The 56,203-nt window shown below is 61.0% G+C and carries 54 protein-coding genes and 1 pseudogene (2 of these 55 cut by a window edge); 28 read left to right on the top strand and 27 right to left on the bottom strand.

Annotated features, from left to right (window positions below):
- The 3 genes from AC1RMX_RS03440 to AC1RMX_RS03430 all read left to right on the top strand — a co-directional run.
- On the top strand, positions 1-1,333 hold the 3' portion of the coding sequence (locus AC1RMX_RS03440) for a diguanylate cyclase (protein WP_493070428.1). The gene continues 776 nt to the left of window position 1, outside the view; only the last 1,333 of its 2,109 coding nucleotides appear in the window; its start codon lies beyond the left edge, outside the window; its stop codon occupies positions 1,331-1,333.
- Between the two features lie 95 nt (positions 1,334-1,428).
- The gene (locus AC1RMX_RS03435; RefSeq protein WP_102621166.1) at positions 1,429-2,208 is read left to right on the top strand and encodes an N-acetylmuramoyl-L-alanine amidase; all 780 of its coding nucleotides are present in this window, start codon (positions 1,429-1,431) and stop codon (positions 2,206-2,208) included.
- 72 nt (positions 2,209-2,280) lie between these two features.
- Positions 2,281-3,897 carry an EAL domain-containing protein gene (locus AC1RMX_RS03430; RefSeq protein WP_096822416.1) on the top strand — a complete coding sequence of 539 codons (1,617 nt, stop codon included), beginning with the start codon at positions 2,281-2,283 and terminating at the stop codon, positions 3,895-3,897.
- Here the strand turns inward: AC1RMX_RS03430 and AC1RMX_RS03425 are convergent.
- Together AC1RMX_RS03425 and algB are read right to left on the bottom strand one after the other, a co-directional pair.
- Positions 3,894-5,684, bottom strand: a complete 1,791-nt coding sequence (locus tag AC1RMX_RS03425; RefSeq protein ID WP_096822415.1) for a KinB sensor domain-containing domain — start codon at positions 5,682-5,684, stop codon at positions 3,894-3,896. The genes AC1RMX_RS03430 and AC1RMX_RS03425 overlap by 4 nt on opposite strands.
- Before the next feature lie 10 nt (positions 5,685-5,694).
- Positions 5,695-7,041 carry a sigma-54-dependent response regulator transcription factor AlgB gene (gene algB, locus AC1RMX_RS03420; protein ID WP_096822414.1) on the bottom strand — a complete coding sequence of 449 codons (1,347 nt, stop codon included), beginning with the start codon at positions 7,039-7,041 and terminating at the stop codon, positions 5,695-5,697.
- A gap of 427 nt (positions 7,042-7,468) precedes the next feature.
- On the opposite strand from algB, the gene AC1RMX_RS03415 reads away from it, so the two are divergent.
- The 5 genes from AC1RMX_RS03415 to AC1RMX_RS03395 all read left to right on the top strand — a co-directional run bounded on the left by AC1RMX_RS03415 (position 7,469) and on the right by AC1RMX_RS03395 (position 11,813).
- Entirely contained in the window at positions 7,469-7,753 is a 285-nt protein-coding gene (locus AC1RMX_RS03415) for a hypothetical protein (RefSeq protein WP_493070425.1), read from the top strand.
- 67 nt (positions 7,754-7,820) lie between these two features.
- Positions 7,821-7,985 (top strand): DUF1328 domain-containing protein, encoded by a 165-nt coding sequence (locus AC1RMX_RS03410; protein ID WP_003177151.1) that lies wholly within the window; start codon positions 7,821-7,823, stop codon positions 7,983-7,985.
- 2 nt (positions 7,986-7,987) lie between these two features.
- Positions 7,988-8,452: an inhibitor of vertebrate lysozyme family protein gene (locus AC1RMX_RS03405; protein WP_096822412.1), complete on the top strand. Its 465-nt coding sequence runs from the start codon at positions 7,988-7,990 to the stop codon at positions 8,450-8,452.
- A 697-nt stretch (positions 8,453-9,149) separates the two neighbouring features.
- A complete protein-coding gene (gltP, locus tag AC1RMX_RS03400; RefSeq protein WP_011331769.1) occupies positions 9,150-10,481 on the top strand; it encodes a glutamate/aspartate:proton symporter GltP in 1,332 nt (443 codons plus the stop codon).
- 102 nt (positions 10,482-10,583) lie between these two features.
- Complete coding sequence (locus AC1RMX_RS03395; protein ID WP_192559401.1) at positions 10,584-11,813, top strand: nucleoside recognition domain-containing protein; 1,230 nt, start codon at positions 10,584-10,586, stop codon at positions 11,811-11,813.
- 3 nt (positions 11,814-11,816) lie between these two features.
- Here AC1RMX_RS03395 and AC1RMX_RS03390 read toward each other — a convergent pair whose 3' ends face one another.
- From AC1RMX_RS03390 to AC1RMX_RS03350, 9 genes are all read right to left on the bottom strand, one after another.
- Positions 11,817-12,446, bottom strand: a complete 630-nt coding sequence (locus AC1RMX_RS03390; RefSeq protein ID WP_493070423.1) for an ABC-type transport auxiliary lipoprotein family protein — start codon at positions 12,444-12,446, stop codon at positions 11,817-11,819.
- Complete coding sequence (locus tag AC1RMX_RS03385) at positions 12,443-13,381, bottom strand: MlaD family protein (RefSeq protein WP_192559399.1); 939 nt, start codon at positions 13,379-13,381, stop codon at positions 12,443-12,445. Before AC1RMX_RS03385 ends, AC1RMX_RS03390 begins: the two co-directional genes overlap by 4 nt.
- A gap of 1 nt (position 13,382) precedes the next feature.
- Positions 13,383-14,168: an ABC transporter ATP-binding protein gene (locus AC1RMX_RS03380; protein WP_176504900.1), complete on the bottom strand. Its 786-nt coding sequence runs from the start codon at positions 14,166-14,168 to the stop codon at positions 13,383-13,385.
- A gap of 14 nt (positions 14,169-14,182) precedes the next feature.
- Positions 14,183-15,331: an ABC transporter permease gene (locus tag AC1RMX_RS03375; protein WP_096822408.1), complete on the bottom strand. Its 1,149-nt coding sequence runs from the start codon at positions 15,329-15,331 to the stop codon at positions 14,183-14,185.
- A gap of 55 nt (positions 15,332-15,386) precedes the next feature.
- On the bottom strand, positions 15,387-16,415 hold the full coding sequence (locus AC1RMX_RS03370) for a DUF5924 family protein (RefSeq protein ID WP_096822407.1): 1,029 nt from the start codon (positions 16,413-16,415) through the stop codon (positions 15,387-15,389).
- 95 nt (positions 16,416-16,510) lie between these two features.
- The gene (locus tag AC1RMX_RS03365; RefSeq protein WP_493070421.1) at positions 16,511-17,899 is read right to left on the bottom strand and encodes a M16 family metallopeptidase; all 1,389 of its coding nucleotides are present in this window, start codon (positions 17,897-17,899) and stop codon (positions 16,511-16,513) included.
- A 94-nt stretch (positions 17,900-17,993) separates the two neighbouring features.
- Positions 17,994-19,652, bottom strand: a complete 1,659-nt coding sequence (locus AC1RMX_RS03360; protein WP_096822405.1) for a Na/Pi cotransporter family protein — start codon at positions 19,650-19,652, stop codon at positions 17,994-17,996.
- A gap of 213 nt (positions 19,653-19,865) precedes the next feature.
- Positions 19,866-20,633: a TerC family protein gene (locus AC1RMX_RS03355; RefSeq protein WP_096822404.1), complete on the bottom strand. Its 768-nt coding sequence runs from the start codon at positions 20,631-20,633 to the stop codon at positions 19,866-19,868.
- Between the two features lie 70 nt (positions 20,634-20,703).
- The gene (locus tag AC1RMX_RS03350; RefSeq protein ID WP_096822403.1) at positions 20,704-22,011 is read right to left on the bottom strand and encodes a CitMHS family transporter; all 1,308 of its coding nucleotides are present in this window, start codon (positions 22,009-22,011) and stop codon (positions 20,704-20,706) included.
- A gap of 323 nt (positions 22,012-22,334) precedes the next feature.
- On the opposite strand from AC1RMX_RS03350, the gene AC1RMX_RS03345 reads away from it, so the two are divergent.
- Positions 22,335-22,736: a GFA family protein gene (locus AC1RMX_RS03345; protein WP_096822402.1), complete on the top strand. Its 402-nt coding sequence runs from the start codon at positions 22,335-22,337 to the stop codon at positions 22,734-22,736.
- On the opposite strand, the gene AC1RMX_RS03340 is transcribed toward AC1RMX_RS03345, so the two are convergent.
- Positions 22,737-23,063, bottom strand: a complete 327-nt coding sequence (locus AC1RMX_RS03340) for a DOPA 4,5-dioxygenase family protein (protein ID WP_096822401.1) — start codon at positions 23,061-23,063, stop codon at positions 22,737-22,739.
- An 84-nt stretch (positions 23,064-23,147) separates the two neighbouring features.
- Here AC1RMX_RS03340 and AC1RMX_RS03335 point away from each other — a divergent pair.
- Positions 23,148-23,234, top strand: a pseudogene (locus AC1RMX_RS03335) (NADH-flavin reductase); the annotation flags it as partial.
- Positions 23,235-23,276: 42 nt separating this feature from the next.
- Here the strand turns inward: AC1RMX_RS03335 and AC1RMX_RS03330 are convergent.
- Positions 23,277-24,227 (bottom strand): choline sulfate utilization transcriptional regulator, encoded by a 951-nt coding sequence (locus tag AC1RMX_RS03330; protein ID WP_493070418.1) that lies wholly within the window; start codon positions 24,225-24,227, stop codon positions 23,277-23,279.
- A gap of 114 nt (positions 24,228-24,341) precedes the next feature.
- On the opposite strand from AC1RMX_RS03330, the gene betC reads away from it, so the two are divergent.
- The 3 genes from betC (at position 24,342) to AC1RMX_RS03315 (ending at position 28,451) form a co-directional block, all read left to right on the top strand.
- Positions 24,342-25,856, top strand: a complete 1,515-nt coding sequence (gene betC / locus AC1RMX_RS03325) for a choline-sulfatase (RefSeq protein ID WP_493070416.1) — start codon at positions 24,342-24,344, stop codon at positions 25,854-25,856.
- Between the two features lie 16 nt (positions 25,857-25,872).
- On the top strand, positions 25,873-26,790 hold the full coding sequence (gene choX / locus AC1RMX_RS03320) for a choline ABC transporter substrate-binding protein (protein WP_493070414.1): 918 nt from the start codon (positions 25,873-25,875) through the stop codon (positions 26,788-26,790).
- 92 nt (positions 26,791-26,882) lie between these two features.
- Entirely contained in the window at positions 26,883-28,451 is a 1,569-nt protein-coding gene (locus AC1RMX_RS03315; protein ID WP_096822397.1) for a SulP family inorganic anion transporter, read from the top strand.
- A 7-nt stretch (positions 28,452-28,458) separates the two neighbouring features.
- On the opposite strand, the gene aroE is transcribed toward AC1RMX_RS03315, so the two are convergent.
- Positions 28,459-29,280, bottom strand: coding sequence for a shikimate dehydrogenase (aroE, locus tag AC1RMX_RS03310; protein WP_493070412.1), 822 nt, complete (start codon positions 29,278-29,280; stop codon positions 28,459-28,461).
- Between the two features lie 9 nt (positions 29,281-29,289).
- Complete coding sequence (gene hemF / locus AC1RMX_RS03305) at positions 29,290-30,204, bottom strand: oxygen-dependent coproporphyrinogen oxidase (RefSeq protein WP_096822465.1); 915 nt, start codon at positions 30,202-30,204, stop codon at positions 29,290-29,292.
- A 148-nt stretch (positions 30,205-30,352) separates the two neighbouring features.
- Between hemF and AC1RMX_RS03300 the strand changes: the two genes are divergently transcribed.
- Complete coding sequence (locus AC1RMX_RS03300) at positions 30,353-31,330, top strand: NADPH:quinone reductase (RefSeq protein ID WP_096822395.1); 978 nt, start codon at positions 30,353-30,355, stop codon at positions 31,328-31,330.
- A gap of 49 nt (positions 31,331-31,379) precedes the next feature.
- Here AC1RMX_RS03300 and tsaC read toward each other — a convergent pair whose 3' ends face one another.
- The 3 genes from tsaC to AC1RMX_RS03285 all read right to left on the bottom strand — a co-directional run bounded on the left by tsaC (position 31,380) and on the right by AC1RMX_RS03285 (position 34,197).
- Positions 31,380-31,937: an L-threonylcarbamoyladenylate synthase type 1 TsaC gene (tsaC, locus tag AC1RMX_RS03295; protein WP_096822394.1), complete on the bottom strand. Its 558-nt coding sequence runs from the start codon at positions 31,935-31,937 to the stop codon at positions 31,380-31,382.
- 54 nt (positions 31,938-31,991) lie between these two features.
- Positions 31,992-33,092, bottom strand: coding sequence for a DNA-processing protein DprA (dprA, locus tag AC1RMX_RS03290; RefSeq protein ID WP_493070409.1), 1,101 nt, complete (start codon positions 33,090-33,092; stop codon positions 31,992-31,994).
- A gap of 79 nt (positions 33,093-33,171) precedes the next feature.
- Positions 33,172-34,197, bottom strand: a complete 1,026-nt coding sequence (locus AC1RMX_RS03285; protein ID WP_096822392.1) for a LysM peptidoglycan-binding domain-containing protein — start codon at positions 34,195-34,197, stop codon at positions 33,172-33,174.
- A 170-nt stretch (positions 34,198-34,367) separates the two neighbouring features.
- Here AC1RMX_RS03285 and def point away from each other — a divergent pair, with 170 nt between their 5' ends.
- From def to AC1RMX_RS03260, 5 genes are read left to right on the top strand one after another with little or no spacing between them, the layout of a single operon-like run.
- Positions 34,368-34,874, top strand: a complete 507-nt coding sequence (gene def, locus AC1RMX_RS03280) for a peptide deformylase (protein WP_007954104.1) — start codon at positions 34,368-34,370, stop codon at positions 34,872-34,874.
- Between the two features lie 56 nt (positions 34,875-34,930).
- Positions 34,931-35,890, top strand: a complete 960-nt coding sequence (gene fmt, locus AC1RMX_RS03275) for a methionyl-tRNA formyltransferase (RefSeq protein WP_096822391.1) — start codon at positions 34,931-34,933, stop codon at positions 35,888-35,890.
- Positions 35,887-37,197, top strand: coding sequence for a 16S rRNA (cytosine(967)-C(5))-methyltransferase RsmB (gene rsmB, locus AC1RMX_RS03270; RefSeq protein WP_493070406.1), 1,311 nt, complete (start codon positions 35,887-35,889; stop codon positions 37,195-37,197). The genes fmt and rsmB overlap by 4 nt, the downstream gene beginning before the upstream one ends.
- 22 nt (positions 37,198-37,219) lie before the next feature.
- Positions 37,220-38,596 (top strand): Trk system potassium transporter TrkA, encoded by a 1,377-nt coding sequence (gene trkA, locus AC1RMX_RS03265; protein ID WP_007954108.1) that lies wholly within the window; start codon positions 37,220-37,222, stop codon positions 38,594-38,596.
- Positions 38,597-38,616: 20 nt separating this feature from the next.
- Positions 38,617-38,931 (top strand): tetratricopeptide repeat protein, encoded by a 315-nt coding sequence (locus AC1RMX_RS03260; RefSeq protein ID WP_096822389.1) that lies wholly within the window; start codon positions 38,617-38,619, stop codon positions 38,929-38,931.
- A 51-nt stretch (positions 38,932-38,982) separates the two neighbouring features.
- Here AC1RMX_RS03260 and AC1RMX_RS03255 read toward each other — a convergent pair whose 3' ends face one another.
- Both AC1RMX_RS03255 and tag read right to left on the bottom strand, forming a co-directional pair.
- The gene (locus tag AC1RMX_RS03255) at positions 38,983-39,870 is read right to left on the bottom strand and encodes a lysophospholipid acyltransferase (RefSeq protein ID WP_085713088.1); all 888 of its coding nucleotides are present in this window, start codon (positions 39,868-39,870) and stop codon (positions 38,983-38,985) included.
- Between the two features lie 40 nt (positions 39,871-39,910).
- Positions 39,911-40,468 (bottom strand): DNA-3-methyladenine glycosylase I, encoded by a 558-nt coding sequence (gene tag / locus AC1RMX_RS03250; RefSeq protein WP_493070403.1) that lies wholly within the window; start codon positions 40,466-40,468, stop codon positions 39,911-39,913.
- An 81-nt stretch (positions 40,469-40,549) separates the two neighbouring features.
- Here tag and glyQ point away from each other — a divergent pair, with 81 nt between their 5' ends.
- The 4 genes from glyQ to AC1RMX_RS03230 all read left to right on the top strand — a co-directional run bounded on the left by glyQ (position 40,550) and on the right by AC1RMX_RS03230 (position 44,960).
- Positions 40,550-41,503 (top strand): glycine--tRNA ligase subunit alpha, encoded by a 954-nt coding sequence (gene glyQ, locus AC1RMX_RS03245; protein ID WP_003187265.1) that lies wholly within the window; start codon positions 40,550-40,552, stop codon positions 41,501-41,503.
- Positions 41,500-43,554 carry a glycine--tRNA ligase subunit beta gene (glyS, locus tag AC1RMX_RS03240; protein WP_096822388.1) on the top strand — a complete coding sequence of 685 codons (2,055 nt, stop codon included), beginning with the start codon at positions 41,500-41,502 and terminating at the stop codon, positions 43,552-43,554. The genes glyQ and glyS overlap by 4 nt, the downstream gene beginning before the upstream one ends.
- Before the next feature lie 4 nt (positions 43,555-43,558).
- Positions 43,559-44,098, top strand: coding sequence for a D-glycero-beta-D-manno-heptose 1,7-bisphosphate 7-phosphatase (gene gmhB / locus AC1RMX_RS03235; protein WP_164872121.1), 540 nt, complete (start codon positions 43,559-43,561; stop codon positions 44,096-44,098).
- Between the two features lie 82 nt (positions 44,099-44,180).
- Complete coding sequence (locus AC1RMX_RS03230) at positions 44,181-44,960, top strand: lysophospholipid acyltransferase family protein (RefSeq protein ID WP_102621183.1); 780 nt, start codon at positions 44,181-44,183, stop codon at positions 44,958-44,960.
- Positions 44,961-45,118: 158 nt separating this feature from the next.
- Here the strand turns inward: AC1RMX_RS03230 and AC1RMX_RS03225 are convergent, their stop codons facing one another.
- On the bottom strand, positions 45,119-46,660 hold the full coding sequence (locus AC1RMX_RS03225) for a sensor histidine kinase (protein WP_493070401.1): 1,542 nt from the start codon (positions 46,658-46,660) through the stop codon (positions 45,119-45,121).
- A 166-nt stretch (positions 46,661-46,826) separates the two neighbouring features.
- Here AC1RMX_RS03225 and AC1RMX_RS03220 point away from each other — a divergent pair, with 166 nt between their 5' ends.
- Positions 46,827-47,546 (top strand): response regulator transcription factor, encoded by a 720-nt coding sequence (locus tag AC1RMX_RS03220; RefSeq protein ID WP_096822385.1) that lies wholly within the window; start codon positions 46,827-46,829, stop codon positions 47,544-47,546.
- 38 nt (positions 47,547-47,584) lie between these two features.
- Here AC1RMX_RS03220 and AC1RMX_RS03215 read toward each other — a convergent pair whose 3' ends face one another.
- The 6 genes from AC1RMX_RS03215 to dnaA all read right to left on the bottom strand — a co-directional run bounded on the left by AC1RMX_RS03215 (position 47,585) and on the right by dnaA (position 54,395).
- A complete protein-coding gene (locus AC1RMX_RS03215) occupies positions 47,585-47,776 on the bottom strand; it encodes a hypothetical protein (RefSeq protein WP_493070399.1) in 192 nt (63 codons plus the stop codon).
- Positions 47,766-48,032, bottom strand: coding sequence for a hypothetical protein (locus AC1RMX_RS03210; protein WP_255261967.1), 267 nt, complete (start codon positions 48,030-48,032; stop codon positions 47,766-47,768). The genes AC1RMX_RS03215 and AC1RMX_RS03210 overlap by 11 nt, the downstream gene beginning before the upstream one ends.
- Positions 48,033-48,187: 155 nt before the next feature.
- Positions 48,188-50,605, bottom strand: a complete 2,418-nt coding sequence (gene gyrB, locus AC1RMX_RS03205) for a DNA topoisomerase (ATP-hydrolyzing) subunit B (RefSeq protein ID WP_011331734.1) — start codon at positions 50,603-50,605, stop codon at positions 48,188-48,190.
- Positions 50,606-50,610: 5 nt separating this feature from the next.
- Positions 50,611-51,714: a DNA replication/repair protein RecF gene (gene recF / locus AC1RMX_RS03200; RefSeq protein ID WP_007911886.1), complete on the bottom strand. Its 1,104-nt coding sequence runs from the start codon at positions 51,712-51,714 to the stop codon at positions 50,611-50,613.
- Positions 51,715-51,728: 14 nt separating this feature from the next.
- Entirely contained in the window at positions 51,729-52,832 is a 1,104-nt protein-coding gene (gene dnaN, locus AC1RMX_RS03195) for a DNA polymerase III subunit beta (protein WP_096822384.1), read from the bottom strand.
- Between the two features lie 39 nt (positions 52,833-52,871).
- Complete coding sequence (gene dnaA, locus AC1RMX_RS03190) at positions 52,872-54,395, bottom strand: chromosomal replication initiator protein DnaA (RefSeq protein ID WP_096822383.1); 1,524 nt, start codon at positions 54,393-54,395, stop codon at positions 52,872-52,874.
- 567 nt (positions 54,396-54,962) lie between these two features.
- On the opposite strand from dnaA, the gene rpmH reads away from it, so the two are divergent.
- The 4 genes in view from rpmH to yidC are tightly spaced (at most 16 nt apart) and all read left to right on the top strand, a layout consistent with a single transcriptional unit that may run on beyond the window.
- The gene (gene rpmH / locus AC1RMX_RS03185; protein WP_003213577.1) at positions 54,963-55,097 is read left to right on the top strand and encodes a 50S ribosomal protein L34; all 135 of its coding nucleotides are present in this window, start codon (positions 54,963-54,965) and stop codon (positions 55,095-55,097) included.
- A 16-nt stretch (positions 55,098-55,113) separates the two neighbouring features.
- A complete protein-coding gene (gene rnpA / locus AC1RMX_RS03180; RefSeq protein WP_011336726.1) occupies positions 55,114-55,515 on the top strand; it encodes a ribonuclease P protein component in 402 nt (133 codons plus the stop codon).
- Entirely contained in the window at positions 55,508-55,753 is a 246-nt protein-coding gene (gene yidD, locus AC1RMX_RS03175; protein WP_010465488.1) for a membrane protein insertion efficiency factor YidD, read from the top strand. Before rnpA ends, yidD begins: the two co-directional genes overlap by 8 nt.
- Before the next feature lie 2 nt (positions 55,754-55,755).
- Positions 55,756-56,203 carry the beginning of a membrane protein insertase YidC gene (yidC, locus tag AC1RMX_RS03170; RefSeq protein WP_119429880.1) on the top strand. Its footprint extends 1,235 nt past the window's final position, so the window shows 448 of its 1,683 coding nt (coding positions 1-448); it begins with the start codon at positions 55,756-55,758; its stop codon lies off the right edge, out of view.

The following is a 56,203-nucleotide window of genomic DNA, read 5'->3' as shown; positions in this document are numbered from 1 at the left end:
CTTCGAGCCTGCCCGGATCATTACAGAAGTCGTCACCGCTCCCAGCGAACCGGAACCTGCAGAGCCAGAACCCGAGCCGCAAGCCTTCACGCCACCTCCGGTCTTCGCGCCGGCAATGCCGGCGGCCTTCAACCCTGACGAACTGATCCACCCCGGCGACAACCCGCTCCCGGTCATCCTCGACAGCCTGCCCTTGCCCGAGCCTATCGCGCAGGCATTGGCGGCCATCGATCCGGAGCAGTCCGAGCAGGACATTCTCTACGCGTTACCGGACTCGCCCGAACCGTCCTACAGCTCGGTGGCCAAACACATCGAAGACACGCTGATCGGCCTGCTGGACGATCTGACCTTGCCGGAACGCCATCGCCCGCAAGCCGAGGCCATGCGCGATCGACTGAAACATGGCCTCAACTGGTACGAATTGCTACCGATCCTCGACGATCTGGCGACCCTGATGTTGGCCATCACCGACAGTGGGCAGCACGAGTTCGAGGCCTATCTTCAGCAACTCAACGAACGCCTCGAAGCGTTCCAGAGCAACCTGCAGGCCGCCAGCGAAGGTCATGCCGACAACAGCTCCGCGGCGCGGGCGATGGACACGCAGATCCGTGAACAGGTCGACGGCCTGCAAAACAGCGTGCAGGAAGCGGCGGACCTGAACGATCTCAAGCAGGTATTGGAAAACCATCTCGAAGGCCTGCTCGGCACGATGGACCAGCACCAGAAACAGCGTGACGCCCGTGAGCAAGAAGTGGCCGGACGCTTGAAAAGCCTGGCCGAGCGCGTAGCGCACATGGAACAGGAAGCCCTTGGTTACCGCGAGCACCTTGAAGAGCAGCGCCAGAAAGCCCTGATCGATCCGCTCACCGGCCTGCCCAACCGCGCCGCCTGGAGCGAGCGACTCGACCACGAAATCGCCCAATGGCAGCAGCACGGCAACACCCTCAGCCTGGCGATGCTCGACCTCGATCACTTCAAACGGATCAACGACAACTACGGGCATCTGGCCGGCGACAAGGTGTTGAAGATCATCGCCACGGTGCTGCGCAAGCGCCTGCGCGGCAGCGATTTCATTGCCCGCTTCGGCGGTGAGGAATTTGTCCTGCTGCTGCCGGCCACCCCGCCGGCCGTCGGCGCCAAACTGCTGGAAACCCTGCGCGCCTCCATCGAGGCCTGCCCGTTCCACTTCAAGGGTGAGCGAGTCACGATCACTATTTCCATGGGGCTGGCGGCGTTCAGGCCGGGAGAACACAGCGATCTGGTGCTCAAAAGAGCCGATCAGGCGCTGTACCGGGCCAAAAACGCAGGCCGCAACCGGGTGGAGCTGGGCTGAAGACAATTGTTCCATTTCATTTAAATCAGCCCTTTTGCCGTTCGCACGCAAGTCAGTACGTTACACTGTTGCATTATCGACTTGCGTGTACTGCCATGAAATTCCTTGCTCTCATCGCGTCGCTGCTCGTTCTGGCCGGTTGTGCCAGCGGCCCGCGCTACGACACCAGCCACCCTTCTGCCAATCACGACAGCCGTGCGCAGTTCGTGATCGTGCATTACACCTCCGCCTCCCTCGAGCGTTCGCTACAACTGCTGACCCACGGTGAAGTCAGCAGCCACTACCTGATCGGCGACGACAAGAACGGCACGATCTACAAGCTGATGGACGAAAACCTGCGCGCCTGGCATGCCGGCGAAAGCGAATGGCAGGGTCGTACCTGGCTCAACTCAAGCTCGATCGGCATCGAAATCGTAAACCCTGGCTTCAAGGACACTCCGACCGGACGCATTTGGTATCCGTACAGTGAAGCCCAGGTGCAGTCGCTGATCGTGCTGCTCAAGGACATCAGCAAACGCAACGGCATCAGCCCGGACCACATCATCGGTCACAGCGATATCGCACCGTTGCGCAAGCTTGATCCGGGCCCGTTGTTCCCGTGGAAGCGCCTGGCCGCCGAAGGTCTTGGCTTGTGGCCCGATGAACACGCCGTAGCCCGCCAGCAAGTAAGGTTCGACGTCGAGTTACCGAGCATCAGTTGGTTCCAGGCGCAACTGGCACGCCTGGGCTACGCAACGCCGCAGAACGGTGAGCTGGACGTGGCGACCCGCCATGTACTCGCAGCCTTCCAGATGCACTTCCGCCCTTCCCGCTTCGACGGCACCCCGGATGCGCAAACGGCAGCCTTGCTGCTGGTGCTGAATCAGACAAAATAATGACGCCCGCCCGACGGTCAGGGCGAAAGTGCAATCAGCAGCTATAACTCATTGGTAATTCTTCGGATATCCATGATGGTTGCTACCCGAGAGACGCTGCGTAGCTGGTTTTATCGCCCCTGGTTTCTGGCGATGCTGGCGGCTGTCCTCAGTGCGAGTCTGCTGATCACCGGCGGGTTGTTCGTGGCCGTGCATCAGGTCGAACAAAGCGAAAGCCAGGAAATGAACGCCCAGGGCGAGCGCTTCCTGGCCCGACTGGAACAGTTGTTCGGCCAGTTGCGTGAAAGCCTCGACGACCTCGAGGCCCAGCCCCTGCGCAGCTGCGACGACGAGATGATCGCCACGCTGCAGCAAGTGACCTTCAACTATCGCTTCGTCTATGAAGCCGCCTACATGGACGCCTCGCGGATCTGCTCCAACCGTCCGCGTCAGGAAGGCCTGTCGGTCGTGCGCCCGCCCGACATCAAGGGCCCGACCTACAGCTACTGGCTGAACACCACCACCGAACCCGATGAAAATCGCGCGGCACTGATGCTCGGGCGCGGCAACTTTCGCGTGGCCACCTCACGCGGGCACCTGACCGACATGGTCGATCTGTCCCCCGGCAGCAGCCTGCTGGTGGTGCTGGACCATGGCAGCCGGGCGATTCCCGTGCTCGGCGTGCCACAGACATGGCCGCCCACCGAGCCATGGCCTCCGAAGAGTCTGGACGCCCTGCAAGTCACCCAGAGCCATCTGATCTATCGCATGCCCACCGACAACCCGGAATACCAGTTGGTGCTGATTACCCCGCGCACCGGCATGCACATCCCCGAGCTTTGGTGGTGGATGGTGCCGGTCTGTCTGCTGCTGGGCGTGCTGGTCGGGCTCACGGTGTTCTGGCTGGTGCGTCAGCATCAATCACTGGATGCCGAACTGCACGGCGCGATCCGCCGTGGCGAATTGCAGGTGCTGTATCAACCGATCTTCGACCTCGACAGCCGCAACTGCGTCGGCGCCGAAGCCTTGCTGCGCTGGCGCAGGCCGGACGGCACGCTGACCAGTCCCGACCTGTTTATCCCGATGGCGGAAAACACCGGGCAGATCCGCCAGATGACCGACTTCGTCCTCCAGCGCCTGCTGGAGCAACTGGGCCAATTACTGCGGGCCAATCCGCAGCTGTACATCTCGGTGAACCTGGCGGCGTGCGATGTGATGGTGCCGCGTATCGGTCAGGTCATGGCGCGGCTGTTGACGCTGCACCGGGTGGCGGCACGGCAGATCGCGTTTGAAGTGACCGAGCGCGGCCTGATCGATGTGGTGGTGGCCCGGGAAAACCTGCAAGCGCTGCGCGATGTCGGCCATCAAGTGCTGATCGACGATTTCGGCACCGGCTATTGCAGCCTCGCCTACTTGCAAACCCTGCCGGTGGATTGCCTGAAAATCGACAAGGCGTTCATCGATGCGCTCGGCCATGACGCCGCCAGCAGCGGCGTGGCGCCGCACATCATTCACATGGCCCAGGCACTGGATCTGAAAGTGATTGCCGAAGGTATCGAATATGAATCCCAGGCGGCGCTGCTCAGCAGCGAAGGCGTGAAGTTCGGCCAGGGCTGGCTGTTCGCCCACGCCTTGAGCGCCGTGCAATTCATCGAGCTGATCACCCGTGGACGGCGACTCGCCGGCCGCCGGATGGACGACGAAGCCTAGACCGCCAGCGCCATGTAGAACTGCGTGCCCTGCCCCGGCCGCGAATAGACGCCCATCCGCCCGCCGTGCAACTGGACGATTTCCTTGCACAGCGCCAGCCCGAGCCCGGCCCCGCCTTTCTTGCGCCCGACCTGAACGAACGGTTCGAAGATCCGCCCTTGCTGGCCGTAGGCAATACCTTCGCCATTGTCCTCAACGCTGATGATCACCCGCTCGCCATGCCGACGCGCCTGCAAACGGATCAGCCCGTCGCGGGCGGTATGGCGCAAGGCATTGTCGATCAGGTTGTCCAGAACTCGATCCAGCTGGGCCTGATCGGCCTGCAAACGCGGTAACGGGCCTTGCACCTCAATGTTCAACGCAACGCCCTTCTGCGCTGCCGAGTCGGCAAAACGCGATTGCGCCTGGGCCAGCAAATCCTCGATGGAGCACGGCGCCAGCGCGAGTTTCTGCAGGCCGCTCTGATAGCGCGAAAAATTCAGCAGATCGTTGATCAGCTGCATCAAGCGCTGCATCTCTTCATTGACGGTGTCGAGCAGATCGGACTCCCGGGATTCCGCCGGAAACTTCGCCCGCTCGCGAAACAGCCCGAACGCCATGTGCATGCCGGTCACGGGCGTGCGCAGTTCGTGTGATGCACGCAACACGAATTCGCTGCGCACCCGCTCGAAGGCCCGCTGTTCGGTGACGTCATGCAACACCATCACCGCGCCGAGAATATGCCCCTGGGTGTGGCTGACCGGAGTCAGGCTGTAAGTCAGCAGTCGCGACTCGCCATCAACTTCGATGCTCAAATCTTCCGGTGCGCGCTCAAGAGTGCCGCCGCGCAGCACCAGTTGCAGCTGCGCATCCAGTTCGGGACGCTGAAGCGCAGTGCCAAGGCCCTCGCCAAACCGGTCGCTGTCCCAGCCCAATTGTCGCTGAGCCACCGGGTTCAAGTGCTCCAGGTGCCCCTGGCGGTCGATCATCAGCAAGCCGTCATCGATGCTGTCGAGCACGGCTTGCAAGCGTTGCTGGCCGGCCAGCAGTTCATCGACATTGGTCGCCTGATGCTCGCGTAGCGCTTCGGCCATCAGCCCGAAACGCCGGGTCAGCAGGTTGATTTCCATGGCCGAGGACACCGGCAGGGTCACTTCGAAATTGCCTTGCCCGATGTTGTCCGCTGCTTTCGCCAGTGCCTCGATCGGCGCACCGAACCGACGAGCGATCCCCTGGGCGGTGATGAAACCGATGATCAACACCGCCAGCCCCACCAGCCCGAGCAGACCGGCGATCAGCAGCGCCCGGTCGCGGGCGGCGTGTTGCACGGCGTTGATGTTATCCAGTGCGTGTTTGTGCTCGGCGATCAGACCGTTGCGCAGGGTGTTGAAGCGCTCGCGCAAGTCGCCACCGCCACTCAGGGCTGCGCCTGGATTGCGGGACACGTCGAACGCCTGAAGAAAGCTCAGGTAATCGGCCTTGGCCTGACTGAATCCGTATTGACGGTCGTCGTCTTTCTGCTCCTGGGCGATACCCTCGTCGAGCAGCTCGAAGTAATGCTGTTTCGACGCTTCGAAGGCGGCTGGATCGGGCTTCTCGGCGAGCATCATGATCAGTTGATCGCCCAGGGTCTGGCGCAGCTTGAGCCCCAGATCGAGGGTGACGAAGTTGTTGCGGATCAACGCCTCCTGAGTCCCGGCCATTTGCATCACGCTGACCAGCCCGAGCATCAGCCCGAGCAAGGCCACGGTGATCAGCGCGGAAATGCTCAGGAACAAGCGGGTCCGCAACTTCATCGCCAGTTTCATCGGCGCACGCTCACAAGTTGTACTGCTTGCGCTTGCGATAAAGGGTCGAGGCGTCGATCCCCAGGGTCTTGGCCGCCTGGTCGAGAGTACCGGCGGTCGCCAGCACTGCGCCGATATGAGCCTTCTCCAACTCGTCGAGGCTCAGGGCCGCGCCGACCCGGGGCGCATTGTTGGCCGGTTGCTCGGCCATGCCGAGGTGGCTGATTTCCACGCGCTCCTGCGGGCAGATGATGCTCGCCCGCTCGACCACGTTGCGCAGCTCGCGAATGTTGCCGGGCCAGCGGTAACCCAGCAGCGCTTCCCGCGCCTCGTCACTGAAACCCCGGGCCGGCCGCGCGTATTCCTTCACGAAGCGAGCAAGGAATCGGTCAGCCAGAGTCAGAATGTCTTCAGCGCGTTCGCGCAGCGGCGGCAGATGCAGGGTGATGACGTTCAGACGATAGAGCAGGTCTTCGCGGAAGCGTCCGTCGCGCACCATGTCTTCAAGATTGAGGTTGGTGGCCGCAAGGATGCGCACGTCGGCGCGACGCGTGACGGGATCCCCTACCCGCTCGTATTCCTTGTCCTGGATGAAACGCAGCAACTTTGGCTGCAAGGTCAGTGGAAAATCGCCGATCTCGTCGAGAAACAGCGTACCGCCATCTGCCTGATTCACCCGACCCAAGGTGCTTTCGCTGGCCCCGGTGAACGCGCCGCGACTGTGACCGAACAGCTCGCTTTCCATCAGTTCGGCGGTCAGCGACGGGCAATTGATGGTGACGCAGGATTTCTTCTCGCGCTTGCTCCAGCCGTGGATCGCCCGGGCCAGTTCACCTTTACCGGTGCCGGACTCGCCAAGGATCAGGATATTGGCGTCGGTACTCGCCACTTGCCGCGCGGTTTCCAGTACGACTTTCATCGCCGGGCTGTGGGAATCGAGACCGTCCCTGGGTTTGCGGATCTCGCCTTCGAGGGCTTCCAGACGCGCCGAGAGCTGGCGCACTTCGAGCTGCTTGGCAGTGGCCAGACGTAACTGGTCAGGGCTGCACGGCTTGACCAGATAGTCGGCGGCGCCCGCCTGAATCGCGTCCACCGCCGTATCGACGGCCGAATGAGCGGTGACGATCACCACCCGCATCCACGGCGCCTGAATGCGCATCTGCGCCAGCACGTCGAGGCCGTTGTCTTCGCCCAGACGCAGATCGAGAAAGCACAGATCGAACACTTGACGCTGCAACAGCGCGTCAGCCTGGGCCGCGCTGTTGGCGGTGGCGACGGTATAACCTTCGTCTTCGAGGCAATAACGGAAGGTTCGCAGGATGGCGGATTCATCATCCACCAGCAGAATGCGGCCTTGGTGCTCAGTGGCTGATTCCATTTTTCCTACGCTCCATAAGTGAATGTCTTGGTTTAGTCCCGGAAAAATCGGGCAAGTTGCATGGTTGATTCTGATCGATTCCAGTCATAGCAGGGTAGCTCTCTCCTGCCCTCACAGCTAATCCACTGAATTTGTTGAGTTTTTAAACAATCAGCGGTTTTCAGGCATTTGCCTGCGTCCTTTTCTGACATCCGCACCCTGCTCTCAATTCAAAAAGAATGATTTCTCCTACGAAACAATCGTGCATTACGCACGACCGTGGCGGAGCCATCGTGCAGGATGCGTCGTCAGGATTTTTCTACGCATCTTTAACTATCTGATTTTATTAGTTTTTTTTAAACAAAAAAGCTGGCATGCAGGCTGCAATACCTCTCTCAGCCCGGGCAGATATGCACTGCCCCAACCGAATAAGAGTGAGGAACCCAGGATGACTCGCCAACGTGCCGCCCAAATGCGTATCTCGCCCCTGCATCTACAGCAGGGCCTGTTTGGCGCACTTGCGCTGCTGATCACTCTGATCGCTTGCCAGCAATACCTGCGCTGGGAACAGAGTCAGCAACCTGAACCCCTGATTTCGATGCAGCACGCGACACAAACGCACTTCAGCGCCGTCAGCAGCAGCCAGGCCGATAGCGGCGCGATGCGCATGATGGATGTCGACCAGCCACAACCCCTGGGCGACATGCCACGCGAAGAACGCTGGGTTTTCTGATCAACGAATCTGGGCGCCCCCGCGCCGAGACCGGCAACACCCCTAAATAGAAACAAGGAGAATCACCATGTTGAGCTGGGCAATCACATTCCTGATCATTGCCATCATCGCTGCAGTACTGGGCTTCGGTGGTATCGCGGGCACCGCCACGGGTATCGCCAAGATTCTCTTTGTCGTGTTCCTGGTGATGTTCATCGCCTCGTTCTTCTTTGGCCGTCGCGGCCGAGGTTGACCATGAGTGCTTTAAAGACACTGGCAGCCGCCCTGCTCCTGGGCGGTAGTGCCATGGCGATGGCGGCCAATGATGGCCAGGCACGGGTCAACGAGTTGTTGAGTTCCGACCCGCACTACAGGGAAACCTGGGAAGGCGTGGTGAAGAAGGAAGAACGCCTGCCGGAGTGGGTGATGAACCTTTCCGGTACGCCGGACCAACAGATGAATGCCGTCACTGAAGACGGCGACAAGTACCTGGTCGGGCCGCTCTGCGAATCGCAGGACAAGTGCCTCAACCATCGCTTGATCGTCGCGTTCAGCTTCGACAAGAAACACGCTTACGCCATGCTGGTCGATGTGCCCGAAGGACTGCCGGCCGACAAGTCGCCAACGCGACATGCGACCTACCGCTTCCTCGGCAAACCCGATCAGGGCATGCAGGATCTGTTGATGGAAACGCTGAAAAAAGATCCGAACTGGTATTGAACATGAGGGCAGCAACGCGCTGCCTTCCATTGCGCCCGCCCGAGGAAGGCCGGCGCATGACCAGGGGGCCGGGACGTTCTGACTGTTGCAGGGTCGGAGTGACCTACGGGTACAGGGAGTGCCTGCGATGAGGGCCGGGTCAGGGTAAAAGCTGCGACGCAAGTTCGCCAACCCGGGGTGGTTCGACGGACTTGCGCTGAGCTTTCAAAGTGACAAAACATTGATCCAGAGCGTTCTGCTCATCTTTTTATCGCTCACACTGCGCGCGAAAAGCGTTTCGCGGTGTTTCGTCGCGACCGTATATCGAGAAAGAGTCGATTGAGCCAGTCGGACTTTTAGTTTCCAAACGTAGGCTTTTTCCTAAATTTTTCGTCGAAATCACTCGTTCAAAAAATAACCAACCTACGCTGTAATGGCCGGTTCACGGCACTTATGCCTGCTGAAATGTCGTATTCGAACCGGTTGGGACGCCAGTTTCATTTAAAAAAGCTCATGCCGATTCGGCATAGGGTAGGCGTTTACGGCATTAGACGGCGCAACCTTGCATCGGAATAGTTGCGCCTTTTTTCGCCTGCCGGAGAGCCGTAAACACGCGGCCCGGGGCACCTTATACGGAGGCAGATGCACAAACTTTTCCGCTAAAGAGCGTTCCAGTTCCTGCATGTGCCTGAGTCAAACGCAAGTAAGGGTAAAGATAATGAAGAAGGCAAAGCTTAGCCTCGCCTGGCAGATCCTCATCGGTCTGGTATTGGGGATTGCAATCGGTGCGTTGCTCAACCATTTCAGTGCCGAGAAGGCCTGGTGGATCAGCAACGTCCTGCAACCGGCAGGCGATATCTTTATCCGTCTGATCAAGATGATCGTGATCCCGATCGTCATCTCTTCCCTGATCGTCGGCATCGCCGGCGTGGGTGACGCCAAGAAGCTCGGGCGCATCGGCCTGAAGACCATCATCTACTTCGAAATCGTCACCACCATCGCCATCGTCGTCGGTCTGCTGCTGGCCAACCTGTTCCATCCGGGTGCCGGCATCGACATGAGCACCCTGGGCACTGTGGATATCTCCAAGTACCAGGCGACCGCCGCCGAAGTACAGCATGAACACGCGTTCATCGAGACCATCCTCAACCTGATCCCGTCGAACATCTTCGCGGCCATGGCCCGCGGCGAAATGCTGCCGATCATCTTCTTCTCCGTGCTGTTCGGTCTCGGTCTGTCGAGCCTGCAGTCGGACCTGCGCGAGCCGCTGGTGAAGATGTTCCAGGGCGTCTCGGAAAGCATGTTCAAAGTCACCCACATGATCATGAACTACGCGCCAATTGGTGTGTTCGCTCTGATCGCGGTGACCGTGGCCAACTTCGGTTTTGCTTCGCTGCTGCCGCTGGCCAAACTGGTGATCCTGGTTTATGTCGCCATCGCCTTCTTCGCCTTCGTGATTCTGGGCCTGATCGCCAAGATGTTCGGTTTCTCGGTGATCAAGCTGATGCGCATCTTCAAGGATGAGCTGGTCCTGGCTTACTCCACCGCTTCCTCGGAAACCGTGCTGCCACGCGTGATCGAGAAGATGGAAGCCTACGGCGCACCGAAAGCCATCTGCAGCTTCGTGGTGCCGACCGGTTACTCGTTCAACCTCGACGGTTCGACCCTGTACCAGTCCATCGCGGCGATCTTCATCGCTCAGCTGTACGGCATCGACCTGTCGATCAGCCAGCAACTGCTGCTGGTCCTGACCCTGATGGTTACCTCCAAAGGCATCGCCGGCGTACCGGGCGTGTCCTTCGTGGTACTGCTGGCCACTCTGGGCAGCGTGGGTATTCCGCTGGAAGGCCTGGCGTTCATCGCCGGTGTCGACCGTGTGATGGACATGGCGCGTACCGCCCTGAACGTGATCGGCAACGCCCTCGCGGTACTGGTTATTGCCCGTTGGGAAGGCATGTACGACGACGCGAAAGGCCAGCGCTACTGGAACTCGCTGCCGCACTGGCGCAGCAAGGAAAAACTGCCGGCCGGTGACGTTTCCAAGAACTGATCCCCGCCCGCAAGGCACCCTGACAAACCCCGGAGAAATCCGGGGTTTGTCGTTTCTGGCGACCCCGCTATCATTCGCCGCATCTTCCGGGGGATTTGACTGATGCTTAATGGCCTGTGGCTTGGCTTCTTCATCGTGGCTGCCGTTTCGGCGCTGGGGCAATGGCTGATCGGCGGCAACGCCGGGATCTTCGCGGCGATGGTGGAAAGCATTTTTGCCATGGCCAAACTATCGGTCGAAGTCATGGTGCTGCTGTTCGGCACGCTGACCCTGTGGCTGGGCTTCCTGCGCATCGCCGAGAAGGCCGGGATCGTCGAGTGGCTGGCCAAAGCCCTGGGCCCGCTGTTCCTGCGGCTGATGCCCGAAGTGCCGGCCGGCCACCCGGCCATCGGCCTGATCACCCTGAACTTTGCCGCCAACGGTCTGGGCCTGGACAACGCCGCCACGCCGATCGGCCTCAAGGCCATGAAGGCGCTGCAGGAGCTCAATCCCAGCTCGACCATCGCCAGCAACGCGCAGATCCTGTTCCTGGTGCTCAACGCTTCGTCCCTGACCCTGCTGCCGGTGACGATCTTCATGTACCGCGCCCAGCAAGGCGCGCCGGACCCGACGCTGGTGTTCCTGCCGATCCTGCTGGCCACCAGTTGCTCGACCATCGTCGGTTTCCTGTCGGTGGCGTTCATGCAGCGCCTGCGGGTCTGGGACCCGGTGGTGCTGGCTTACCTGATTCCCGGCGCGCTGATCCTCGGCGGCTTCATGGCGCTGCTGGCGACGATGTCGGCCACGGCACTGGCGGGGCTGTCGTCGATCCTCGGCAACTTGACGCTGTTCGGTCTGATCATGCTGTTCCTGGTGATCGGCGCATTGCGCAAGGTGAAGGTTTACGAAGCGTTCGTCGAAGGTGCGAAGGAAGGTTTCGACGTCGCGAAGAACCTGCTGCCGTATCTGGTGGCGATGCTTTGTGCGATCGGCGTGTTACGCGCGTCAGGCGCTCTGGACTTCGGCCTCGACGGCATTCGTCATCTGGTGCAGTGGGCAGGGTGGGACACGCGCTTCGTCGATGCGTTGCCGACCGCGATGGTCAAACCGTTCTCCGGCAGCGCCGCCCGGGCGATGCTGATCGAAACGATGAAGACCTCGGGCGTCGACAGCTTCCCGGCGCTGGTGGCCGCGACAATCCAGGGCAGCACCGAGACCACCTTCTACGTGCTGGCGGTGTACTTCGGCGCGGTGGGCATTCAGCGCGCCCGGCATGCCGTCGGTTGCGCGCTGCTGGCCGAGCTGGCGGGCGTGCTCGGCGCTATCGGCGTCTGCTACTGGTTCTTCGGCTGATACTCAAGGCCGGGCGGTCGGCACGACCTTCTGGCCTTGTTCCACCGCCCACGCCACCACCTTCGCCGTCAGCCGATCACTGGCCTGACCGAATCCGGCCACCACCGCCGGGACTTTCACATCATTCAGCGGCTGGCGCTCTTCGAAGCGGCGGCTGGCGAGGATGCGCTGGTCATAACCGCGCACCAGCAACGCATCCACCCGCACCACGACGCTGGCCTGCGTGCCCTGATACTCGGTCTGAAACGCCTGCAGGCTGCCGCCCAGCTCCAGATCCGCCTGGAAGTTGCTGTCATCGGTACTCAACAGCGACACCCGGCCGTCACGCTGGAAACCATCGAGCAGCCGATTGCGCACCAGCACCGGTGCCGGATCGCTCCAGCGCGAGGCCTTGTAGCTGCTGATCACGTCCCCCTGGGGAATCACTGCGATGCTCGGCCGATTGAGCGCTTCGCTGGCCTGCAATTTGTTCAGACGCAGCGACCAGTGCTGAGTCGCCGCCGAACTGGCCGAGGCGGGCGCCTGTGCGGCCGGCAAACGGTAGACGTCCAGCGGTTCGGACTTGGGCAGGATCGAGCACGCGCTGATCAGCGAAAGGCTGGCGATGAGGAGGGCGAGACGAGTCAGCTTCATGGCGTGAACTCCTTGTTCTTGTCACTGCCCAGCAGGTAACCGCTGGGGTTGGCCTCCAGACGTTGGGAAATGGCCCGCAGCGAGGACAGGGTTTCACGCAGTTCGCGCACTGCAGGCGCCAGGCCGTTGAGGCCCTGCATGCCGCTGTCGAGGGAGTTCTGATTCTTGCTCAGCAAGCCGTTGATGGTGGCGCTGCTCTGTTCCAGCGACTTCATCGCCTGCTCGGCGCTGCCCAGAGCCTGTTTGCCCTGATCGTTGAGCAGGCCGTTGGCGTTGCGCATCAGCAGCGAGGTCTGCTCGAGCATGCTGCCGGCCTGCTTGCCGACGGTTGCCAGTTGCTGCATCGCCTGGCGCAGATCGCCGCGCTGATCGTTGATCGAACCGGTGGTCTGTTCCAGGTGCTCAAGGGTTTTGCTCACACGCTCGATGTTGTCGGCGGAGAACATCTGATTGGCGTTGCTCAGCAGCGTACTGACCCCGCTCATCAGATCGTTGCTGTCATTGAGCAGCCGCGAGATGGGCGAGGGCGAGGCGACGATGGTCGGCAGGTTGCCGTCCTTGCCGCGCAGTTTCGGGCTCTCTGGCGTGCCGCCGCTGAGCTGGATGATCGACGTGCCGGTGATCCCGGCCAGCGCCAGTTTGGCGAGGGTGTCTTCCTTGACCGGCGTGTCGCCACCGAGGCGAATCCGCGCCAGCACCCGGCGCGGGTCCTGCGGATCGAGCCGCAGACTGACCACATCGCCGACCTTGATCCCGCTGTACTGCACCGGGCTGCCCCGGGACAGGCCGCTGACCGCCTCGTTGAAGACGATTTCGTAATCCTTGAACTCGGTGTCGACGCTGGACTTGGCCAGCCACAGACCGAAGAGCAGGGCACCGGCCACCACAATCACCGTGAACAGGCCGATCAACACATGATGGGCTCGGGTTTCCATGTCAGACCTCGTTGAGCAGTTTGGCGGCGTCCAGCGCCGAGCGGCCGCGAGGGCCGTGGAAATATTCGTGAATCCACGCGTCGTCGGTTTCCGAGACCACGTCGATGGGTCCGGCCACCAGCACTTTCTTCTGCGCCAGCACCGCCACCCGGTCGGTGATGGTGTAGAGCGTGTCGAGGTCGTGGGTCACCAGAAACACGCTCAAGCCCAGCGCATCGCGCAGGGTCAGGATCAATTGATCGAACTGCGCCGCGCCAATCGGATCGAGACCGGCGGTGGGTTCGTCGAGAAACAGGATGTCCGGGTCCAGCGCCAGCGCCCGGGCCAGCGCCGCCCGCTTGATCATGCCGCCGGACAGCGACGATGGGTATTTGTCCGCCGCCGACAGCGGCAACCCGGCCAGCGCCAGTTTCACCGCCGCCAGATGCTCGGCGTCTTCGCGGCTCAGGCCGGCATGTTCGATCAGGGGCAGGGCGACGTTCTCGGTGACCGTCAGCGAGGAGAACAGCGCGCCTTTCTGGAACAGCACGCCAAAACGCCGCTCGATCAGCGAACGCTCATGTTCCGACAGGCTCGGCAGGTTCTGGCCGAACACCTTGACCATGCCTTCGCTGGGCCGGCGCAAGCCGACGATGCTGCGCAGCAGCACCGACTTGCCGCTGCCGGAACCGCCAACCACGGCCAGGATCTCGCCTTTGTACAAGTCCAGGTCAAGGTTCTCGTGCACGCTCTGGCTGCCGAAGCGATTGCACAGGCCACGGACTTCGATCACCGCCTCGGACGGCATGCGGGGTAAACGACTCACCAGCCCATCTCCATGAAGAACAGCGCGGCGACCGCATCGAGCACGATCACCACAAAGATCGATTGCACCACGCTGGAGGTGGTGTGGGCGCCGACCGATTCGGCGCTGCCGCTGACCTTGAAGCCTTCCAGACAACCGATGGCGGCAATCAGGAACGCGAAGATCGGAGCTTTGACCAGGCCAACCAGGAAATGTTGAATCCCTATGTCGCTTTGCAGCAGCGACAGGAACATCGCCGGCGAGATATCCAGCGACACCGCACAGACCACGGCGCCACCGATGATCCCGCAGATCATCGCCAGAAAGGTCAGCATCGGCAGCGCCACCAGTAAGGCCAGCACGCGCGGCACTACCAGCAGCTCCATGGGGTCGAGGCCGAGGGTGCGAATGGCGTCGATCTCCTCGTTGGCCTTCATCGAGCCGATCTGTGCGGTAAAGGCACTGGCGGTGCGGCCGGCCATCAGGATCGCCGTAAGCAACACGCCGAATTCGCGCAGGAAGGCGAAACCCACCAGATCCACGGTAAACACGCTGGCGCCGAAACTGGCCAGCACCGTCGCCCCGAGAAACGCCACCACCGCGCCGACCAGAAAGGTCAGCAGCGCCACGATAGGCGCAGCGTCGAGGCCAGTCTGTTCGATGTGCGCGATCATCGGCGTGATCCGCCAGCGCTTGGGCCGGAACAGGCTGCGGGCGATGGTTTCGAGGATCAGGCCGACGAAGCCGAGCAATTGCAGGGTGTCTTGCCAGACCGTATCGACAGCCCGGCCGATGCGCGTCAGCAATTGCACGCTGACGCTGATTTCCGGCTCCTTGATCGGCACGCAGAAGTCGGTCAGCGAGCGATACACGGTTTGCAGCAACGCGCGGTCGGCAGTGGAAATCGTGCAATCGGGGTGTTCGGCGGATTTGCCCAGCCGCTCGGAGCCGAGCAGCTCCACCAGCAGCGAGGCGCCGGCGGTGTCGAGGGCACCGAGGCCGTTGAGGTCGATGGGAGTGCTGGCGTCGTACTGACCGCGGAGCGTTTCGCTCAGGTGCTTGAGCTCGGCGTAATGAGCAAGCGTCCAGTCCCCGGTGACCCGCAGGCGGGCAGGGGTGATCGAGGTGTCCAGTCGGGCATTACCGGTCATCGAGCTGCTGGTCATAAGCTCCGTGCTTGTTCGGCTAAATTCGCGAACCTACGTAATAGCACGAACCGGATTACTTTTCTTTGGTCGGTGTGCTGTCCGTGACTTCGAAACGCAGAACGCCGATCACCTGGCCGTCTTCGGTCAGCACCCGCACCTGCCAGTCACCGACCGGGTTGCCAGGGAAAACCTGCTTGTGGGTCCACGCCCGGTAGCCTTCCTTGCGCCCGCCGTGGATGTCGAGGGCGATCCGGTCGACCTCTTTGCCGTTGAACTGCCAGACGTGGTAAATCCGCTCATCAAGCCCGCGCGGTGCGTTGATCGCGGTGTAGGCGTAGAGCCCACCGCCACGGATCTGCTCGGCGCTGACTTGTTCGAGGCTGGCGCCGGGGGTGCGATCCTGCAACTGGGTGCTGATCGCCACGTCAGTCATCCACAGTGTCGCTGGCGGCACCCACGAACGCAGGACCCAGCCTACGCCGCCGATACCGATGGTGATGCTGAGGATCGCCAGCGCATTGCGTACGGTGCGGATCGGAAAGATCGACGCCAGACTCGGAAACGACAGCACCACGGCAGTCCCCAGCGCCCATTTGAAGCTCTGCGACGTGGTCAGGTGCATGATCACCGGCAAGGCGGTGAGCAGGGCGGCGAACAGGGTCAGGGTGTGCAGCGCGAGGAACGCCCAGCGCCGCGGCGCCAGCCATTTGTAGTAGAGCGGATCGACGATCGAGATCAGCGCGGCGATGCACAGCAGGCCGGTGAACACCAGTTGGCCGCTGTTCCAGGTGGTGGTGATGAAGAAGAACGGCAGGACGAAAAACAGGCTTTCCTGGTGGATCATCTGCGTCGCGTAACGCAGCAGCGGCTGAGGGATTTCCCGTTTGAAGACCCGCGTGAACAGCTCGGTCAGGCTGTTTTCCAGCATCAGCCAGATCCAGCTCAGCAGCATGATCGTGGTGATCCAGCTCGCCAGCCCCTGTTGCCGGTCGACCAGAATGAAACTGCCGACCCCGGAGATGAAACCACCGAGCGCAATGACCCCGGGATAGCGCTTCATCAGTTCGAGGATGCGCTGGATCAGGAGGGTCAATTTGAGCATTTGGGCGGTTCACGACAGTCGAGGAAAAAAACCTCGACAGAGTACCGCCCGCCGGGCCCCGTGGCGAGGCTGCCGATCAGTAAAAACCCACGGGATCACGGCTTGGCCGGGGGACGACGATGCAGTCGCCAGCCGAACAGAATCAGCAGCAGTACACCCAGCCCGCCCGCAATCAGCCACAGCACCTCGTCATCACTGAGCAAGGGCTTCTCGATCCGCAGGTATCCCGGCTGCAGCAGCAATTCGCGCATGGCCTTGTTCGCCGCTTCCAGCGTCACGCCTTGCAGTTCCAGGGCAGGGTCGGCGAAACGGCCGTCCTCGTAGTCGCCCAGGGCGCTCCAGTAATAGTCGGCCATGGCGCTGTTGCCCTGCACGGCCCAGGCCTGATGGGCGATAGCCGCCTGTTTGAGGCGATTGAAGGTGTCGGCGTCGAGGCCGTTTTTCAGCAGGTCGGCCTTGAGATCTTCCAGCACCTGCTCGGCTTCGGCGATATCACCGCGATCCAGATCGGCGTTCAGGCTCATGAAACCAACGCCTCCGAACACCTCGCGCTCGGCCCACGGGCCGTAGGACAGACCATGGTTCAGGCGCAACTGGCGGTAGAGCGCCCACTCCAGGTACTCCTTGAGCAGGTCGAATGTCTGGTCGTACTGATCGTCCAGCACCGGCTCCGGCACCAGCCAGTGCAGCTTGGCGCTGTTGCCGATGAAGCCGCGAGTGATCGTACGCTCATGGGCGGCGCTGGCGCGGATGTCCGGCAAGGGTCGGTGTTCGCTCGGGTCGACCGCTTCCAGCGCGCCCCACGCCCGCTCCAGATAGGCCGGCAGCAACTTGTCGAGATCACCGACGACGATCAGGGTCATGTTGTTCGGCGCGTACCAGGCCTTGCGCACCTTCTCCAGTTGCGCGCGGGTCAGGCCATCGACCTCGGCCCGTTGCGGACATTTCAGGCCCAGCTCGACCGCCAGTTGATTGCTCGCGGTGTGGCCCAGGTCCTGCCGGTCGAGAAAGCGTTGCAGGCGGGTGTAATGCCCGCCGTCCTCGCGCTCGACCACCCGTTTGGCGGCGTTGATCGCGTTGTCGTCGAAGCGGGTCTGGGTCAGCAGATCCAGCAGCAGATCGAGGACCTTGCGCTGGTTTTTCGCCGGGGCTTCGATCACGAACGTGGTGTCGGCGTTGCTGGTGAAGGCGTTCCAGTCGCCGCCGAGGGCCTGCATGCGCTCTTCGAGGCCACCTTCGCCAGTGGCGTCGATGCCGCTGAACAACAGGTGTTCGAGCAGGTGCGGCAGTTCTTTCTCATTGCAGTCGAAATCGTCGAGACCGACGCCCACCACCAGCCTGATCGCCACATGCCCGCGTTCAGTGCCGGGCTTGAGCAGCAATTGCAGGCCGTTGGGCAGGGCATAGCCTTCGACCTGAAAGCGATCCAGGGCGAGGGCGGGCAGGGAACTGAGCAACAGACAAGCGAACAACAGGCAACGCATAACGAGCTTCCATACAGCTGAATCGGAGATCCGTGTTGTCAGTCCGGCCGTGAGGCTGAACCTTGAGTTACTGACTGACCACAGCCCCAGACGTTCAAGGCGAATGCGTGATGTCCGCCATATCGTCGGTCTCGAGCGCTCCGGTATCGGCGGTTTCCAGCACCACGTAGGCGCTGCTGCAGAACAGCGAGTTCAAGCGTTTCATGTCGGCAATCAACTCCAGGTGCAGCGAACTGGTCTCGATACTTTGCACGATCTTGCGTTGCAAACGGCTGACATGCGCATGGGCCAGACGCCGCTCCTGCGCGCGAAAGCGCCGTTTCTCGCGCAGCAACTGGCGGGCGCTTTCCTTGTCACCGCTGAGGAACACCGACAGCCCCAGCCGCAGATTGGAGATCAACTGCTGGTGCAAGCCCGCCAACTCCTCCAGCCCGTCCTCGGAAAACGAGCGGCGCTGGGAGGTCTTCTGCTGCTGCACCTTGCGCAGCATGCGTTCGATCAGGTCGCTGGCAAGTTTGAGGTTGATCGCCAGTTCGATGATTTCCGCCCAGCGCCGACTGTCCTGCTCGCCAAGATCTTCACGGGGCATTTGCGCCAGATACAGCTTGATCGCGCTGTACAGCGCTTCGACGTCATCGGTCAGCTTGCGCATTTCCATGGTGACGGCGGTCTGTTTGCCGCGCAGTACATCGAGGGTCGCGTCGAGCATGTTGTCGATCAGATCACCCATGCGCAGGGTTTCCCGGGCGGCGTTGGCCAGCGCCAGGCTCGGCGTGACCAGCGCTGTCGGGTCGAGATGACGTGGCTTGGCGGTGCCGTTGACCTCCGGGCGCTCCGGCAACAGCCAGGCGCACAGCCGCGCCATGGGCGCGACGGTTGGCACCAGGATCAGGCAGCGCACGGTGTTGTAGAGCAGGTGGAAGCCGATGACCATTTCCTGCGGACTGAAATCCAGGCTGTCGATCCAGTGCACCAGCGGGTCGAGCACCGGAATGATCAGCAACAGGCCGATCAGCTTGTACAACAGACTGCCCAGCGCCACTTGCCGGCCGGCGGCGTTCTGCATGCTGGTGCTCATGAATGCCAGCACGCCACTGCCGATGTTGGCGCCAATCACCAGACCGATCGCCACCGGCAGGCTGATCACATTGGCGCCGGCCAGCGTCGCGGTCAGCAGCACGGCGGCGAGGCTTGAGTAGGAAATCATCGCGAACAACGCGCCGACCAGGGCGTCGAGCAAGATGTCGCCGGTCAGCGAAGCGAAGATCACCTTCACGCCTTTTGCGTGCGTGATCGGCCCGGCGGCCTCGACGATCAATTGCAGCGCCAGAATGATCAGCCCCAGCCCGATGGCCACGCGGCCCATCTGCCCGAGCCGCGTCTGCTTGCGCGACAGAAAGAAAATCACCCCGAGGAAAATCAGCAGCGGCGACAGCCACGACAGATCGAACGTCAGCACCCGCGCCATCAGCGCCGTACCGACATCGGCCCCGAGCATGGTCACCAGGGCCGGGGTCAACGCCATCAGGCCCTGGCCGACGAAGGAGGTCACGAGCATGGCGGTGGCGTTGCTGCTCTGCACCATCGCGGTCACGAGGATACCGGCGATGAAGGCCAGCCAGCGCCTGGACATGTTCTGGCCGATCACATGGCGCAGATTGGTGCCGTACACCCGCAGGATGCCGGTTCGAACGATGTGCGTGCCCCAGATCAGCAGGGCCACGGCAGAAAGCAAATTGAGCAGGGTGAGCATGCAGACCCCCTGTAGTTGCAGCGCCCCAAAGGGGCAAGTTGACGATACCGCGCGGTTTCTACGTGTTGTTCTTAAGCTGTAGTTGGCTAACGGTCCGGGCGCCAGCATTGCACAGCTAAAGTGCGGATTGAAACAAAAGCGTCATGAAAACAGGTTCATGCAGCCAAGAAAAAAGGGCCCGAAGGCCCTTTGATCTTTTGCACAGCGTTCGGGTTACTGACCCGGAATATCCTTGCGCAGTTTCACCGGATCCTGCTGTTGTTTCTTCTTGGCCATCGCGCCGCGCAGCTTGATGTTGATCGCTTCGACCGCCAGCGAGAACGCCATGGCGAAGTAGACGTAGCCCTTCGGTACATGCACGTCGAACGCTTCGGCGATCAGCACGGTGCCGACCACCAGCAGGAACGACAGCGCGAGCATTTTCAGCGACGGGTGCTTGTCGATGAACTCGCTGATCTTGCCCGAGGCCAGCATCATCACCAGCACCGCCACGATGATCGCCGCGACCATGACCGGCACATGGGACACCATGCCGACAGCAGTGATCACCGAGTCCAGCGAGAACACGATGTCGATGATCGCGATCTGGATGATGGTGTAGAGGAAGTTGCCGCCCTTGCCGCCAGGCGTGTCGTCGCTTTCGTCTTCACCTTCCAGCGCGTGGTACATCTCCTGGGAGCTTTTCCACAGCAGGAACAGACCACCGAAGAACAGGATCAGGTCACGTCCGGAAATGCCCTGGCCGAACACCACAAACAGGTCGGCGGTCAGGCGCATGACCCAGGTGATCGACAGCAGCAACAGGATCCGCGTGATCATGGCCAGGCCAAGACCGAAGATCCGGGTGCGCTGCTGCATGTGTTTGGGCATGCGGCTGACCAGGATCGAAATCATGATGATGTTATCGATGCCCAGAACGATTTCCAGGGCGGTCAGGGTAAAGAAGGCAACCCAGATCTCAGGGTTGGTCAGCCATTCCATGTGTATTCCTTTGAGCGTGTGTTAAACCAAGACGCCAGCAGACAGCTGGCGTTTTGGTGAGTTGATGCCGTTACAAAGTGCTGAACAGCGGGAAAGTCCCCAACAGCAAGGCTGCGACCAGTATGCACAGGCAAACCAGCACTGCCCACTTCAGGGTGAAACGTTGGTGATCGCCGAACTCGATCCCGGCCAGTGCGACCAGCAGATACGTCGACGGCACCAGTGGGCTCAGCAGGTGAACCGGCTGGCCGACAATCGAGGCACGGGCCATTTCCACCGCAGTGATGCCGTAATGGCTGGCCGCTTCGGACAACACCGGCAACACGCCGTAGTAGAACGCGTCGTTCGACATGAAGAACGTGAACGGCATGCTCACCAGCGCCGTGATCACCGCCAGGTACGGGCCGAGGAAATCAGGGATCACCGCCAGCAGGCTTTTCGACATGGCATCAACCATGCCGGTGCCCGACAGGATACCGGTGAAGATGCCCGCCGCGAAGATCAGACTGACCACCGACAGCACGCTGCCGGCGTGAGCCGCGACGCGGTCTTTCTGCTGTTGCAGGCAAGGGTAGTTGACGATCATTGCAATACTGAACGCCACCATGAACAGCACAGGCAGCGGCAGCAGGCCGGCGATCAGAGTGCACATCAGCGCCAGGGTCAGCAGGCCGTTGAACCAGATCAGCTTCGGACGACGGGCATCCGGGAACTGCGACACGCTGATTTCGCTGTGATCGATCTCGTCGCCGATCAGGTGCAGCTCACCCAGACGCGCACGTTCACGTTTGCCGTAGAAGTAGGCAATGATCAGGATCGCCACCACACCGGCCGCCATCGCCGGGATCATTGGCACGAAGATGTCCGACGGGTCCACGTGCAGCGCACTGGCGGCACGGGCGGTCGGGCCACCCCAGGGGGTCATGTTCATCACGCCGCCGGCGAGGATGATCAAACCGGCCATGATCCGCGGGCTCATGCCGATGCGGCTGTAGAGCGGCAGCATGGCGGCCACGCAGATCATGTAAGTGGTCGCGCCGTCACCATCGAGGGAAACGACGAGCGCCAGTACGGCGGTGCCGACCGAAACTTTCAGCGGGTCGCCCTTGACCAGTTTGAGGATCTTGCGCACGGCCGGGTCGAACAGGCCGGAGTCGATCATCAGGGCGAAATACAGAATGGCGAACATCAGCATCACGCCGGTCGGCGCAAGCTTGGTAATACCTTCGAGCATCATCGGGCCGATCTTCGGCGCGAAACCACCGAACAGGGCGAACAGGATCGGGATGATGATCAGAGCGATCAGCGCAGACAGGCGCTTGGTCATGATCAGGAACATGAACGTGATGACCATGGCGAAGCCAAGGAAAGTCAGCATGGGAATACTCCAGGCGTAGCGCGGCTAGGTAAGTGAGCGGATCGGGCGAGATCAGCGCAGAACGGGAAGCACGAGACGTACGGGCGGAGTTGGAGCGAGGAGGCGGGTAACAGAGGACATCAGAATCACCATTGTTGTTGTTAATTGGGCCTGACGTGCGAGCAATCACACACGTTGGCCAACCGGTCTGTTGCCGGTAGTGGCGGCGATCCTAATCGGGGAACCTTTCAGCTACCTTTCGCCGCTGAAAGCTTTGGGCGAATGGTCAACCGGCCGTCGGATACGACTAGAGTCAATGAACACGGGAACGGGAGGGCGAGACGATGAGTGAATTGCACAGCGGCGGCTGCCATTGCGGACATATCCGCTATCAGTTCAGCGGAACACTTCAGGACATCGCCCACTGTCATTGCTCGATTTGCCGGCGGGTCAGCGGTGGCATCGTCACCACCTGGATCACGCTGCCGGCGGCGAACTTCCAGTGGCTGGCCGGGACACCCTCGCGCTACGACTCCTCGACGAGTTGCGCACGGTTCTTCTGCCCGAACTGCGGCGCGCAACTGGCGCTGGTGACGTTGCTCAGCCCCGAGAGCATCGATCTGACGGTCGCCACGCTGGATCACCCGGAACAAGCCGCCGCCGAGCGGCACATCTGGACCGACAGCCAGTTGCCGTGGCTGCATCTGGACGAGCATTTACCTGGCGAGCCTGAAGAAACCATCTGATTAAAAAATGGACAGATCCAGCGGCCGCATCGCGCCCATCCAGATCGCGTGCTCGGTGTGATCGAGCAAGTCATCGCCGGTGTCCGGGTGCAGAAACACCACCAGCCCCTTGCGGTTGAGCGCCAGCCACGGCAACACGTCGCCGATCAGCTCCGGGCCGAAGGCCAGTTGGCAGCTCCAGTCCGGGTGCGGGCCGACCGGGCGTTCATGCACGCGGCCCATCTTCAATGGAAACAACGCCGCCGCCTGCTCACACAGCGCCCGCGCCTGTTCGATCGTGCTGGCGTCGTAATAAACGTGGGCGTGATAACCCTTGATCGTCTGCATCGCAAACCCTCTGAATCGGTTCGAACCCTCAGCGTTGTCTGTATCTCACACGCCATACAAGGGAAAACAAAAGGGAGCTCAGCCATGAAAAATGCCGAAACCCCAGTGGTGAAAGTGGTGCTCTATGGTGCCATGAGTAGCCTGGGCAGTGCGTTGATGGCTGAACGGCTGCTGGGCGAGAATGTGAGTTTTGTCGCGGCGTCGGACACCTGATCAAACGGCGATCGAAGGCAACTCCATTCCCGTCAGCGACTGCGCGCTGCTGGCCTGCTCGGCCATCAACCAATCGACAAACTGTTGAATCAACGCCCCTCGGCGTTTGCGCTGCGGCAGCACCACGTAATAACCGAGGCGGGAGAGGGTGGTCTCGGCAATCGGCCGGCACAACAAACCCTGCGCCAGCAAGTTATCCACAAGGTGCCGCCAGCCAATGGCCACACCCTGACCGCCAATCGCCGCCTGGATCAGCAAGGTGTAGTTGTCGAAACGCAGTTGCCCCGGCGCCGGCGGCGTATTGATGCCGAGTTCGCGGAACAGGCCGCTCCAGTCGAACCAGTTGCTGCTGTTCTCGCCACGCAGATGCAGCAGCGGAAACTCCAGCAAAGCCTGGGCCGGCAAGGGCCGGGCGCGATCCGTGAGCAATTGCGGGCTGCATACCGGGAACACTTCTTCGCTGAACAGCCAATGACTTTCGCCCTGTTTGAAGCGACCGTCGCCGAACAGCACGGCAACGTCGATATCCGGGCGCAGCATATTGTGATTGCGCTCGCTGGTGACCAGGCTGACATCGACCTGCGGATTGGCTTCGTGAAAACGATGCAGACGCGGCATCAGCCAGTACGCGGCAAAGGCAAAATCGGTGGCGACCTGCAGCACTTCATGCTGCTGTTGTGCGCTGATCGCGCTCAATCCTGCGTCGATATTCTGCAAACCGAGGGTGACTTGCTCGAAAAGAATTGAACCGACCTCGGTCAACTCAATGCCTCGGTAGATCCGGTCGAACAGCCGCGTCCCGAGCTGTTCCTCCAGCCGTTTGATCTGCTGGCTAATGGCTGGTTGCGTCGTACCCAGCTCCACCGCCGCCGCGGTAAAACTGCGATGACGGGCTGCTGCCTCGAAGGCGCGCAGCAGGTCGAGCGACAAATCACCGAGGGCGTCATACATAAGCTGTGCTTATCCTAGTCATTGTCCGGCGCGGGCTTTACCGGATATTGCGGGGAATCCATGCTCGATCGCAGCAATGTCGCATAAATATTCACTATGGAATGCCGCGATCACATGAAGCGCAAGAACATTCTCTTCATCATGGCCGATCAAATGGCCGCGCCAATGTTGCCGTTCTACGGCCCGTCGCCGATCAAACTGCCGAACCTCAGCCGCCTTGCCGAACAAGGCGTGGTGTTCGATGCCGCGTACTGCAACAGCCCGCTGTGCGCGCCGTCGCGTTTCACCTTGGTCAGTGGCCAGTTGCCGAGCAAGATCGGCGCCTACGACAATGCCGCCGATTTCCCCGCCGACATTCCAACCTACGCCCATTACCTGCGCCGCCTCGGCTATCGCACCGCGCTGTCGGGCAAGATGCATTTCTGTGGGCCGGATCAACTGCACGGCTACGAAGAGCGCCTGACCAGCGACATCTATCCGGCCGACTACGGCTGGGCGGTGAACTGGGATGAGCCCGATGTGCGGCCGAGCTGGTATCACAACATGTCTTCGGTGTTGCAGGCCGGGCCGTGCGTGCGTACCAACCAGCTCGACTTCGACGAAGAGGTGGTGTTCAAGGCTCAGCAGTACCTGTTCGATCACATTCGAGAGGACGGCGACCAGCCGTTCTGCCTGACCGTGTCGATGACTCACCCCCACGACCCGTACACGATTCCCAAGGCGTTCTGGGATTTGTACGACGATGCGGATATCCCGCTTCCGACAACGCCGGATCAGCATTCACTCGACCCGCATTCCCAGCGATTGCTCAAGGTTTACGACCTGTGGGACAAGCCGCTGCCTGTGGATAAGATTCGCGACGCGCGCCGGGCATACTTCGGTGCGTGCAGCTATATCGACGCCAACGTCGGCAAACTCCTGCAAACCCTCGACGAATGCGGGCTGACGGACGACACCATCATCGTGTTCTCCGGCGACCATGGCGACATGCTTGGCGAGCGCGGGCTCTGGTACAAAATGCACTGGTTCGAAATGGCCGCCCGGGTGCCCCTGTTGATAAGTGCGCCCGGTCAGTTCAATGCAGGCCGTGTAGGCGCCGCCGTGTCCACCGCCGACCTGTTGCCGACCTTCGTGGAACTGGCGGGTGGCAGCCTGGAAGCGAATCTGCCGCTGGACGGCCGCTCGCTGGTGTCGCACCTGCAAGGGCAGGGCGGTCATGACGAAGTGTTCGGCGAATACATGGCCGAAGGCACCGTCAGCCCGCTGATGATGATCCGGCGTGGCGCCTTCAAATTTATCTACAGCGAAACCGACCCTTGCCTACTCTTCGATGTGGATAACGATCCACGGGAGCAGGAAGAACTCAGCCAATCACCGCAACATCGCCAGCTGTTCGACGATTTTCTCGCCGAATCGCGGGCCAAGTGGGACATCCCGGCGATCCACCGCAATGTGCTCGAAAGCCAGCGGCGCCGGCGCTTCGTCGCCGGGGCGCTGACCCTCGGCAAGCTGAAGAGCTGGGACCACCAGCCGCTGGTGGATGCCAGTCAGCAGTACATGCGCAACCACATCGACCTCGATGACCTGGAGCGCAAAGCCCGTTATCCACAACCCTGCCAAAACCAATAACGTTAAGGGGAAGTCCATGGTCAAGTTATCCACAATCGTGACGGTCAGCCTGCTGGCACTGGGCAGCGCACCCGCGTTCGCCGAGAGCTGCGACACGGTGAAAATGGCCGACCCCGGCTGGAGCGACATCGCCGCGACCAACGCCATCACCGGGTTTCTGCTGGATGGCATGGGCTACAAGGCCAAGGTCGACACGCTCGCGGTGCCGATCACCTTCGGCGGCTTGAAGGACGGTCAGGTCGACGTGTTCCTCGGCAACTGGATGCCGGCGCAGCAGGGCTTCTACGACAAGTTCGTGGCCACCGGCGACGTCACGCAACTGGCGAAGAACCTCGACGGCACCGAATTCACCCTGGCCGTACCGGATTACGTGTGGGATGCGGGTGTGCATAACTTTGCCGACCTGAACAAATTCGCGGACAAGTTCGAGAAGAAGATCTACGGCATCGGCTCTGGCGCGCCGGCAAACATCTCGCTGCAAGAAATCATCAAGAAGAACGACTTCGACCTCGGCCAGTGGAAGCTGATCGAGTCCAGTGAGCAGGCCATGCTCGCTGAAGTCTCGCGGGCGGTGAAGAAGCAGAAATTCGTCACCTTCCTCGGCTGGACCCCGCACCCGATGAACGTGCAGCTGAAAATGCATTACCTCAAGGGCGGCGAGAAATACTTCGGCGACACCGGCAGCGTCTACACCCTGACCCGCAAGGGCTACGCCGAGGCCTGTCCGAATGTGAGTAAATTGCTGACCAATCTTTCGTTCACTCAGGAGATGGAGAACAGCATCATGGCCGAGGTGGTGAACAAGAAGGTCAGCAATGCCGATGCGGTGAAGGCGTGGATCAAGGCGAATCCGGGGGTTTTGGATAAGTGGCTTAATGGGGTGAAGACCGTGGATGGAAAAGACGCGTTGCCGGCCGTCAAAGCGAAACTCTAGCCCTCACACGGATCGTTCCTACCCAGGCGCGTTCGACGTCTCGACGTGGGAACGATCTGCGTACAATGCGCAAATTTCACCCGAGAGGATCCATGGCCCTCCCCAGCCGCCGCTCACTGTTTCCCTTCCTGACCTGGCTGCCCCGGCAGACCCGCGCCAGCGTCGGGCGGGACCTGGTCGTCGGACTCAGCGGCGCGATTCTCGCGTTGCCCCAGTCGATTGCCTACGCCCTGATCGCCGGTCTCCCACCCGAATACGGCCTCTATGCCGCGATCATCCCGGTACTGATCGCCTGCCTGTGGGGCTCGTCGTGGCATCTGATCTGCGGGCCGACGGCGGCGATTTCGATTGTGCTGTTCGCCAGTGTCAGCCCACTGGCCGTGCCGGCATCGCAGGACTACATCACCCTTATCCTGCTGCTGACCTTCCTCGCGGGGATTTTCCAGTGGTTGCTCGGCCTGTTGCGCTTCGGCGCGCTGGTGAATTTCGTCTCGCACTCGGTGGTGCTGGGTTTCACCCTCGGGGCGGCGGTGGTGATTGCCATCGGCCAGTTGCCGAACCTGCTGGGGCTGGACCTGCCGGCCAAGGCGACGGCGCTGGCCAGCCTGATGGATTTGCTGCGTCATCTCGGGGCTGTGGATAAACCGTCACTGGCCCTCGGTGTCGCCACAGTGGTGATCGGTGCGCTGCTCAAACAATGGCTGCCGCGTTGGCCGACGCTGTTGATGACCTTGGTGCTCGGCAGCCTGGTGGTGTGGCTGTGGCCGGCGATGTTCGGCCATGTTCAGTTGGTCAGCGCTTTTGTCGGGCGTCTGCCGCCGTTCAGCGGGTTGCCGCTGGATATGGATCTGGTCCTGCGCCTGCTGCCCAGCGCCGTGGCGGTGGGTATGCTCGGGTTGGTCACCAGCCTGTCGATTGCCCGCTCGATTGCCGCACGCTCGCAACAGTTGCTCGATGCCAATCAGGAAGTCCGCGCTCAGGGTCTTTCGAACATTGTCGGGGCGTTCTTTTCGGGATCATTGTCCGCCGGCTCGTTCACCCGTTCCGGGCTGAGCTATGAGGCCGGGGCCTGTTCGCCGCTGGCCGGGGTGTTTTCGGCGTTGTGGGTGGCGTTGTTCGCTATTTTCGGTGCCGGGCTGATCGCGCACATTCCGATTCCGGCCATGGCCGGCAGCATTCTGTTGATCGCCTGGGGACTGGTGGATCATCGCGGCATTCGTGCGCTGTTGCGGGTCAGCCGGGCAGAGTTCGTGGTGATGGGCCTGACCTGCGTCGCCACCTTGCTGCTGGAATTGCAGACAGCCATTTATGCCGGCGTGCTGGCCTCGCTGTTTTTCTACCTCAAGCGCACTTCGCAGCCGAGAGTGCAGCATTGGCGCGATGGCGAAGACGATGTGCTACGGGTCGGCGGCTCGATCTTTTTCGGCGCCAGCCACTACCTGCAAGTGCGCCTGCAACGGATGCACGGCGCGCGGGTGGTGATAGAGGCGCAGCAGATCAACTTCATCGACTATTCAGGTGTGGAAATGCTGCATCAGGAGGCCCGGCGCCTGCTGCGCCAGGATCGCAGCCTGACCTTGCGTCAGGCGCGACCGCAGGTGGTGGAGGAATTGCGCAAACTCGAAGGGCCGGAGAAATGCCCGATCCGCTTCGAGGACTGAAGGTGCCTTACAGCGCCAACTGCCGACGCAATTCCGCCAGAACCGGCGCAGTGTCCGGACGCACTCCGCGCCACAGGAAGAACGCCTCCGCCGCCTGCTCGGCCAGCATGCCCACCCCGTCCATCACCACGCCCGCGCCGTGCTCGCTGGCCCAGCGGCAGAACGCGGTCGGTTCCTTGCCGTACATCATGTCGTAGCACAGGGTCTTGCCCGGTTCGATCAGACTCGCGGCAATCGGCGGCACGTCGCCGGTGAGGCTGGCAGAGGTGGCGTTGATGATCACGTCCACGGGCTCGCGCAGCCAGTCGAAACCGCTGGCCGACACCGGCCCCAGATCACAGAACAGTTCGGCCAGTAGCTCGGCCTTGTCCACCGTGCGGTTGGCGATGATCACCGAGGCCGGTTTCTCCGCCAGCAATGGCTCCAGCGCACCGCGCACCGCGCCGCCCGCACCCAACAGCAGAATGCGTTTGCCGGTGAGGCTGAACCCGGCGTTGACCGTCAGGTCCCGCACCAGCCCGGCACCATCCGTGTTATCGCCGAGCAGGCTGCCGTCGGCGAGTTTGCTCAAGGTGTTCACCGCACCCGCGCGCTGGGCACGAGCGGTCAGGCTATTGGCCAGGCGATAGGCGTCTTCCTTGAACGGCACGGTCACGTTGGCGCCGCGACCGTCCTGGAAAAACGCCGTGGCACAGCCGGAAAAGTCGTCCAGCGGTGCCAGCAGGGTGCTGTAGTCGAGACTTTGCCCGGTCTGTTCGGCGAACAGTTTGTGAATCATCGGCGACTTGCTGTGGCCAATCGGGTTACCGAAAACGACGTAACGATCCATCAGAAATCCTCAGGCCTGGGCCAGCCAGTCGCGGTCTTGCAGGAAGTAGTCGGTCAGGCGCGCTTCTTCGCTGCCGGGCTCGGCTTTCCAGTCGTAGGCCCAGCGCACTTGCGGCGGCAGCGACATCAGGATCGACTCGGTGCGCCCGCCCGATTGCAGACCGAACAGGGTGCCACGGTCATAAACCAGGTTGAACTCGACGTAGCGGCCGCGACGGAATTCCTGGAACTCGCGCTGCTTGGCGGTGAACGCATCGTTCTTGCGGCGCTGCACGATCGGCAGGTAAGCGTCGATATATGCATCGCCGATGGCGCGCATGAAGGCGAAGCTGGTGTCGAAGTCCCACTCGTTCAGGTCATCGAAGAACAGACCGCCGATGCCCCGTGGTTCGTGGCGGTGCTTGATGTGGAAATAGGTGTCGCACCAGGCCTTGTAGCGCGGATAGACGTCCGGGCCGAACGGCGCGCAGGCCTGCTCGGCAACGCGGTGCCAGTGGATGCAATCTTCTTCATTGCCATAGTACGGCGTCAGGTCGAAGCCACCGCCGAACCACCAGACCGGCTCTTCACCTTCCTTCTCGGCGATGAAAAAGCGCACGTTGGCGTGGGACGTCGGCACATGCGGGTTGTGCGGGTGGATCACCAGCGACACGCCGAGGGCTTCAAAACCGCGGCCGGCCAGTTCTGGTCGATGGGCGCTGGCGGACGGTGGCAGGCCACTGCCGAAGACGTGGGAAAAGTTGACGCCGCCCTTTTCGATGACCGTGCCGTTCTCGATCACCCGAGTGCGACCGCCACCGCCGGCCGGACGGTTCCAGGCGTCTTCGACGAAGCGCGTGCCGCTGTCTTCAGTTTCCAGCGCGGCGCAGATGCGGTCTTGCAGGTCGAGCAGATAGGCCTTTACGGCGTCGGTGCGGGTCGTCATGGCATCACCTTGGATCGGGGCGTAACTGCGCGGCGCCCCGCGCAAATGGGCGCGTAGCATACCATCGCAGGCCGGCACGCCGCAGTTGACGAAGATCAAGCATGGGAGTTCGATAGGGGCCTTTCAGAACATCCCAAGGAGTAGGCAGATGGCCAAGCGAATCCAGTTCCGCGCCCACGGCGGCCCCGAAGTGCTCGAGTATGTTGACTATCAACCTGCCGAGCCCGGCCCGCATCAGGTTCGCGTAAGCAACAAGGCCATCGGCCTGAATTTCATCGACACCTACTACCGCAGCGGTCTGTACGCGCCACCGGCATTGCCGTCGGGTGTGGGCTCGGAAGGCGCAGGCATCGTCGAGGCCGTGGGCAGCGCCGTCACCCGGTTCAAGGTTGGTGACCGTGTGGCTTATGGCAGCGGCCCGCTGGGCGCCTACAGCGACGTGCATGTCTTGCCCGAAGCAAATCTGGTGCACCTGCCGGACGCCATCAGCTTCGAAACCGCTGCCGGCGTGATGCTCAAGGGCCTGACCGTGCAGTACCTGCTGCGTCAGACTTATGAACTGCAGGGCGGCGAAACCATTCTGTTCCACGCAGCGGCCGGCGGCGTCGGTTTGCTGGCCTGCCAATGGGCGAAAGCGCTGGGTGTGAAGCTGATCGGCACCGTCAGCTCGCCAGCAAAAGCCGAACTGGCCAAGGCCCATGGCGCCTGGGCAACCATCGATTACAGCCACGAAAACGTCGCCCAGCAGGTGCTGGAATTGACCGACGGGAAAAAAGTCCCGGTGGTCTACGACGGCGTCGGCAAGGACACCTGGCCGGCCTCGCTGGACAGCGCAGCACCCCGTGGCCTGGTGGTGAGCTTCGGCAACGCATCCGGCGCGGTGGACGGCGTAAACCTGGGAATTCTGGCGGCGAAAGGCTCGCTGTACGTCACCCGGCCAACGCTGGCGACCTACGCCAACAACGCCGAGAACCTGCAGCGTATGGCTGATGAGCTGTTCGGGATGATCACCAGCGGCAAGCTGAAAGTGGATATCAGCCAGCGTTACGCACTGGCGGATGCGGCGAAGGCGCAGACCGAGTTGTCGGCGCGGCGCACGACGGGTTCGACTGTTCTGTTGCCATAAAACCGATGGTGGCGGGGAGCAAGCTCCCCGCCACCAGGCTCTTCGGATTTCAGGACGGGCGCACAACCTTGCCGGTCGCCAGATCGCGAATCAGGCTCGGGTTCTTGCGCCCTCCGAGCATTCCGCCCAGCACCAGATCGACCTGACCACGGAAATACTGCTCGACCCGCAAGCGACTCTTCGCCGCCGGCCGTCCTTGCGGATTGGCCGAGGTCGAGATCAAAGGCCCGACCAGCGAGCACAAGTCCCGCACTTGAGGATGATCGCTGACCCGCAAAGCCACGGTGTCATGCACCCCGGTCACCCACTCCGGCAACAGGTTCTGGTGCGGCACCAGCCAGGTGTTCGGCCCCGGCCAGGTACTGGCCATGCGATCGATCCAGTCCTGGGGGAAATCCTCGAACAGGAAATCGAACTGGCGAATGTTGTCGGCGACCAGGATCAACCCCTTGTCCACCGAACGGTTCTTGATCGCCAACAGGCGATCCACCGCTTCTTCATTCCATGGATCGCACCCCAGCCCCCAGACGGCTTCGGTTGGATAGGCAATCACCGCCCCGGCGCGAATCTCTCGTGCGGCTTGTTGCACACGCCAACTGTTGACCATGAAAAACTCTCCGAAAACAGGTTTTGCGCAGTTTACCGATCTTCAATGTAAAACCTAGCTTACCCGCGCAAACCAGCGGCCGTTTTCGCACACCGCGCGGCCCTCCATCTCCAGTTCGGTCAATGCCGCCAGTACTTTTGGCAACGCCCAGCCACTGCTGTCGGCCAAGCCCTCGCTGGTGTGTGGCGCCGCGTGCAGCAGATGCAGCAACGGATTGTCCGTAGCCGGTGTAGTCGTGGATACCGACAAGTTCTGCCAGCCACGCAGGGCCTCGAGGATGTGCTCGATGGTTTCCACCAGCACCGCACCATCGCGGATCAGTTGATGGCAACCGCGCGCGCCGGGGTGATGGATCGAGCCCGGAATCGCGTACACCTCGCGCCCCTGTTCCGCCGCCAGTCGCGCGGTGATCAACGAACCGCTGGCCACACTGGCCTCGACCACCAGTACGCCGAGGGACAAACCGCTGATGATCCGGTTGCGCCTGGGGAAGTTGCTCGCCGTCGGCCCGGCGTCCAGTGGAAACTCCGAAATCACCGCACTGCCAGAGGCAATCATCGTGTCCGCCAGCCGCCGATTGCGCTGTGGATAAAATTTTTCCAGGCCAGTACCCAGCACCCCGACGGTTTGCCCGCCGACGTCGAGCGCGGCTTGATGCACGGCGGCATCGATGCCCAACGCCAGGCCACTGGTGATGACGAAACCGGCTCCGGCCAGGCTGCGGGCAAACGCCGTGGCGGTGTCCATGCCCGGACGTGAGGCACGGCGACTGCCGACCATCGCCAGCTGCGGTTTTTCCAGGATCAGCGGGTCACCGGCAACGAACAGCAGCGGTGGCGGATCGGCAATCTGCGCCAGCAATGCCGGGTAGTCCGGCTGGTCGAGCATCAGCAAATGCTGGCCCGGGCGCTCTAGCCAGGCCAATGCGCGGCTCGCGCCGTCACGCACTTCAGGACAACGGCGAGCGTCGGCGCTCGCCACCGGCAAACCCAGCGAACGCCAGGCACTGGCCGGCGCACTGATGGCCTTGGAGGCGGAGCCGAACGCTTCGAGCAACCGGGCAAAACGTTTCGGGCCGATTTCCGGCAAACGGTGCAGGCGCAAACGCGCTTCCAGTTCCGCAGGGGAAACCGGCGTACAGACAGGCATCATCATGGATCATCCTTGATCGTTATAAGCCCCGAACCTTTCGGAACAAGCTGTGGATAAGTCTGTTGGTAACTTGTGAAGCCAGCTAAGGATTTCGCACCTTGTCCAGCACCGCCAGTGAGCGCGATGCGTTGAGTACAAGGCCGTAACTGAGTTTGTCGTAGGTGCGGAACACCATCAGCAATCCGGCGCGTTCATCGGGGATTTTCAACGGCTGGCCGGTGATCCGGTCACGCACGGTTTCCCCTGTTTTCATCACCACCAGCACGTTGCCTTCGGCCAGACCATCGCGTTTGCCCTTGTTCAGGGTCACCACGTCCATCGCGCCGATCTGCGTCACGCCGCGCGGAACATCAATGATCAGGCCTTTGATGTCGGTGGTGGGCGCGCTGGGCATGAAGGTCGAGTTGATGGAACGCTCTTCGCCGCTGAACAAACGGTCGCCGAGGCGCACTTCCTGGGTCGTGCGTTGCAGGGCGAGGGTGGCGACGTCGCCTTCGGTGGCGATGATCTCACCGCCGCCGATGTCGTCGGCGTTGATCCCCAGGAACTCCTTGCTCTGCGGATCGGTGTAGACCTTGCCCTGGCGGAAGATGCCGTAGACAGGCTGGTTCGGATCGAAATGGCCTCGGGCGAAGATCCGGTCGCCGGTGCCGCTGAGCACCCGCTCGGCATCGCCGGCAACGATGTACGGCGCCTTGTCGAAGTCCTCGACCTTGTCGACGATGCGGTTGCTCAGCAGAAAACTGTTGATGGATTTGAGCGGAATGCTCGGGATCGCTTCGGCCACCGGGCTGCTGCGGATCCGTGGCGACAGCTTGATGGTGCCGCGCGACGCCCCGCGATTGAGGGTCAGGCGGGGCTGGCCGTTGACGTAACTGAGCGTCAGCGTGTCGCCCGGATAGATCAGGTTGGGGTTTTCGATCTGCGGATTGGCCCGCCACAGCTGCGGCCACTGCCAGGGTTCGCGCAAATATTTACCGGAGATGTCCCAGAGCGTATCCCCTGAAACCACCGTGTATTGCTGTGGAAAACCTTCCTTGAGTTGCACTTGCCCGTGCGCGGCGCCGGCCGAGGCCAGAAACAGCAGGGCGAGTAGTGATTTCCTCATGCGGTGAATCCCTTTATTATGTGCGTTCGCGTGAAACGCCAGAGCCCCCGTGGCTCGCTCCCTGCTCTATGCTTAAAAGCAAGGAGCTACGTTTCACAACGGTAGCCTGCATCTTCGGACCCGCCAGGCCATCGACCCGACTTTACCTCACACGTGCAGCAATCAAGCTTATGGCCATTTTGAACATCCTCGAATTTCCGGACCCGCGTCTGCGCACTATCGCCAAACCTGTGGCTGTAGTGGACGACGAAGTGCGTCAGCTGGTCGATGACATGTTTGAAACAATGTATGAAGCGCCGGGCATCGGCCTTGCCGCGACCCAGGTCAACGTGCACAAACGTATCGTCGTGATGGACCTTTCCGAAGACCGCACCGAACCGCGGGTGTTCATCAACCCCGAGTTCGAATCGCTGACCGACGAAATGGAGCAATACCAGGAAGGCTGCCTCTCGGTGCCGGGTTTCTACGAAAACGTCGACCGCCCGCAGAAGGTCAAGATCAAGGCTCTGGATCGTGACGGCAAGCCTTACGAACTGATCGCCGAAGGCCTGCTCGCCGTGTGCATCCAGCACGAATGCGACCACCTCAACGGCAAGTTGTTCGTCGATTACCTGTCCACGCTCAAACGCGACCGGATCAAGAAGAAACTGGAAAAGCAGCACCGCCAGAACGCTTGATGCCCCTCTCCAAAGGCTTGCTGCGGCAAGCCTTTTTCTTTTTATGAGACTCCCCCATGACTGAGCCACTGCGCATCGTTTTTGCCGGCACCCCGGAATTCGCCGCCGAACACCTCAAGGCCCTGCTGGACAGCCCTTACGAGATCGTTGCGGTCTACACCCAACCGGATCGTCCGGCCGGTCGTGGGCAAAAGCTGATGCCGAGCCCGGTCAAACAGCTCGCCCTGGAAAACAATATCCAGGTGTTGCAGCCGCCGACCCTGCGCAACGCTGACGCTCAGGCCGAGCTCGCAGCGCTGAAGCCGGACTTGATGGTGGTGGTCGCCTATGGCCTGATCCTGCCGCAAGTGGTGCTGGATATTCCGCGCCTGGGCTGCATCAACAGCCACGCCTCCCTGCTGCCACGCTGGCGCGGTGCGGCGCCGATCCAGCGCGCTGTCGAAGCAGGCGACGCCGAAAGCGGCGTGACCGTGATGCGCATGGAAGCGGGCCTCGATACCGGGCCAATGCTGCTCAAGGTCGTCACCCCGATCAGCGCCGAAGACACCGGCGGCAGCCTCCACGACCGCCTCGCCGAGATGGGCCCGCCAGCCGTCGTGCAAGCGATTGCCGGTCTGGCCGCTGGCACCCTGGAAGGCGAAGTGCAGAACGACGACCTCGCCACCTACGCGCACAAACTGAACAAGGACGAGGCGCGCATCGACTGGAGCCGTCCGGCCATCGAGCTGGAACGTCTGGTCCGCGCCTTCAATCCATGGCCGATCACCCATAGCACGCTCAACGGCGAAGCGCTGAAAGTGCTGGCGGCGACACTGGCCGAAGGCAAAGGCGCACCGGGCACCATCCTCGGCGCCAGCAAGGACGGCCTGCTCGTCGCCTGTGGCGAACAGGCGCTGTGCCTGACCCGCCTGCAATTGCCCGGTGGCAAGGCGCTGAACTTCAGCGATCTGTTCAACAGCCGTCGTGAGAAATTCGCCACCGGCACGGTGCTTGGCGCAGCGGTGGACGCGCAATGAACCCGCGTCTGGCCGCCGCCAAGGCACTCGCCGCTGTCCTGAGCGGCAAGGCTTCGCTCAACAGCTCCCTGCCGACGCAACTGGACAAGGTCGAGGATCGCGATCGCGGCTTCACTCAGGACTTGGCGTTCGGCACCGCCCGCTGGCAGCCACGTTTGTCGGCGCTGGCGGAAAAACTTTTGCAGAAGCCGTTCAAGGCTGCCGACGCCGATGTCGAGGCGCTGCTGCTGGTCGGTCTCTATCAGTTGCTCTACACCCGCGTCCCGGCTCACGCCGCCATTGGCGAAACCGTCGGTTGCGCCGACAAGCTGAAAAAGCCGTGGGCCAAAGGTCTGCTCAACGCCGTCCTGCGCAACGCCCAACGCGAACATGAGGCGATCTTCGTCGAACTGGAGCGCGATCCGGTGGTGCGCACCGCCCACCCACGCTGGCTGCAAAAATCCCTGAAGGCCTTCTGGCCTGAACAGTGGGAAGCCATCTGCGAAGCCAACAACGCGCATCCGCCGATGATCCTGCGGGTCAACCGCCGTCATCACAGCCGTGACGCCTACCTCGGTCTGCTGACTGAAGCGGGCATCGCCGCGCAGCCGTGCACCTTCAGCCGCGACGGCATCATCCTCGACGCTGCCGCCGATGTGCGCAGCCTGCCGGGTTTCGCCGAGGGCTGGATCAGCGTGCAGGACGAAGCCGCGCAACTGGCTGCTGACCTGCTCGATCTCGCGCCGGGTCAGCGAGTGCTGGACGCCTGCTGCGCGCCGGGCGGCAAGACCTGCCACATCCTCGAAGCCGAACCGGCACTGGCCGGCGTGGTCGCGGTGGACCTGGAAGCCAAGCGTCTGGTGCGGGTGAAGGAAAACCTCGAACGCCTCGGCCTGAACGCCGAACTGATCGCCGCCGACGGTCGCGACACGGCGGCATGGTGGGACGGCAAACCGTTCCAGCGCATCCTGCTCGATGCGCCGTGCTCGGCCACCGGGGTGATCCGCCGCCATCCGGACATCAAGCTGACCCGTCAGGCCGACGACATCGCCGCCCTCGCGCAACTGCAAGGCGAGTTGCTCGACGCCATGTGGAAAACCCTCGAAGTGGGCGGCATCCTGCTCTACGCCACCTGCTCGACCTTGCCGACCGAGAACACCGAAGTGATCGCCGCGTTCCTGGAGCGCACGCCGGGTGCCCGGGAACTCGATCTGGCCACGCAGGCCGGGATCAAGCAGCCCCATGGTCGCCAATTGCTGGCCCAGCAGGGCGGGCATGACGGGTTCTACTACGCCAAGCTGATCAAGATCGCTGCCGCGCGCGGCTAAACGGATTCAATGGAGTGACGGGTTGAAAATCATCATCCTCGGTGCAGGGCAGGTCGGCGGTTCGCTGGCTGAACATCTGGCCAGCGAAGCCAACGACATCACCGTGGTCGACACCGATGGCGACCGTCTGCGCGACCTCGGCGACCGTCTCGATATCCGTACCGTGCAGGGCCGTGGCTCGTTGCCGAACATTCTGCGTCAGGCCGGTGCCGACGACGCCGACATGCTGGTGGCGGTGACCAACAGCGACGAAACCAACATGGTCGCCTGCCAGGTTGCCCACACCCTGTTCCACACCCCGACCAAGATCGCCCGGGTACGCGAAGCCTCGTACCTGACCCGCGAGGAACAACTGTTCCAGAACGAAGCGATCCCGGTCGACGTGCTGATCAGCCCCGAGCAAGTGGTCACCAACTACATCAAGCGTCTGATCCAGCACCCCGGCGCCTTGCAGGTGATCGACTTCGCCGAGGGCCAGGCGCAACTGGTCGCGGTGCGCGCTTACTACGGCGGGCCGCTGGTGGGTCAGCAACTGCGCCAGTTGCGCGAGCACATGCCGAATGTGGAAACGCGAGTGGCGGCGATTTTCCGCCGCGACCGACCGATTCTTCCTCAGGGCGACACGGTGATCGAGGCCGACGACGAAGTCTTCTTCATCGCCGCCCGTGAGAACATTCGCGCCGTGATGAGCGAAATGCGCCGCCTCGACGAAACCTACAAGCGCATCGTCATTGCCGGCGGCGGGCAGATCGGTGAGCGGTTGGCCGAGGCCATCGAAAGCCGTTACCAGGTGAAGATCATCGAGATGAACCCGGCGCGCTGCCGTTATCTCTCCGATACCCTCGACAGCACCGTGGTGTTGCAGGGCAGCGCTTCAGATCGCGACCTGCTACTGGAAGAGAACATCGCCGACGCGGACATCTTCCTCGCGCTGACCAACGATGACGAAGCCAACATCATGTCGTCGCTGCTGGCCAAGCGTCTGGGCGCGAAGAAGGTGATGACAATCATCAACAACCCGGCCTACGTCGACCTGATCCAGGGCGGTGACATCGACATCGCCATCAGCCCGCAACTGGCGACCATCGGCACCTTGCTGGCCCACGTGCGGCGCGGCGATATCGTCAGCGTGCACTCCTTGCGCCGGGGTGCGGCGGAAGCCATCGAAGCGGTGGCCCATGGTGATTCGAAGTCGAGCAAGGTCATCGGCAAGGCCATCGAAAACATCGCCCTGCCGCCGGGGACCACCATCGGCGCGATCATCCGCGATGAAGAAGTGATCATCGCCCATGACGACACAGTGATTGCCGCGGGCGACCATGTGATTCTGTTCCTTGTGGATAAAAAGCACATTCGCGACGTGGAGAAGCTGTTCCACGTGGGATTGAGCTTCTTCTGACCGACCAAGAGGCGAGACCGATGATCGAATCCCTGGAAAAAATGCTCGCCAAGGGTGTGGACAACTCTTTACTGCGCTTCGGTTTGGGCAAGGGTTATCTGGATCTGGGAGAAAACGCGAAGGCGGCCGAGCATTTCCAGCGTTGCGTCGGCTTCGATCCGAAGTACTCGGCCGCGTGGAAACTGTTGGGTAAGGCGCAGTTGGCGCTGGGTGATCTGGCGGCTGCACGCCAAGCGTGGGAGCAGGGGCTGGAAGCGGCCCGGGCCCATGGCGACAAGCAGGCGGAGAAGGAAATGATGGTGTTTCTGAAGAAGCTGGATCGGCAAAAGCCGTAACGGCTGTGGATAACCCGTTTTGCCAGGTTATCCACAAATGCACATCGCCGATCAGTACCAGCGCGCCTCACCCGGCGGACGCTTCTTGAAGCGCTTCATGCTCCACATGTACTGGCTCGGATAAGCCGCCACATAACGCTCGACCACCTGACTCATCGCTGCACAGGAGGTTTCGGTGTCGGTGCTGTACATGGCTTCCGGCGCTGCTTCCAGAATCACCTTGTAGCCGGAACCGTCCGGCAGACGCAGGGCATGCAGGAACACCCCGACGGCCTTGCCACCGGCGAGCATGTTCGGCACGAACTTGCTGGTCAGGGCCTGGGTCGCGAAGAACGGCACGAAGATCCCGGCGGATTCGGCCGGCTCCGGGTCCGCGGGAATCCCCACCTGACCGCCCTTGCGCACTTCCTTGATGACGCTGAGGATGCCTTCCTTGGTCGACGCCGCCACGCGGTTGCCCAACTGCACCCGCTGCTTGCGCAGCAATTCATCCACAGCCTTGAGCTTCGGCGGACGATAGAAAATGATCGGTTTGCACTGGCTGCAATAGAAGTGGTTGAGCACTTCCCAGTTGCCCAGGTGGCTGGTGATGCCGACCACGCCTTTGCCGGACGCCAGCGCATCCTTGAGGATGTCGAGGCCTTCGACTTCGCGCACCAGGTCAATGGAACGCTGGGCCGGCCAGATCCAGGCGCAGGCGCTTTCGGTCAGGGACTTGCCGATGTCTTTCAGGCTCTGGCCGACCAGACGCTCACGTTCGGCCGGGTCCATCTGTGGAAAACATTTGGCGAGGTTGATCCGCACCACATCGCGGGAACGGTTGGGGGTTTTCCACATGATCCAGCCGATCGCCGAACCCACGGCCTGCACGGCCCGCCACGGAAGCAGGGCAAACAGCCGCAGAGCGCCAACCAGCATGGCGCCTTTAAACTTTTCCACAGGTCACTCCTGATCTTGTGCTGTGCGCGAGGCGGCCATTCTAACCGGCGTTGACGAGCTGCGCGTAGCGGTCGCAGTCCTGAGTGTGATCCATGACCATCCCCGAGGCCTGCATCAGCGCATAGCAAATGGTCGGACCGACGAAGGTGAAACCGGCCTTTTTCAGGCCTTTGCTCATGGCCACGGCTTGCGGGGTGATCGCCGGGACTTCGCTGCGGTCCTTGAAATGATTGATCACCGGCTGGTTATCCACAAACGACCAGAGGAAGGCCACCGGATCCTCCAGCGCCAGCCACGCCTGGGCATTGCGCCGGGCGGCATTGAGCTTGAGGCGATTGCGGATGATCCCCGGATCGAGCATCAATTCATCGATTTCTGCGTCGCTCATCTGCGCCACGCGCTGTACGTCGAAGCCGAACAACACCTCGCGATACCGCTCGCGTTTACGCAGCACGGTGATCCACGAAAGCCCGGCCTGGAACCCTTCGAGCAAAAGCAACTCGAACAATCCCTGCGCATCGCGTAGCGGCGTGCCCCACTCCTGATCGTGGTAAGCCATGTACAGCGGATCTTCGTTGCACCAAAAGCAGCGTGGCATAAGGCTCCAGGGGGTGGAGGTGCGACTGAATCGGGTATACTCCCGCTCTTTAAATCGCAGCCCAAGAAACAGGTGAATTTCGTGAGCCAGCCTACGCCAGCCGTGCGTACCTTCCAAGACTTGATCCTCGCGCTCCAGCAATACTGGGCCGAGCAAGGTTGTGTGGTACTTCAGCCCTACGATATGGAAGTAGGCGCCGGCACTTTCCACACCGCGACATTCCTGCGTGCCATCGGCCCGGAAACCTGGAACGCCGCTTACGTACAGCCAAGCCGCCGTCCGACTGACGGCCGTTACGGCGAAAACCCGAACCGTCTGCAGCACTACTACCAGTTCCAGGTAGTCCTGAAGCCGAACCCGGACAACTTCCAGGAACTGTACCTGGGCTCCCTCAAGCATGTCGGTCTGGACCCGCTGGTCCACGACATCCGCTTCGTCGAAGACAACTGGGAATCGCCGACCCTCGGCGCCTGGGGTCTGGGCTGGGAAGTCTGGCTGAACGGCATGGAAGTGACCCAGTTCACTTACTTCCAGCAGGCGGGCGGTATCGAGTGCTACCCGGTGACCGGCGAGATCACCTACGGTCTCGAGCGTCTGGCCATGTACCTGCAGGGCGTGGATTCGGTCTACGACCTGGTCTGGGCTGACGGTCCGTTCGGCAAAGTGACCTACGGCGACGTGTTCCACCAGAACGAAGTGGAGCAATCCACCTACAACTTCGAACACGCCAACGTCGACAAGCTGTTCGAACTGTTCGACTTCTATGAAAGCGAAGCCAAGCGTCTGATCGAACTCGACCAGCCGCTGCCGTTGCCGAGCTATGAAATGGTCCTGAAGGCCTCGCACACCTTCAACCTGCTGGATGCACGCCGGGCGATCTCGGTAACTGCGCGTCAGCAATACATTCTGCGCGTGCGCACCCTGGCGCGTTCCGTCGCCCAAGCCTACCTGCTGGCTCGCGCCAAGCTGGGCTTCCCGATGGCAACCCCGGACCTGCGTGACGAAGTACTGGCCAAGCTGGAGGCTGCACAATGAGTGCTCAAGATTTTCTGGTTGAACTGGGCACCGAAGAACTGCCACCCAAAGCCCTGAACACCCTGGCCGAAGCGTTCCTCGCCGGTATCGACAAGGGCCTGCAAGCCGCCGGCCTGAGCTACGAGACCAAGACTGTCTACGCCGCGCCGCGTCGTCTGGCTGTGCTGATCACCGCGCTGGCCACCCAGCAGCCGGATCGCAGCATCAACCTCGACGGCCCGCCACGTCAGGCCGCGTTCGATGCCGAAGGCAACCCGACTCAAGCGGCACTGGGTTTTGCCAAGAAGTGCGGCGTCGAGCTGAGCGAAATCGACCAGAGCGGTCCGAAACTGCGCTACAGCCAGAACATCGCCGGCAAGCCGACCGCCAGCCTGCTGCCGACCATCGTCGAAGACTCGCTGAACGACCTGCCGATCCCGAAACGCATGCGTTGGGGTGCACGCAAGGAAGAATTCGTGCGTCCAACCCAGTGGCTGGTGATGCTGCTCGGCGACCAGGTCATCGACTGCACGATCCTCGCGCAGAAGGCTGGCCGTGAATCCCGTGGCCACCGTTTCCACCACCCGGAAAACGTGCGCATCGGTTCGCCGTCGAGCTACCTGGCCGACCTGCGTGCCGCTTACGTGCTCGCCGACGCCAACGAGCGTCGCGAGATCATCAGCAAGCGCACCGAAGAGCTGGCGACCCGCCAGGAAGGCACCGCAATCGTGCCGCCGGCGCTGCTCGATGAAGTGACTGCGCTGGTCGAGTGGCCAGTGCCGCTGGTGTGCTCGTTCGAGGAACGTTTCCTCGACGTGCCGCAGGAAGCGCTGATCACCACCATGCAGGACAACCAGAAGTACTTCTGCCTGCTGGATGCCGACGGCAAGTTGCTGCCACGTTTCATCACCGTGGCCAACATTGAATCCAAAGACCCGCAGCAGATCGTCGCCGGTAACGAGAAAGTGGTTCGCCCACGTCTGACCGACGCCGAGTTCTTCTTCAAGCAGGACAAGAAGCAGAAGCTCGAAGCGTTCAACGATCGCCTGCAGAACGTGGTGTTCCAGGAAAAACTCGGCAGCGTCTACGACAAGGCCGAGCGCGTTTCGAAACTGGCTGCGTACATCGCCGCACGCATCGGCGGCAACGCTTCGTGGGCTGCCCGTGCAGGTTTGCTGTCCAAGTGCGACCTGGCCACCGAAATGGTCGGCGAGTTCCCGGAGATGCAAGGTGTCGCCGGCTACTACTACGCCCTCAATGACGGCGAGCCGGAAGACGTCGCCCTGGCGCTGAACGAGCAGTACATGCCACGCGGTGCCGGCGCTGAACTGCCTGCCACCCTGACCGGTGCGGCCGTGGCCATCGCCGACAAGCTCGACACCCTGGTCGGCATCTTCGGCATCGGCATGCTGCCGACCGGCAGCAAAGACCCGTATGCCCTGCGCCGTGCGGCACTGGGCGTACTGCGGATCCTGATCGAGAAACAACTGGATCTGGACCTGAACGACGCCGTGGCGTTCGCCGTGAATGCGTTCGGTGCCAAGGTCAAGGCTGCCGGCCTGAACGACGCGGTGCTGGAATTCATCTTCGACCGTCTGCGTGCACGTTACGAAGACGAAGGCGTGGATGTCGCCACCTACCTGTCGGTACGTGCCCTGAAGCCGGGTTCGGCGCTGGACTTCGACCAGCGTGTGCAAGCGGTTCAGGCCTTCCGCAAACTGCCGGAAGCGGCAGCGCTGGCGGCGGTGAACAAGCGTGTGTCGAACCTGCTGAGCAAAGTGGAAGGCTCCGTGCCGACCGACGTTCAGGCCAAGTACTTTGACAACGCCAACGAGTTCTCGCTGTACTCGGCGATCCAGCAGGCGGACCAGGCTGTACAGCCAATGGCCGCGGCGCGTCAGTACAACGAATCGCTGGCACGCCTGGCTGCACTGCGCGAACCGGTGGACGCGTTCTTCGACGCCGTGATGGTGAATGCCGAAGACGCCAACGTGCGGGCCAACCGTTACGCGCTGCTGGCGCGTCTGCGTGGCCTGTTCCTGGGCGTTGCCGACATTTCGCTGCTGGGTTGAGGGATTGCTGTTGAAACTGCTGATTCTCGATCGGGACGGAGTGATCAATTACGACTCCGACGCTTACATCAAGTCGGTGGAGGAGTGGATTCCGCTGCCCGGCTCGATCGAAGCGATTGCGCAGTTGAGCAAGGCCGGCTGGACGGTGGCGGTCGCCACCAACCAGTCGGGCATTGCTCGCGGCTACTACGACCTCGCCACTCTCGATGCCATGCACGCGCGCCTGCGCGAACTGGTGGCGGAGCAGGGCGGTGAAGTCGGGCTGATCGTGTATTGCCCGCATGGGCCGGACGAGGGTTGCGATTGCCGCAAGCCGAAACCGGGAATGTTGAAAACCATCGCGCAGCACTACAACGTGGCGCTGACGAATGTCTGGTTCGTCGGCGACAGCCTTGGTGACCTGGAGGCCGCCAAAGCCGTCGATTCACAGCCCGTTTTGGTAAAGACCGGGAAAGGCGAAAAGACTCAGGCCAAGACCTTGCCGGTCGGCACCCTGATTTTTGACGATCTGGCGGCGATTGCCGCAGAACTTATCCACAACTAGAGTACTTCTGAAGTTCCTGACCAGGGATTGATCGGGAGTGCGCTTGAACAGTCGGGCATCGCCCGTAACGGTAAACGTCGCCATGTCGATACTGCAGGCCATCAGAATCTTCCTCTTTTACCTGCTGCTGGGCACCACGTCCCTGCTGTGGTGCAGCCTGAGCTTTTTTATCGCGCCCTTTCTGCCGTTCAAGGCGCGTTATCGTTTCATCAACGTGTACTGGTGCCGTTGCGCCTTGTGGTTGACCAAGGTGTTCCTCGGTATCCGTTACGAAGTCAAAGGCGCGGAAAACGTGCCTGACCGGCCATGCGTGATTCAGTCGAACCACCAGAGCACCTGGGAGACGTTCTTTCTCTCCGCTTATTTCTCGCCCTTGAGCCAGGTGCTCAAGCGCGAATTGCTGTACGTGCCATTCTTCGGCTGGGCCATGGCCATGCTGCGGCCGATCGCGATTGATCGCGACAACCCGAAAGCCGCCCTCAAGCAGGTCGCTGCGAAAGGTGACGAGCTGCTCAAGGACAATGTCTGGGTGCTGATCTTCCCTGAAGGCACTCGCGTTCCCCACGGCACCATCGGCAAGTTCTCCCGCAGTGGCAGCGCATTGGCGGTGAATGCGGCGCTTCCGGTGCTGCCGATTGCGCACAATGCCGGCAAGTTCTGGCCGAAAATCGGTTGGGGTAAAAAACCGGGTGTGATCACTGTGGTTATCGGTGAGCCGATGTACGCCGAAGGCACTGGCCCACGCGCCATCGCCGATTTGAACGACCGTGTGCAAGCGTGGAACGAGCAGGCGCAGCGGGAAATGGGTTCGCTGCCACCGGCTCCGCAGGCACCTGCTGCCAACGATCAGGTGGTTGTCTGAGATTTTGTGGATAACCTGTGTACGGATTGTTGGAAAAGCGTCGAAATCAAAGATTAAGTGACTGATTTACTTATATATTTCTGAAGATGATAAATCACCGTAAAAGGTGCATAAGTTTTTTTCGGAAGTAAGAAAACCGGCTGATATAGCCGGTTTTTTTATGCCTGCTCTTCAGCGATCAGCGGCAGCTCAAGACGGAATGTGGTGCCCTGATCGATGACGCTGATGCATTCGATCCGCCCACCATGGTGATCCACCACGGCCTTGACCATCGACAGCCCCAATCCCACACCATCGATGCCTTGAGCCGAAGAAAAACGGCGGTACTGGCTGAACAGATCGGGCAGGTCTTCAGCCCCGATACCTTTGCCCTGATCGGTCAGTTCGCAATGCAGCCAGTCATCGTGGCATCGAACGCACAACCTGACCGTAGACCCGGCCGGGCTGTACTTGATCGCGTTTTCCAGCAGATTGAACAGCGCCCGGGTCAGCAGGCCCTGGTCCGCCAGCACCAGACGTTCCTGGGATTGATCATCCATATCGTTCAGCAGTTCGATACGCTTTTGCTGGGCGATGGGCAGTGCCTGGTCCAGTACGTCCATCACCAGCATCGCAAACAGACTCGGCTGGAACTGATACGCCTCGGATTCGGCCCGGGCCAGTAAAACGAATCCATCGGTGAGTTCCAGCGCTCGACGCACCTGGCGTTCGATCTGCTCGAACAGCGGTGAATCCGTTCCAGCCTGATGCCGGTGGACGTCGAGCAGGGCGAGGATCGCTGAATGCGGCGCTCGCAAGTCATGGGACAGAAAGCGCAGCAGCACACCGCGCTGTTCTTCGGCGGCGCGCTCGGCACTCAGGTCGGTCAGGCTCAACAACCAGCCAATCGGCGTGTCACCGTCCACCGGCAACAACGCCGCACGTTCGAGGCGCAGGCTGCGCTCCTTGTGGTCACGAAACTCCAGCAGAGGCAGCTCAGATAGCGGCGGGCGTGGCTCTGTGGACAACTCTGGATAACCCAGGCTTGCCAGCTGATCGAGGACGTCTTCGCCCACCAGATTGTGATCGAACAGGTTCCGGGCCTTGCGATTGCCCAACAAGACCTGTCCTCGAGGATCGCTGATCAGCGTTGCGACCGGCAGATACTCCAACCCATCGGCAATGAAGCGGCGAGTATCGCGGGTGCGGCTCATGGCTTGTTCAAGGGCCATGATCTGTCCCTGCAAACGGTCAGCGCTGGGGAACTGCGCCCGGCGCCGTTCAGGAAACACCTTCGGTTCACTGTCCAGCCGCGACAACTCCCAGCCGAAGTAGGTGAGCACCACACTCAGGCGCCGCCAGTTCCAGATCAGATAGCCGAACAGCATGCCCAGCGCCGCAGGCGTCGGCGACCACCAACGCCGAATTTCAGCCAGGCCGGCACTGGTCAGCAGCACGCAGGCAATCCCGCCGAGCGTCACCCAGATCGCCAGACGCGGTCGCCACAGCAGCAACCCCAGCACGCAAGCCACCAGAGCGACCGACACCATCGCGCCGGCGACTGGCGCCGGATCATGCAGATTGACCTGCGCACGCCACGACAACAATGCAGTCAGCGGCAACAGCACTAGACTTATCCACACCCACTCGCGCACCAGTTGCCGAAACAGGCGTTGAACCTGGCTTTGCACACGGCTTTCGTGGCGGCGTCGGTTAATCATGGAAAACAGGGCAGGGCGGGTTGAATGGTTTCATAGGCGACAGGTCTGAGGACGTAGACCCGAAGAATCATAGCGGCTCGCCCCATGGTGTGCCGCTTACTTTCACTGCTTTGGTCGAACCGCCGGTGTCGACCACCCATTACCCAAGCGACAAGGAATCCCGCGTATGCGCGTTGCGATACTGGACGATGAACCCGCCGAACTGCGCCGGGTCGAGCAGACCCTGCAACAGATGGCCGAGGCCGGTGAACAGCCCTGGTCACTGCACAGTTTCGAACGCGGAGAAGACCTGCTGCGGCAACTGCGCCGGGAAACCTTCGACCTGCTGATCCTCGACTGGCAACTGCCCGACCTCACCGGCCTGGCGCTGCTGCGCTGGACCCGAGAGCACATGGAGGCGCCACCGGCGGCCATCATGTTGACCAGTCGCGATGGTGAGAGCGATATCGTTCAGGCCCTGAACGCCGGGGCTGACGATTACGTCAGCAAGCCTTTTCGTCCAAACGAGTTGAAGGCTCGAGTCACCGCCGTACTGCGCCGGCACAGCCATCAACGCCCGAGCGTGGCCAATGTTCTGCGTTTCAATGATCTGGTGTTCGACGACGCCGAGCTGACCGTCACCCGAGAAGGCAAACCAATCATGATGACCGAACGCGAGTACCGGCTTGCGCATTGCCTGTTCAGTAACCTCGGCCGACCTCTGTCACGGGACTATCTATACGAAAGATTCTGGCCCCACGAAGAAATGGCCTCGTCGCGACCACTGGATACCCACATCTATCGCCTGCGCAACAAGCTCGGGCTGACGGCGGATCGGGGTTGGCAGTTGCTGACGATTTATGGGTATGGGTATCGGTTGGAGAGTGTGGTGTCAGTCACCCCTTAAGTCGGGAGCAGTGGGGCCCTGACTTCCTCATGTTTAAATCACTCATCCGAAGATGGGTCTCTAAGTCTTTTCGCTGCGGATTCAATTTGTTTGATGCTGCTTTCCGGGACCGGGAGATCCTCAGGCATTGTGCCCCCCAGCTCAGCAATGGTTTCCCTGACTTTCCTGCCAACCTCAAAGTGCACCTGGTTGGCATTCTCTTTTCCCTGAACGTTGTCACTAGCAGGCATAGCGCGAAAGCTTTACATCCTGTAACTCCCTTTGAGCACCAGAACCAATAGAAACCATTCCGAGCGAATCCTCGAAATGGTCTTCGACTTCCTGACCACTGTTTTGACAAGCTTCTTTGGCCCGGGCCAAAACCGGTAGAAAATGCCGATATTCTGAGTACTCAAGCAACTTGGCCAAGCGCCGTGCGGACCAATATTCCGCACCTTGCTGATCAGTCATTTTCAGCTCTTCAAATGACTCGTGACGCTCATTCATCTCAAAATCTCCCAGCTGGCCGTTAAGTATTGAGTGCAATTCCAATAGTTACTGTTTTGCTTTTGCACAGCCAGCAGGGACTTATCTGCTAACAAAAAGCCCCTGTTGACGCTCTGTCAGCAGGGGCTTCAGTTCCATCCGAAATCTGAAAGGGATCAGAAATCCAGGTTGGAAACCGCCAGAGCATTGCTCTCGATGAAGTCACGGCGAGGTTCGACCGCATCACCCATCAGGGTGTTGAAGATCTGGTCTGCGCCAATGGCGTCTTCGATGGTGACTTTCAGCATGCGGCGCACGCTTGGGTCCATGGTGGTTTCCCACAGCTGATCCGGGTTCATTTCGCCCAGACCTTTGTATCGCTGAATGGTGTGGCGCTTGGTGCTTTCGGCCATCAGCCAGTCCAGGGCTTCCTTGAACTCGGTGACCGCTTTCTTGCGCTCGCCACGCTGGATGTATGCGCCTTCGTCGAGCAGGGTGCTCAGTTGAGCGCCGAGGGTGACGACAGTCTTGTAGTCGTTGCTGCCGAAGAAGTCGCGGTTGAAGGTGACGTAGTTCGACAGGCCGTGGGAGATCAGTTCGACCTCTGGCAGCCACACGCCACGTTCGCGGTCTTCACGCAGGCTGGCCTTGTAGACCAGACCGGACTTCTCGACGGTACGCAGACGAACTTCGTACTGGGCCAGCCAATCTTGCATCTTGGCGTGGTCGCCGAGCATTTCCAGGCTGACGGCCGGCAGGTAGATGAAGTGCTCGGTCAGCTCCTGCGGGTACAGGCGCGACAGACGCTTGAGGGTCTTCATCACCATGCGGAAGTCGTTCACCAGACGTTCCAGCGCTTCGCCGGAAATACCCGGGGCGTCTTCGTTCAGGTGCAGGCTCGCATCTTCCAGGGCCGACTGCGTCATGTACTCTTCCATGGCGTCGTCGTCTTTGATGTATTGCTCTTGCTTGCCTTTCTTGACCTTGTACAGCGGCGGCTGAGCGATGTAGATGTAGCCGCGCTCGATCAGCTCCGGCAACTGACGGAAGAAGAAGGTCAGCAGCAGGGTACGGATGTGCGAACCGTCGACGTCAGCATCGGTCATGATGATGATGTTGTGATAGCGCAGTTTGTCGATGTTGTACTCTTCGCGGCCGATACCGCAGCCCAGCGCGGTGATCAGGGTGCCCACTTCCTGGGACGAGATCATCTTGTCGAAACGTGCTTTCTCGACGTTGAGGATCTTGCCCTTCAGCGGCAGGATGGCCTGGGTCTTACGGTTACGTCCCTGCTTGGCAGAGCCGCCCGCGGAGTCACCTTCCACGAGGTACAGTTCGGACAGCGCCGGGTCTTTTTCCTGGCAGTCAGCCAGTTTGCCCGGCAGGCCGGCGATGTCCAGCGCGCCTTTGCGGCGGGTCATCTCACGGGCCTTGCGCGCCGCTTCACGGGCACGGGCGGCGTCGATCATCTTGCCGACAACCAGTTTGGCTTCGTTCGGGTTTTCCAGCAGGAAGTCCGAGAAGTACTTGCCCATTTCCTGTTCGACCGCAGTCTTCACTTCGGAAGACACCAACTTGTCTTTAGTCTGGGAGCTGAACTTCGGATCCGGCACCTTCACCGAGATGATCGCGGTCAGGCCTTCACGGGCATCGTCACCGGTGGTGGCGACTTTGTGCTTCTTCGCCAGACCTTCCTGCTCGATGTAGTTGTTCAGGTTACGCGTCAGTGCAGAACGGAAGCCCACCAAGTGGGTGCCGCCGTCGCGCTGTGGAATGTTGTTGGTGAAGCACAACAGGTTCTCGTTGAAGCTGTCGTTCCACTGCAGGGCGATTTCCACGCCGATGCCGTCTTCACGCTGGATGTTGAAGTGGAACACCTGGTTGACCGCAGTCTTGTTGGTGTTCAGGTATTCAACGAACGCACGCAGGCCGCCTTCGTACTTGAACAGCTCTTCCTTGCCGCTGCGCTCATCCTTGAGGACGATGCCGACACCGGAGTTGAGGAAAGACAGTTCACGAATGCGCTTGGCCAGGATGTCCCAGCTGAAGTGAATGTTCTTGAAGGTTTCGCTGGAAGCCTTGAAGTGAATCTGGGTACCGGTGGTTTCGCTGTCGCCAACGATCGCCATCGGTGCCTGAGGTACACCGTGGACGTAGGTCTGTTCCCAGATCTTGCCGCTGCGGCGAACGGTCAGTACCAGCTCTTCGGACAGCGCGTTCACAACAGAAACACCTACACCGTGCAGACCGCCGGATACCTTATAGGAGTTGTCGTCGAACTTACCGCCAGCGTGGAGGACGGTCATGATGACCTCGGCGGCGGAAACGCCTTCCTCTTTGTGCACGTCTACCGGGATGCCACGGCCGTTGTCTTTAACGGTGATGGACTCATCCGGGTGGATGATGATGCTGATGTCGTCGCAATGGCCGGCGAGGGCTTCGTCGATCGAGTTGTCGACCACCTCGAACACCATGTGGTGCAGACCGCTGCCATCGTCGGTGTCACCAATGTACATACCGGGACGTTTGCGCACGGCATCCAGGCCTTTCAGCACTTTAATGCTCGATGAGTCGTACGTATTTTCTTCGCTCAATGCCTTCACTCCCGATGGTCGTGGGTCTGGGTGATACGGCCCTGTTCCACGTGGAACAGAGCGACTGGCGTTTCCGTCTGCCAGCCTTCCCTCAATAATTCGTGATCTACACAGGTGATAAAGACCTGGCAGCGTAAGTCTTCCAGCAAGCGGCACAGCGCGCGACGGTGGCTTTCGTCCAGCTCGGACGGCAAGTCATCCACCAGATAAATACACTGGCCGCGTCGGGCCTGGCTCACCAGATGCCCCTGGGCAATGCGCAAGGCACAAACCACCAACTTCTGCTGACCCCGGGACAAGATGTCCGCGGCATTGTGAGCGCCCAATCTAAGACGCAAGTCAGCGCGTTGCGGTCCGGCCTGGGTATGACCCATTTGCTGGTCCCGCTGCAGGGATCCGGCAAGTACGGCACTCAATTCCCGGTCCTTGTCCCAGCCTCGGTAATAGCTGAGCGTCAAACCTTCGAGCTCAACCAGTTCGCTCAAGGTTTGTTCAAAGACTGGTTTCAAGGCTTTGATGTAAGCGCGGCGGTATTCATCGATTTCAGCGCTGGCCTGGCACAGTTCCCTGTCCCAAACCGCTTGCGAAACGGCGTCAAGTGTACCATGCCGCAGCCAGGAGTTTCTCTGGCGCAAGGCCTTCTGCAAACGCTGCCAGGTGGCCATGAACCGCGGTTCGACGTGGAACACGCCCCAGTCGAGGAACTGCCGGCGAATCTTCGGCGCACCTTCCAGCAGGCGGAAGCTGTCGGGGTTGATCAACTGCAGCGGCAGGATCTCCGCCAGTTGCGCGGCGCTGCGGGCATTCTGGCCATCGATGCGGATCTGGAACTCGCCCTGACGGTCGCGAGAGATCCCCAATGCACTGTGGCCACCCTCGGCGAGCTCCACCTGACCGAATACGGTACAGGCGAGTTGCTCATACTGGATGACCGGCAACAGCCGCGTGCTGCGAAACGAACGGGCAAGCCCCAGCAGGTGAATGGCTTCCAGAACACTGGTTTTGCCGCTGCCGTTGGCGCCGTAAAGAATGTTGATTCGGGGGGAGGGGGAGAAGGTCACCGGGTGCAGATTGCGCACCGCGGTGACCGAGACGCGACTTAGCGACATCCAGAGTCAGCTGATTACAGACGCATCGGCATGACAACATAAGCCGAATCGTCATTGTCAGACTCTTGCACCAGCGCACTGCTGTTGGAGTCGGACAGGATCAAGCGAACCTGCTCGGTGGTCATCACGCCCAGCACGTCGAGCAGATAGCTGACGTTGAAGCCGATTTCCAGAGAGCCGCCGTTGTATTCCACGCCTACTTCTTCTTCCGCTTCTTCCTGTTCCGGGTTGTTCGCCTGGATCTTCAGCTGACCGTTGGCCAGTTGCAGACGGATGCCACGGTACTTCTCGTTGGACAGAATCGCGGTACGGCTGAACGCTTCGCGCAGCGCCTGACGATCACCCAGTACCAGCTTGTCACCGCCCTTTGGCAGAACGCGCTCGTAGTCAGGGAACTTGCCGTCGACCAGTTTCGAGGTGAAGGTGAATTCGCCGGTGGTCGCGCGGATGTGGTGCTGACCCAGCACGATGCTGACGTTGCCGTCCGGCTCGGTGAGCAGACGCGCCAGTTCGAGAATACCTTTGCGCGGCACGATCACTTGATGGCGATCCTGCTGACCGATGTCGGCCTGCATCGAGCACATTGCCAGACGGTGGCCATCGGTGGCCACGGCACGGATCACACCGGTCGACACTTCCAGCAACATGCCGTTGAGGTAGTAACGCACGTCCTGTTGGGCCATGGCGAAACTGGTGCGTTCGATCAGGCGACGCAGCTTGCTTTGATCCAGGCTGGTGGTCAGCGAACCCGGGCCTTCTTCCACAGTCGGGAAGTCGTTGGCCGGCAGGGTCGACAGGGTGAAGCGGCTACGGCCGGCTTTCACCACCAGTTTCTGCTCGTCGACCTTGATATCGATCAGCGCATCGTTCGGCAGGCTTTTGCAGATATCCATCAGCTTGCGCGCAGGCACAGTGATGGAACCTGTTTCAGCCGGCTCTTCGAGTTGCACGCGACCGACCAGCTCGACTTCCAGGTCGGTACCGGTCAGCGACAGTTGCTGGCCATCGACGACCAGCAGCACGTTGGACAGTACCGGCAAGGTCTGTCGGCGCTCGACGACGCCTGCGACCAGTTGCAGGGGTTTCAACAGGGCTTCGCGTTGAATGGTGAAATGCATGGTCTAGTCCCTTGCCTTAATAAGCTGCGCTGGTGTTCATCAAGTGGTCAGTGTACGCAGCAGGTTCTTGTAGTCCTCGCGGATGTCCGCGTCGGATTCCTTAAGTTCGTTGATCTTGCGGCAGGCGTGCAACACCGTCGTGTGGTCGCGACCGCCAAACACATCGCCGATTTCCGGCAGGCTGTGGTTGGTCAGTTCCTTGGACAGTGCCATGGCGACCTGACGCGGGCGAGCGACCGAGCGCGAACGGCGCTTGGACAGCAAGTCGGAGATCTTGATCTTGTAGTACTCAGCGACAGTGCGCTGAATGTTATCCACAGAGACCAGTTTGTCCTGCAACGCCAACAGGTCTTTCAGGGATTCGCGAATCAACTCGATGGTGATGTCGCGGCCCATGAAGTGCGAGTGGGCGATCACACGTTTCAGCGCGCCTTCCAGCTCACGGACGTTGGAGCGAATACGTTGGGCAATGAAGAACGCCGCATCGTGTGGCAACTCGACTTTGGCCTGGTCGGCCTTCTTCATCAAGATGGCTACGCGGGTTTCCAGCTCCGGCGGCTCGACGGCAACCGTCAGGCCCCAGCCGAAGCGGGATTTCAGGCGCTCTTCAAGGCCTTCGATTTCCTTCGGATAGCGGTCACTGGTGAGAATGACCTGCTGGCCACCTTCAAGCAGGGCGTTGAAGGTGTGGAAAAATTCTTCCTGGGAACGTTCCTTGCGGGCGAAGAACTGGATGTCGTCGATCAGCAGGGCGTCCACCGAACGGTAGAAACGCTTGAACTCGTTGATCGCGTTCAGTTGCAGCGCCTTGACCATGTCGGCCACGAAACGCTCGGAATGCAGGTACACGACCTTGGCATTCGGGTTCTTCTTTAACAGGTGGTTACCCACCGCGTGCATCAAGTGCGTCTTACCCAGACCCACACCACCATAAAGGAAGAGCGGGTTGTAGCCGTGCTTGGGGTTATCCGCCACTTGCCAGGCCGCCGCACGGGCGAGCTGGTTGGACTTACCTTCGACGAAGTTCTCGAAGGTAAAGGTGCGATTCAGGTAGCTGGTGTGCTTGAGCGCGCCTTCGACCTGCACCGTGCGCTGTTCGGCACGCACCGGCGCTTGCTGGGAGGCGGCGCCCGCCATCGGGTCGAAGCTGTCACGGGACGGCTCTTCGCTGACTTCCTCGGTTTTTTGCGTCGCGCGCTTGGCCGGGGTTGGAGCCGGCGCGGGTGCCGGAGCACTGACGGGCGCGGAACTGGCTTGAGCCAGCGATGCAGCGGCCGCGGCCAGTGGCGCGTTCGGCGCAGCACGCGGCGCAGAACTGCGCTTGCTGCCTATTAATAAGGAGAGCGACGGCGCCAGGCCGTTGCCATGCTCATCCAGCAGTTCAAGGACGCGCCCCAGGTACTTTTCGTTGACCCAGTCCAGAACAAAACGGTTCGGTGCGTAGACACGCAACTCGTCGCCTTCGGCTTCGACCTGTAATGGACGGATCCAGGTGTTGAATTGTTGGGCTGGCAGCTCTTCGCGCAAAAGCTCCACGCACTGCTGCCAAAGTTCCACTGACACGGAAATCCCCTAATTTGAAAGCCGGTGAGGCAAAAACAAGCGGCCATTGTAGCGGCCAGCCGTCCACTTATCCACATGCAGGTTGTCCGGTGGACATGATTTATCAATGCCTTATCCGGTGAAAAAGCGACCAACGGTGTGTGAATAAGCTCTGTGGATAACCCCATCTGAGCACACTGGACAACTGGGGGTCGAACCCGGTGGATAACCAGCCTGTGGATAAACGCCGTTTCCACCCACAGGTTATCCGATAGCGCAGCACAGGCTGAACACGGTTTTCCACTGTAGTTGTCATTCTCTGTACAGTGCTGAAAACAAGGCCTCGAGTCAGTTATCCACAGATGAGGCCGGGCCTAGCTTTTATAAGCTTTACAGAAAAGCTTTAAATACTTCGCTTCTTTATTTTTATATCTGGCAGGACGGAATTCACGAGCTGACAGCTCTGGAGATCTATTTATAAGGAAACGTTGGTTGGAAATTGACCTATTGGCTTGCTTTCTCTAGAATCCCCGGTCTCTTAAAACGGGGGCCATTCCGGCCCGTTGTGGACGAACCAGGTAACACGACATGAAACGTACTTTCCAACCAAGCACTATCAAACGCGCTCGTACCCACGGTTTCCGTGCTCGCATGGCTACCAAGAACGGTCGTGCAGTACTGTCGCGTCGTCGCGCCAAAGGCCGCGCACGTCTGGCAGTTTGATAATCCGGCACTGGAGGTGAGTCAGGACTTCAGTCGGGAAAAGCGTCTGCTTACTCCCCGGCATTTCAAGGCAGTCTTTGACTCCCCTACCGGCAAGGTTCCGGGGAAAAATCTCCTGCTCCTTGCGCGCAACAACGATCTCGATCACCCCCGTCTCGGGCTGGTTATCGGGAAAAAGAGCGTAAAGCTCTCCGTCGAGCGCAATCGCCTCAAACGTCTGATGCGCGAATCGTTTCGCCTGCACCAGGATTCACTGGTCGGCTGGGACATCGTTATCGTCGCGCGCAAAGGTTTGGGTGACGTAGAAAACCCCGAATTGATTCAGCATTTCGGCAAACTCTGGAAACGTCTGGCACGCAACAAGCCGGTACCAGCAGTCAAAACCGAAACTGTAGGGGTAGACAGTCCAGATGCGTAAACTGGCACTCGTTCCGATCCAGTTTTATCGCTACGCCATTAGTCCCTTGATGGCCAGTCACTGTCGTTTCTACCCCAGTTGTTCTTGCTACGCGTATGAAGCCATCGAAAATCATGGCCTTCTGCGCGGTGGCTGGCTGACCTTTCGTCGTTTAGGTCGCTGTCATCCGTGGAATCCCGGTGGTTATGACCCGGTTCCACCTATCCCTACCTCCCGTTCTTCTTCGATGGCCGAGTAATCATGGATATCAAACGCACGATCCTGATCGTCGCCCTGGCAATCGTGTCCTACGTCATGGTTCTTAAATGGAACCAGGACTATGGTCAGGCTGCCCTGCCGACTCAGAATGTTGCTTCCAGTACGACTACATCCGGTTTGCCGGACACCGCCACTGGCAATAACGCTGCCGCCAGTGACGATATTCCGCGCGCCGCAAGCGATACCAGCGCACCTGCCGAAACGCCGGTCGCCGCCAGCAAGGATCTGATCCAGATCAAAACCGACGTGCTCGATCTGTCGATCGATCCACAGGGTGGCGATGTTGCTCAACTGACCTTGCCTCTGTATCCACGTCGTCAGGATCGTCCGGACGTTCCGTTCCAGCTGTTCGACAACGGCGGCGAGCGTACTTATCTGGCGCAAAGCGGTCTGATCGGCACCAACGGTCCGGACGCAAGCCCGGCCGGTC

The sequence above is a fragment of the Pseudomonas sp. GW822-FHT03F04 genome, from assembly GCF_058801405.1.
Note: the sequence above shows the minus strand (reverse complement) of the source record. Positions and strands in the feature narration are given on the sequence as shown.

What these genes read in the sequence shown, in the direction of transcription:
- dprA (WP_493070409.1), bottom strand. Translation starts at nt 33,092, where the DNA reads ATGATGATGCCTGTCTGTACGCCGGTTTCCCCTGCGGAACTGGAAGCG.
- tsaC (WP_096822394.1), bottom strand. Translation starts at nt 31,937, where the DNA reads ATGGTCAACAGTTGGCGTGTGCAACAAGCCGCACGAGAGATTCGCGCC.
- AC1RMX_RS03375 (WP_096822408.1), bottom strand. Translation starts at nt 15,331, where the DNA reads ATGACCAGCAGCTCGATGACCGGTAATGCCCGACTGGACACCTCGATC.
- AC1RMX_RS03405 (WP_096822412.1), top strand. Translation starts at nt 7,988, where the DNA reads ATGAGTGCTTTAAAGACACTGGCAGCCGCCCTGCTCCTGGGCGGTAGT.
- AC1RMX_RS03410 (WP_003177151.1), top strand. Translation starts at nt 7,821, where the DNA reads ATGTTGAGCTGGGCAATCACATTCCTGATCATTGCCATCATCGCTGCA.
- AC1RMX_RS03315 (WP_096822397.1), top strand. Translation starts at nt 26,883, where the DNA reads ATGGCCCTCCCCAGCCGCCGCTCACTGTTTCCCTTCCTGACCTGGCTG.
- AC1RMX_RS03355 (WP_096822404.1), bottom strand. Translation starts at nt 20,633, where the DNA reads ATGGAATGGCTGACCAACCCTGAGATCTGGGTTGCCTTCTTTACCCTG.
- AC1RMX_RS03430 (WP_096822416.1), top strand. Translation starts at nt 2,281, where the DNA reads ATGATGGTTGCTACCCGAGAGACGCTGCGTAGCTGGTTTTATCGCCCC.
- tag (WP_493070403.1), bottom strand. Translation starts at nt 40,468, where the DNA reads ATGCCACGCTGCTTTTGGTGCAACGAAGATCCGCTGTACATGGCTTAC.
- AC1RMX_RS03225 (WP_493070401.1), bottom strand. Translation starts at nt 46,660, where the DNA reads ATGATTAACCGACGCCGCCACGAAAGCCGTGTGCAAAGCCAGGTTCAA.
- rsmB (WP_493070406.1), top strand. Translation starts at nt 35,887, where the DNA reads ATGAACCCGCGTCTGGCCGCCGCCAAGGCACTCGCCGCTGTCCTGAGC.
- AC1RMX_RS03215 (WP_493070399.1), bottom strand. Translation starts at nt 47,776, where the DNA reads ATGCCTGCTAGTGACAACGTTCAGGGAAAAGAGAATGCCAACCAGGTG.
- betC (WP_493070416.1), top strand. Translation starts at nt 24,342, where the DNA reads ATGAAGCGCAAGAACATTCTCTTCATCATGGCCGATCAAATGGCCGCG.
- AC1RMX_RS03230 (WP_102621183.1), top strand. Translation starts at nt 44,181, where the DNA reads ATGTCGATACTGCAGGCCATCAGAATCTTCCTCTTTTACCTGCTGCTG.
- rpmH (WP_003213577.1), top strand. Translation starts at nt 54,963, where the DNA reads ATGAAACGTACTTTCCAACCAAGCACTATCAAACGCGCTCGTACCCAC.
- aroE (WP_493070412.1), bottom strand. Translation starts at nt 29,280, where the DNA reads ATGGATCGTTACGTCGTTTTCGGTAACCCGATTGGCCACAGCAAGTCG.
- AC1RMX_RS03390 (WP_493070423.1), bottom strand. Translation starts at nt 12,446, where the DNA reads ATGAAGCTGACTCGTCTCGCCCTCCTCATCGCCAGCCTTTCGCTGATC.
- AC1RMX_RS03340 (WP_096822401.1), bottom strand. Translation starts at nt 23,063, where the DNA reads ATGCAGACGATCAAGGGTTATCACGCCCACGTTTATTACGACGCCAGC.
- AC1RMX_RS03260 (WP_096822389.1), top strand. Translation starts at nt 38,617, where the DNA reads ATGATCGAATCCCTGGAAAAAATGCTCGCCAAGGGTGTGGACAACTCT.
- AC1RMX_RS03300 (WP_096822395.1), top strand. Translation starts at nt 30,353, where the DNA reads ATGGCCAAGCGAATCCAGTTCCGCGCCCACGGCGGCCCCGAAGTGCTC.
- fmt (WP_096822391.1), top strand. Translation starts at nt 34,931, where the DNA reads ATGACTGAGCCACTGCGCATCGTTTTTGCCGGCACCCCGGAATTCGCC.
- AC1RMX_RS03330 (WP_493070418.1), bottom strand. Translation starts at nt 24,227, where the DNA reads ATGTATGACGCCCTCGGTGATTTGTCGCTCGACCTGCTGCGCGCCTTC.
- AC1RMX_RS03385 (WP_192559399.1), bottom strand. Translation starts at nt 13,381, where the DNA reads ATGGAAACCCGAGCCCATCATGTGTTGATCGGCCTGTTCACGGTGATT.
- AC1RMX_RS03395 (WP_192559401.1), top strand. Translation starts at nt 10,584, where the DNA reads ATGCTTAATGGCCTGTGGCTTGGCTTCTTCATCGTGGCTGCCGTTTCG.
- AC1RMX_RS03425 (WP_096822415.1), bottom strand. Translation starts at nt 5,684, where the DNA reads ATGAAACTGGCGATGAAGTTGCGGACCCGCTTGTTCCTGAGCATTTCC.
- AC1RMX_RS03285 (WP_096822392.1), bottom strand. Translation starts at nt 34,197, where the DNA reads ATGAGGAAATCACTACTCGCCCTGCTGTTTCTGGCCTCGGCCGGCGCC.
- AC1RMX_RS03345 (WP_096822402.1), top strand. Translation starts at nt 22,335, where the DNA reads ATGAGTGAATTGCACAGCGGCGGCTGCCATTGCGGACATATCCGCTAT.
- algB (WP_096822414.1), bottom strand. Translation starts at nt 7,041, where the DNA reads ATGGAATCAGCCACTGAGCACCAAGGCCGCATTCTGCTGGTGGATGAT.
- choX (WP_493070414.1), top strand. Translation starts at nt 25,873, where the DNA reads ATGGTCAAGTTATCCACAATCGTGACGGTCAGCCTGCTGGCACTGGGC.
- AC1RMX_RS03220 (WP_096822385.1), top strand. Translation starts at nt 46,827, where the DNA reads ATGCGCGTTGCGATACTGGACGATGAACCCGCCGAACTGCGCCGGGTC.
- AC1RMX_RS03210 (WP_255261967.1), bottom strand. Translation starts at nt 48,032, where the DNA reads ATGAATGAGCGTCACGAGTCATTTGAAGAGCTGAAAATGACTGATCAG.
- AC1RMX_RS03360 (WP_096822405.1), bottom strand. Translation starts at nt 19,652, where the DNA reads ATGCTCACCCTGCTCAATTTGCTTTCTGCCGTGGCCCTGCTGATCTGG.
- AC1RMX_RS03380 (WP_176504900.1), bottom strand. Translation starts at nt 14,168, where the DNA reads ATGCCGTCCGAGGCGGTGATCGAAGTCCGTGGCCTGTGCAATCGCTTC.
- def (WP_007954104.1), top strand. Translation starts at nt 34,368, where the DNA reads ATGGCCATTTTGAACATCCTCGAATTTCCGGACCCGCGTCTGCGCACT.
- AC1RMX_RS03350 (WP_096822403.1), bottom strand. Translation starts at nt 22,011, where the DNA reads ATGCTGACTTTCCTTGGCTTCGCCATGGTCATCACGTTCATGTTCCTG.
- yidD (WP_010465488.1), top strand. Translation starts at nt 55,508, where the DNA reads ATGCGTAAACTGGCACTCGTTCCGATCCAGTTTTATCGCTACGCCATT.
- gltP (WP_011331769.1), top strand. Translation starts at nt 9,150, where the DNA reads ATGAAGAAGGCAAAGCTTAGCCTCGCCTGGCAGATCCTCATCGGTCTG.
- hemF (WP_096822465.1), bottom strand. Translation starts at nt 30,204, where the DNA reads ATGACGACCCGCACCGACGCCGTAAAGGCCTATCTGCTCGACCTGCAA.
- AC1RMX_RS03365 (WP_493070421.1), bottom strand. Translation starts at nt 17,899, where the DNA reads ATGCGTTGCCTGTTGTTCGCTTGTCTGTTGCTCAGTTCCCTGCCCGCC.
- glyS (WP_096822388.1), top strand. Translation starts at nt 41,500, where the DNA reads ATGAGTGCTCAAGATTTTCTGGTTGAACTGGGCACCGAAGAACTGCCA.
- recF (WP_007911886.1), bottom strand. Translation starts at nt 51,714, where the DNA reads ATGTCGCTAAGTCGCGTCTCGGTCACCGCGGTGCGCAATCTGCACCCG.
- dnaN (WP_096822384.1), bottom strand. Translation starts at nt 52,832, where the DNA reads ATGCATTTCACCATTCAACGCGAAGCCCTGTTGAAACCCCTGCAACTG.
- AC1RMX_RS03370 (WP_096822407.1), bottom strand. Translation starts at nt 16,415, where the DNA reads ATGCTCAAATTGACCCTCCTGATCCAGCGCATCCTCGAACTGATGAAG.
- AC1RMX_RS03435 (WP_102621166.1), top strand. Translation starts at nt 1,429, where the DNA reads ATGAAATTCCTTGCTCTCATCGCGTCGCTGCTCGTTCTGGCCGGTTGT.
- AC1RMX_RS03415 (WP_493070425.1), top strand. Translation starts at nt 7,469, where the DNA reads ATGACTCGCCAACGTGCCGCCCAAATGCGTATCTCGCCCCTGCATCTA.